Below are 56,148 nucleotides of genomic sequence, written 5' to 3' on the forward strand. Positions count from 1 at the left end.
CGGCCGCGCCGCCCAGGATGCCCGCCAGGAACCGTGCCGCGATGAGCAGCACGACGTTGTCGATGAAGCCGGTGACGAGGGTGAGCAGGGCGAGGGCTCCGGTGGCGCCCAACAGCAGAGTCCGGGCGGGCACGCGCTTCAGGAGGAGCCCGGCGGGCACATTCACGAGCAGCCGCCCGAGCCCGAACGACGACACGATCAGCCCCAGGATGACCGCCGAGGCACCGAACTGCTGGGCGTACTGCGGCAGCGCCGGCACCAGCGCACCCCACGTCATCTGGGAGGTGCCGACCAGCGCGCAGACGAGAATGACCTGCTCCCAGGGCACCTCGAGGCCCGCCGGCGGTTTCCGGGAGGTATCGGTCACGCGAGCAGGTTCTCGCGGAGGGTCCCGCCGGGGTAGGCGGGCCCGACCGCACCACGCCGGCGGAGTTCCGGCGCCAGCAACTCCACTACGTCGGCGAGCGACGACGGGGTCGAGAGCGGGTTCGCGATCATGAATCCCCCGCGGGATCCTGTCGCCTCGAAGTTCTCCTCCAGAGCGTCGGCAACCGAGGCGGCCGTGCCGGCGTAGGTCTGGTCGTACCCGGTGGCGTAGCGCCAGCCCCGCTCGAAGAATTCGTCGCGCGACATCCGTGCGTCTTCGCCCACTTCGTCGATGACGAGTTGCACGAACCCGGCCTGGGTTCCTTCGGCGAGCCGGATCTGCTCCGCGACATCCGACAGGGTGAACGAACGGGCGAGGGTCGAGAAGTCGAAACCGCTGTTGTAGGAGAGGTATGCGCCGACCGCCTCGTGGCTCCAGACGTCGAGCATGGCCTCCTTGCGGGCGGCGGCCTCGTCGGCGGTGCGACCGAGGATCACCTGCACCGCCCAGAGGATCCCCACGCGAGCGGGATCCCGGCGGGCAGCGGCGAGCGCGGCATCCAGAGCCGTGCGGTGCCGCTGCTGCGATGTGAGGTGCCCGCCGATGCCGAAGATGATGTCGGCGAACTGGGCGGAGGCCGCGATTCCGCGGGGCGACGAACCGGCCTGCACGACAACGGGATGTCCCTGCGGGCTCGGCACCGAGTTGAGCGGCCCCTGCACCGCGAAGTGCGCTCCGCGGTGGTCGATCCGGTGCACACCGGCAGGGTCGCCGAAGACTCCGGTGGAACGGTCTGCGACGATCGCCGAGGGGTCCACCGAGTCCCAGAGGGCGGCGCAGACCGCCATGAACTCCTCCATGCGGTCATAGCGTTCGCCGTGCGGCGGCAGCATGTCGAAACCGTAGTTGCGCGCATCCGAGACCCGGGTCGACCCGACCACGTTGAACGCGATGCGCCCGCCGGTCACGTGGTCGAGCGAGTTGAGCAGCCGGGCCACGTAGTAGGGGTGCATGAACGTCGAGGAATATGTCAGCCCGAAACCGACGTGCGAGGTCACCTGCGCCATGGCGGCGATGTACGGGCTCATGTCCTGCCTCGGCCACTGGATGCCCCACTTCACGGCCGCGTCGAGAGAACCCTGCCAGGTGTCAGGAATACTCGTTCCGTCGCCGAAGAAGAGCATGTCGATGCCGCCGCGCTCCGCAAGAACGGCGAGCTCCTGGAACATGCGCACATCGGGATATGTCCGGCCCTCCCACGACCCGGGGCTCGCCCACTTGCCCTCGGTGTGCGTGAAGGAGAGGTCGAATGCGAGGTGCATGGTCATGAGGCGAGCCTCCAGAGCGCGACCACGTCGGCCGAGGTCACGACGACCCCGCTGTTCAGCGCCACATTCGCCAGCGAGTTCGCCTGGAGCTCGGCGTCGTAGGACGCCGTCGCGTCGGCGGGCACGAGCACCGGCCAGCCGGCCTGGAACGCGTCGCGGGCCGTCGCGTCGACGCAGCAGTCGATCGTGAGGCCCACGATACTCACCCAGTCGATGCCCCGCTCGCGGAGTTCGGCCTCGAGCGTCGTGCCGAAGAACCCGCTGTAGCCGCGCTTCGTCACGACGAGCTCGCCCTCGGCGGGCGCCATTCCGAACCACTCCGCCCCGGGGGTGCCGAGCACACACGGCTCGTCGGCTGCCGGCCAGGGCTGGTCGGCCGGGATGTCGCGGAGCCACAGTGACGACTTCCACGGCCTGTCGGCGGTCTGTCCGAGCTGGATCCACACCACCGGAGTGCCGAGTGCGCGGGCATCCTCGACGAGCGCGGCCACGGAGGCGACCGTCTGCGCGATGACGGGCAGACGGTCGGCGTCGACCCAGGGCAGATAGTCGGGGTCGGCGAAGGAGCGCTGCACATCGACCACGAGCAACGCTCCGGTCTGGCCCGGCCTGGTGAGCGCCGCGAGCTGTCGCTCGCGAAGACCCGCGTTCGGCTGGTCGGCGCCGTGCAGGTCGCCACCAGCCGTCTCGTTCACAGCGACATCCGCTCGTCGAACGAGGCGAGGAGCCCGGAGGTGTCAGCCCCTGCAGTCGAGGCGGCCCCGGCCTGGCCGGCGCCCGACCGATCCCCGCGGAGTTTCGGCATGACCTGTTCACCGAACGGCGGCAGGTCGTCGTGGTACTCGGGGAAGACGATCATCAGCCCGTCGATGTCCGACGTCTCCATCAGCTCGTCGATGCGCTCGTGAATCGTCTCGGGCGATCCCGTCACCACGGCCGTCTGGAACGCCTCGAACTCCGGCCTGTCGGCGCTCATCGACATCGCCTTGTCAAGCGGAAGGCCCCACGAGAGCTTCATGTTCACAATCGCCTCGGTGTCGACCCCGCGGCCGTACTCGCGGAAGCGGGCCTCGGCCCGGGCATCCGTCTCGTCCATCACGACCGTGAGCATCGAATAGGTCTTGATCTCGCGACCCTGGGCGGCCGCCAGCTCCTTCACCTCGAGGCTGTTCTCGCGGAGGCCCGGCATGTCGGCGGCCGTCAGGAACGACCCGTCGACCCGCTTCGACTGGAAGTCGAGCCCCCGCGGGGAGCGCCCGGCGCTGATGAGCGTCGGATGCACGGTCGGGTGCGGCCGCGACTCGCAGTCGTCGAGCGTGAAGAACTCGCCGTGGTGGGTCACCGAGTCCTCGGCCCAGAGCCGCTCGATCACCTCGACCCACTCCTCGGTGTAGCGATAGCGGGTGTCGTGGTCGAAGTCGCTCCGCCACTGGCCCATCTGCTCGAACTCCCGGGCGTAGGCCCCGACGACGATGTTCAGTCCTGATCGCCCGTTGCTGATCTGGTCGAGCGTGGTGAACATCTTCGCAGCGACCGCGGGGTGGATGATGTTGGTGTGCACGGTGGCCCAGATCTTCACCCGGGTGGTCGCCTCGGCGAGCGCCGCCATCAGCGTGATCGACTCGAGCGTCTGGCCCCAGTGGTCGGTCGTGCCGCCGTAGCCACGCCATTTCGCCATCGACATGATGAAGTCGAAGTCGTTCTGCTCGGCCAGCACGGCCGCCTTGCGGTTGTAGTCGTAGGTGGCCTGGGGGTGGGGCGCCGTGGTCGACATCACCCACCCCCCGTTGCCGATCGGCAGGAAGATGCCGTATTCGCGCTGTTTCACGGGTGGAACTCCTCAGTTCGGTTACGGGGCCGGCCAGATGAGCTCGGTGCCGTTGTAGATGGCCGACACGATCGACGGGTCGGTGAAGGCCGAGACATCCGGAGCCGCCGTGAGCTGCTTGCTGTCGACGAGGAACGAGATCTCCTTGGCCATCAGGTCGGTGTTCAGCGAGCCGAGCGGCGTGCCGGCCGGCTGCGACGACGTGACAAGACCGGTCTCGGTCTTCCACACCTCCACGTTGTGGTCGACGTCGTAGCTCGCGCCACCGCCGGCGAGGGCGGCTGCGTAGCCGACGCACTCCGCGGCGTTCGTCTCGCAGTAGGTGTAGGCGTGGAACGCCGCGCGCAGGAAGTCCTCGGTCGTCGCCGTGTTGGCGGTGACGAACGCCGGGTTGGCGACGACGGTTCCGAACGTGCCCGGGATGCCGTAGTCCTCCGGGTTCCAGAGCTTCACATCGTCCCCGGCGGCCTTCAGTGTGAGCGGCTCATTCGACTTGTAGCCGGTGAGCGACTGCACCTGGCCACGCGGCAGGATGGTCGGGTCGTAGCCCACCACGACCTGGGTGATCTTCGAGACATCCACGCCGTTCGCGACGAGCATCGCGTTGATCTCGGGCGGCAGCTGGCCCTTCTGGCCGAGCGTCGTGCCTTCGAGCTGCTTGAGGTCGGTGATGTCGGTACCGGTCATCAGGGTCGTGATCGGAACCTGCCCGTAGGTCGCGATCGCTGTCACGTCCACCCCGTTCGACTGGGCGAGCAGCAGGTCGGAGTCACCTCCGAGGTCGGTGACCGTCGCCGTGCCAGCGGCCACGAGCTGGGCATTGCCGGCCGTGTCACCCGTGCCGGGCTGGATCTGCACGTCGAGGCAGAGTGCATCGAAGTAGCCGAGCTCCTTCGCCGCGAGGATGTCGAGGATCGACGCCGACGCCTGGTACTGGAAGCCCGTGATGTAGGTGATCGTGCCGGCGGCCTTGTTCGAGGCGCAGCGGTCTGCGGAGATGGCGCTGGCTGCCGACGCGGCGGGCGTCGAGGTGGAGATGCCGGAGTTCGAGCATCCGGCGAGCGCAAGCGCGGCAGCGGTCGCGACGGCGGCGAGGGTGATGAGGCGGGAGGTACGTCGGGTGGGCATATCTGACTCCTGATTCGGGGAAGGGGCAGAGAAACGGGTGCTGTGGTGCGGGTGGAAAGGAGAGGGAGAAGGAAGGGGCGAAGGAGGGCGGTGCGCGCGAGCGCTCAGCCGCGCTTCAGCAGCTGCGACTCGTGCCAGCGCAGAACCCGCTTCTCGAGCAGCGTCACGAGGAACAGCAGCACCGCACCCATGATCGCCAGGCACAGGATGGCCGCGTAGACCACCGCCAGCCGGGAGTTGGATGACGCCACGCTGATCACCGTGCCGAGCCCCTTCGCCGCGCCCGGGGCAGAGAACTCCGCCACCACAGCGCCGACGATCGACAGCGGGAAGACCACCTTCAACGCCGCGAACACATACGGCAGGCTCGATGGGAGCCGGAGGCGTGTCAGCACCTCCAGCCGCGAGGCCCTGAGCGTGGCGAACACCTGCAGGATCGGCGGCGACACCGAGTTGAGCCCCGTGATCACGTTCATCAGGATCGGGAAGAACGTGATGAGCGCCGTGACGATGAGCTTCGGTGCCGGCCCGAATCCGAACGCGACGACCAGCGCGGGGGCGATCGCCACCACCGGCGTGACGTTCAGCACGACGGCCAGCGGCATGATCGCCCGTCGGAGGATCCCGGATTCCGTCACGATCACTGCCACGATGAACGCCGCCACAAACCCGATCACGAGGCCGATCAGGGCCTCCGACAGAGTGATCCAGGCGTTCTCGAGGTAGAACGAGGGCTGCGTGATGATGGCCTGGCCGATCATCCCGAGCCGCGGCAGCAGGTACGTGTTGTTGATCGCAATGAGCTCCCACAGCACACCGGCCACGAGGAGCGCGACGACGACAGGCAGCCAGATCGTCGGGCGGAGGATCGACCGGCGCGGGTTCGACCGGCGGGGTGTCGACCGGCTGACGGATGTCGCGGCTGCCGCCGTTCCGGATGCGGTGGCCGCGGTGGCGATCGCGGTGTCGGTGGTGTCGAGAGGCAGCGCAGCATTTCTCGCGGCGTCGCTTCTCGCCGCATCGTTTCGTACAGCGTGGTTCGTCATCGGGCCACCGGCCCTGAAGCCCACGCGGTCTGGAGCTTGCCGCGGATGAGGTCCTCGTACTCGTGCATGGCCGCCGACTCGAGTAGCCCCTGCCGGCGAGGTCGTGGCAGGTCGATGTCGACCACTGCTTCGATACGGCCGGGCCGGGCCGACATCACCACCACCCTGTCGCTCAGCACGACAGCCTCGGAGACCGAATGCGTCACGAAGACGACGGTGGTGCGCATCTGCTCCCAGAGTTCGAGCAGCTGCAGCTGGATCGCCTCGCGGGTGAACTCGTCGAGGGCCGAGAACGGTTCGTCCATCAGCAGCACGTCGGCCTGGATGGCGAAGGCCCGGGCGATCGCGACCCGCTGCTGCATACCGCCGGACAGCTGGTGGGGCAGGCGGTCGAGCGCATCGCCGAGCCCGATCTTGGCCAGCAGGGCACGCGGATCGGCGGGGTCACGGTGAACGTGTCCGGGGAGAGTGCGCCGCAGCGCATCCGCCCGCCGGTTGACCTTCGACGGCAGCGTGACGTTGCCGACGACCGAGAGCCAGGGCAGCAGGGCCGGAACCTGCGGAACGAAACCGATCATCTTCGCAGCGCACGCCTGGTCGGGATCGGCCCCGAACACGGAGACATCGCCGGAGTCGGCCGTCTCGAGCCCCGCAATGAGGCGGAGCAGCGTCGACTTGCCGCAGCCCGACGGGCCGATGATGCTGACGAACTGGCCCCGGTCGACGGTGAGGTCGACGTGCGAGAGCGCCGTCACCTGAGCGGAGGAACCGGAACCGCCATAGATTTTGAGCGCGTCACTGACCACGATCTGGTCGGGTGAAGCATTCGCACGCGTTGTGCTCACAGTGGGCCTCCGGCATCGTGAAACAGCCTTGAGTCCATTAAAACGTGAATTCGGCCCATCTGGCCCTCCGGTGGTTTTCTCGTGGGTGCTGGCGCTCACGGACATCCTGTGCTGGCGGATGTTCGAAGCGGACTCGAGACGACGGGAGAGCGGGCGGAAGCGCAGGTCGACGGCCCGCGGGATCGTTGACATCCACGACACTAGGCGGGTCGTGTTTCGCGGAAGCCACCCATCGTGTTTCGGGCGTGTATCTTTTGGCCATGAGCACCCTGCCACAGCCGTCGCAACCGGATCGCCCGAACCTCAACGCCCTCGCGATCCTCTCGCTCGTGAGCGCCTTCTTCCTCTCGCTGATGGCGGTGATCACCGGGCACGTCGCCCTCTCGCAGATCCGTCGCACAGGCGAGCGCGGTCGGGAGTTCGCCCTGGCCGGCCTCATCATCGGCTACATCGGCCTGCTCAGCGGCTTCGTCGTGACCGTTCTGACCATCGTGGCGATCGTGTTCGCCGCGGCATCCGGAGCCTTCATCACCCACCGCAACGTGTTCACCACCCCTGGTCCGGATGCGCGGGGGCCCGGCAGCACGGCCGTTCCAGCGCCCACCGCCGCCCCCTACGCACCAGCAGCCCCTGACGCACCGGATACGTCAAGCGACATCACCTTCGCCGCGGGCACCACCCTCCGCGCCGGGATCGTGCCGCACATCAGTGACGGACTCCTCGGGGACAAGCTGTGGAAACTCACCACGCCCAAGGCCGACGGAACCTGGGTCTACTCCTCCACAGACGGGCGCTGCACGACGACGTTCCACGAGGGCGCCCTCGCCGCCGATCTCGACATCACGGCGGGCGACGACCTCGCCACCACCGACAGCTACCTCGCCGCCCTCACGTCGAGCTCGGCATCGGATGTCGCGGACTACGCCGACGACGACTACATCGCTCTCGGCCAGCCCGACGACAGCACCATCGTCGACACCCGCCGCCTCGCCGGGAACGACAGCAGCGGGCGCCCCCACGTGGCCGTCGCTCGCGCCTTCGCCGCGCTCGACCAGGGCGTCTCCATCAACATCGCCTGCGACACCAAATCGCAGGCCATCGACGCCTACGACCACGTGCTCACCGCAACGGCGCTTCTCGTCAACTGACCCGGCTCAGGCCGCGTACGCAGCAGCCACGTCGAGGATCCACGTCACGCCGAAGCGATCGGTGAGCATCCCGAAGCCGGGGCTCCAGGCCGGCGCCGCGAGCGACTCGACGACGGTGCCGCCGACCGAGAGTGCGGACCAGTAGCCCTGGACTTCCTCGAGGGTCTCGCCGCGCGCCGAGACGAAGAACGACTGGTCGGTCAGGGTCACACCGTTCTCGCGGTGCGTCGAGCCAGCCACACCGGCAGAGGCCGAACTAATACTGGCCTCCCCCGGCACGTCATATGCCATCACCCGGAACCCGTTCTCGCTCCCGACCTGGCCGAAGACGACATTCGAAGCGCCCGGGGCCCCTGCGGGCATCCCGAAGTCTCCATACGTCGCGATGACGAGCGGGCCGCCGAAGACGGACTGGTAGAACTCGAGTGCCGCCCGCGCCTCGCCGCGGAAGTTCAGGTGGGTCGTCGTCTGGATGCTCATGGTTTCTCCTTGTTCGAAAGGTTCTGCTCGAAGGTGCCGGGTGTCTCCCCGACAACATCGACTCTCCCAGCCGTCTAGGACAGTTTCGGTCCTCCACTCGAACTACCCTGAGATCATGGCGACAACGACCACGCGACTGCTGAACCTGCTCTCCCTGCTCCAGGCGAGGCGCGACTGGCCGGGTGCCCTCCTGGCCGAGCGGCTCGAGATCAGTCACCGAACAGTGCGCCGCGACGTGGACCGGCTCCGGGAGATGGGCTACAGCATCCGGGCCACGATGGGACCGGATGGCGGCTACCGCCTCGACGCCGGCACCGAGCTTCCGCCCCTTCTCTTCGACGATGACCAGGTCATCGCCCTCGCCGTCGCCCTGCAGTCGGCAACCGTCACCGGCGCCGGAATCGAGGAGGCGGCACTCCGGGCCCTCACCACCGTGCGGCAGGTCATGCCCTCACGCCTCCGCCACCGACTCGATGCGCTCCGGTTCGAGGTGATCCTCTCCCGACCCGTCGACTCCGTGCCCGCCACGGTCTCACCGGAGCTGCTGATCGCCCTGTCGACGGCGACGCGCGCTCGCGAAGTGCTGCGGTTCGACTACCTGAACGTCCGGGAGGATCCCGCCGCACCGAGACCACCCCGACGCGTGGAGCCGCACCACCTCGTGTCCTCCCAGGGCCGGTGGTACCTCGTGGCGTGGGACCTCGACCGCAACGACTGGCGCCTCTTCCGCGCCGACCGCATCACCCTCCGCACGCCGAACGGCCCCCGATTCGAACCCCGGGCGATCCCCGGCGGCGACGTCGGCGAGTATGTCGCCGCGCGCTTCAAAGGGTCCGAGAGCACCAACGTCTGGCCCTGCCGGGGAAAGGTCATCCTCTCCCTGCCCGTGGACGCAGTGCTGCCCTACGCCGAAGACGGCCTCGTCGAAGAACTCGACCCCGAACGCTGCACCCTGGAGTCTGGCGCCTGGTCATGGATCGCCCTCGCCGCCTCCCTCACCCGCTTCGACACCGACATCGACGTCATCGAACCGCCCGAACTCACCGAAGCGTTCGCCGCACTCGCAGCGCGTGCCGCCGCCACCGCCACCGCCTCCGCCACCGCCCGAGCCGGAGCAGCATCACACTCGCCGTAGGCCCTTCGGCTCCGGGGGTCAGAACGGGGCAGCTTCAACGAACTGAGGAGTCGGTCTCACCGCTTGGGTGGATCTCACCATCTGGATCGACCTCACCGCCGGGGCCGGCCTCGCTATCGGAGTGGGGTCGACGGTGTAGGCGAAGCCGGCCGGGGAGGTCCAGACGAGGGAACCAGCTGATCTCCCGGAACCGGGATGCTGCTCAACCTTCCACTCGGTGTGGTGCTTGACCTTGTGGTGACTGGCGCAGAGCGGACTCAGGTTGCCGAGCCTGGTCTCACCCCCCTCTGCGAAGGCGACCGTGTGGTCGAGGTCGGCTGTGGCCGCGGAGGTGCAACTCAGGGGGAAGGTGCATTCCGAATGCACCGTTCGAATGAGTTCATCGAGCGCGGCGGGCACCTTGTAGCTGGTGCGGCCGTAACTGAGCGCGACGCCCGTCACGGGATCGGTGAGCACACGCTGGAACGTCGGAGCACTCCGGGTGAGCTCGAGGGCGGTGAGCCGGTCGATCGGGCCGTAACCCTCGAGCTCAGCCGAACCCGCCTGCTCGTGACCGAGGAGGGTCAGCGCCGGAACGGTGACGCGAACGTGCGCGCGGAGTCCCCGCGGAGCCCCCGGAATCGATGACTCCCCGTTCAGCGCGAGGTCGGCGAGAGCATCGACCCTGAGCTGGGCGAGGGTTCGCGGGTCGCCAGAGGATTTCAGTGTGCGACCGAGACCCGTCGCCCGGTTGTGGATCGCTGCGGCCTCCACAGCGGGCAGGAACAGGCTGAGCCAGGCCATTCCGTCGGCTGCAGGGTCGAGCACGAGGCGACGGCCCTGCACTGCCCGCACATGACGCTCGACGGAGGTGGTCGGCTGGGCGTCTTCGACTGCTGCCCGAGCCTCACGCTCGAGCCGCTGGACACTCATCCGCTCGGCGATCGGAACGATGCGGGCCTCGTACTCGGGGACGGAATCCGGCGGCAGGAGGGCACCGTGCTGCACGATCTTCTCGGCATGACGGGAGGAGATGCTGCCGCGTTCGAGCGCTGCACGCGTCGCCGGGTACGGCCCAGCCAGACCCTCTGCGGTGTCGACTCGCCGCCGGGCATCCGTCTCGCTCAGGTGCGCGCCGACGGCCAGCTCGGTGATCACAGTGCGCTGCGCGACGACCCGCTGCGACCACTTGGGGCCACCCGAGGACTGGTCGGAGAAGTGCAGCGCGAGCCCCGCCACCCGCAGACGCTCGACGAGAACGAGCTGGGCTGCCGCGGCGCGCGCCGCCTGCTGCTCCCCCGCCAGGACGGCACGAGTGGCGGCAGCGAAGTCTGCGCGCAGCTGTTGCCGCCGCAGTTGCCGTTCGTCAGTCATGAGCACTCCTCGATTCATGACCCCAGTCAATCAGGTGAGGAGATGGCGATGGGCCCAATCGCGAAATCTGTGGAATGTCCGCGATCCAGCCCGCCTGTGGACGAGTGGAGCACGCTCGAATCGAAGCCGTGCGGCCGGGCCGCCCTGCAGCCGGGCGGCCCGGCCGCCGCTCAGTTGCGCAGCCGCTCAGTTGCGCTGCCGCCGCCCCGCGGCCGAGCCGACTCGGCCAGCCCACCGGCCGCCCACACCTCAGCCGAGCCGGGTGTTCGCGATGCCGCCGTCGATGTCGAGCACAGTGCCGTGCGCGTAGCGCGCCTCATCCGACACCAGGAAGCGCACGGCGAACGCGATGTCGACCGGACGCACCGGAACACCGGCGACCGTCGCCGCGGCCATCGCCTCCACCTGGTCAGCCGAAGCCGCGTTCCCCGGAGTCGCCGTCGCACCCGGGGCGACGGTGTTGACGTTCACCCCGCGTGGGCCGAACTCCGCAGCCCACGTGCGGGTCATCTGCTCGAGCGCCGCCTTGGAGGCCGTATAGGCCGCGCCGAAGGGAATGCCGACCCGCGACATCCATGAGCCGATGTTCACGATCGCCCCCGAGCCCCGTTCCGCCATTGCTGGCGCCAGTTCGGCGACCAAGACATGCGGTGCCCGGATGTTCGTCGCGAGCACTGCGTCGAGATTGGCGTCGGCCAGCAGCGCCGTCGGGGAAACGGGGTAGATGCCGGCGTTGTTGACCAGGATGTCGACAGATCCGCCCACGGCGGAGGTCGCGGCGCGGGCGAACTCCCGCAGGCCGGCGTAGTCGCCGGAGAGGTCGGCGGGCACGGCATATGCCGTTCCGCCAGCCGCGGTGATGGTGTCGACCACGACCTGGGCGCGCTCGAGGGTGCGGCCGCTCACGACGACGGTGGCGCCGGAGGCTGCGAGCACCCGGGCGATCGCCTCACCGATGCCGCTGGTGGAGCCAGTGACGACAGCGGTGCGCCCAGCGAGACGAGAATCAGGAACAAGGGACTGGAGGACTTCTTCATTGGACTTCATAGTCCATTCCTAGCACAGAATGGACTATAGAGTCCAGCAGGCTAGAATCGGAGCATGGACGAGTCGAAGATCACAGAGCGGGGGCGGCGCACCCGTCAACGGATCATCGAGGCGACCGGCGAACAGATCCTCGCCTCGGGCATCGGCGGCACGACGCTCGACACCGTGCGAGCTGCCACCCTGACGAGCAAGAGCCAGCTGTTCCACTACTTCCCGGGTGGCAAGGCCGAGCTGGTGCGCGAGGTCGCAGGTTGGGAAGGACGGCAGCTCTTCGAGGCGCAGGAGCCGTTCATCCACGACCTCGCCTCGTGGGAATCCTGGGAGCAGTGGCGGTCCGGGCTCGTCGACTACTACATCAGCCGGGGGCGCTGGGCCTGCCCGATCGGCTCGCTGGCGACGCAGGCGGCGATGTCCGACCCCGAACTCGAACAGGTCATCGCCGACAGTATGCGCGCCTGGCGCGAGCTGCTCGCCGAGGGAGTGGGCAGGATGCGCGACGCCGGGCTCGTCGCCGCGTCGGCCGACCCGATGACGGTGGCCACGGTCATCCTCGCGGCCATCCAGGGCGGCCTGGTGCTGAGCCAACCCGAACGGGCCGCGTGGCCCCTCGAGGCGGCACTCGACAGCGCTCTCGCCCCGCTGCACGCTGAGTCGCTCCGGGAGGGCGCGACGCCGGCGTAGTGCGTGCCGGACACACCCTGCCGCGGATGCGCGCCAGACACACACCCGGCGGCGGCGGCGGGCTGGGCACAGCCGGGCCCCTGCCCCCGCCTCAGGCCGCGGGCAGGGTCAGCACGCCGTCGAGCCGGGTCGGCACCTCGAGCGGGCCGTCGCGGAGCTCCGCGGGGAGGAGCTGCTGCGGAGCGTTCTGCCACGCGACCGGTCGAAGCCACCGGCGCACGGCGGTGACCCCGACCGAAGTGTGCTGCGAGTTCGTGGCGGGCCACGGGCCGCCGTGCTGCTGGGCCCAGGAGACGCGCACGCCGGTGGGGTAGCCGTTGAACACGATGCGCCCGGCATGGGATTCGAGGATGGGCAGCAGGGCCGCGATCTCGCCGCCGTCGCTGCCCGCCGCACCAGAGCCGCCACCCGAGCCGTCACCCGGGCCCACACCCGAGCCGCCACCCGAGCCGGAGAGCTCGTCGTCTTCGGCGTGCACGGTCGCCGTCAGCGAGCGCGGCACCCGCAGGAAGGCCTCGCCGACCTCGCTGAGCGAGTCGTACCGGGCGATCACGAGAAGCGGGCCGAAGCACTCCTCGCTGAGTTCGCTCGTCAGCTCGGTGGCCGTGGTCTCGAGCAGGCGAGGCGCCACCTCGAAGCCCGCGACATCCGCAACCTCCGCAACGTCCGCAATCTCCGCACCAGCACCATCCGCAGCTCCAGCTCCAGCACCCCCCGCCGCCAACGGCGCGCCGCCGACCTCCGCCAGCCGCGCCGAGATGTCGACGAACGAGTCACGGATCCGGTCGTTCAGCAGCACCTGCGGGGTGGATGCGCGAGTGAGCGCCACCAGCGCGTCGACCAGCGGCTGGCCTGCTGCCCCGGCGGGCACGAACGCGATGCCCGGCTTCGTGCACAGTTGGCCAGCCGAACCCGTGAACGCCCCGAAGAGCCCGGTCGCGATGGACTCCGCGCGCACGGCCACCGCACCGGCCGTCACGACCAGCGGGTTCACGCTGCTGAGCTCCCCGTAGAAGGGGATCGGGTCGGGCCGGGTGTCGATCGCCGCCCGCAGGGCGTTCGCGGCACCGAGCGAGCCCGTGAATCCCGCGGCTGCGATCGCCGGATGCTTCACCAGCGCCACCCCGGCCTGCTGGCCGTACACGATGCCGAAGGTTCCGGCGGGAGCGTCGACCGCGTCGCCGGCAGCACGGAGCGCGTCGAAGGACCGCGCCGAGGTGAGGGGGTGCGATCCGTGCGCCTTGATGACGACGGGCGAGCCGGCGGCGATCGCGGAGGCCACGTCTCCGCCGAGCACGGAGAACGCGAACGGGAAGTTGCTCGAGCCGAACACCGCCACCGGCCCGGCAGCCACGAGCATGCGGCGCACATCCGGAGCCGCACCGAGCGGCGTGTCGCCGGCATGGTCGATCGCTGCTTCGAGGAAGCTTCCCTCCCGCACCGCCTCAGCGAACAACCGGAACTGGAACGCGCTGCGGCTGAGCTCGCCGTTCAGTCGAACCGGGCCGAGGCCGGTCTCCGCGTCGGCGGTGGCGACCAGCTGCTCGCGGTCGGCCTCGATCGCTGCAGCCATCGCGTCGAGCAGGGTCGCCCGGAACTCCCGGCCACGTCGGGCGAGTGTCGGCAGGGCGTCCGCCGCCGCGAGGGCGATCGTGTCGACCTCAGCGGGAGTCGAGGCGGCGAGGTCGGTGTCGGAGCGCACTCCGGTGCGCGGGTCGGTCGTGGTGATCATCGGAGATCCTCTACAGGGTCGGGGTCACAAAAAGGAAGGAAGGGAAGAAGATGGAGAAGGAGAAGCAGCCTCAGGCGCTCTCGCGCGCGACGACCGAGAATCCGAGGTCGATCGCGCTCGCCTCGTTCGATCGGCGCGTCATGCGCGCCACCAGCAGGTCGCCCGCCGTGGTACCGATCTGCCTGTTCGGCACGGCGACCGTCGTCAGGGTCGGCACCAGGTGGCTGCCGAGGTCGAAGTCGCCGAAACCGGTGATTGCCAGATCGCCCGGCACGCTGATGCCGCGCCGGGAGCACTCGAAGACGGCCCCGGCGGCGAAGATGTCGCTGGTGAACATGAGCACGTCGGTCTCCGGATGCTCGGCGAGCGCGGCCCCCAGCAGGTTCTTGCCCGTCTCGAAGTCGATGGTGCGCGTGCCCGAGTCGACGACCCGCACGGGTTCATCGGGGAGCAGTTCGGCGACAGCCTTCTCGAAACTCGACTTTCGGGCCATCGCGCGGGAGTCGCCGCTCTGCAGCGAACCGGCGAACGTGGGGTGACGGTAGCCCCGGCCCACGACGTAGTCCACGATCGCCCGGGTGGCGTCGCGGTTCGAGAAGCCGACGAGGCTGTCGATGGGAGCATCCGTCAGGTCCCACGCCTCCACGACGGGCACCTTCGACTCGCGGAGCAGGTGCGTGGTGGTCGGGGTGTGGTTGGTTCCGACGATGAAGATGCCGTCGGGACGCCTCCCGAGGAACGCCCGCACGAGCTCCTCCTCATGGCTCGGGCTGTAGCCCGTCGATCCGATGAAGAGCTGGTACCCGGCCGGGGCGAGCACCTCTTCAAGCCCCTGCAGCGCATCGGCGAAGACGGAGGCCGACACCGAGGGGATGATCGCCGCCACTGTCATGCTGCGGTTCGACGCCAGGTTCGACGCCGCGAGGTTCGGCACATACCCGGTCTGCTGGATCGCGTCGCGCACCCGTTCCAGCGTGAAGGTCGACACGAGCTCGGGGCTCCGGATGGTGCGGGAGACCGTCTGGGGCGAGACCTGGGCGTGCAGCGCCACATCGTTCAGCGTCACGGTTCCGGTCGACCGCCGGGAGGTTCGAGGGGGATCGACCGGTGGAGGAGCAGGGACGAACGCGGCCGGAAGAGCGGCCGCGACATCCGGAGCCGGCGCGACAGCGGTACCGCTCACAGCAGCCCTCGGCCGGCGAGGTTCTTCATCAGGCTCGCGACGCCGAACTGCCATGGCTCGCACCTCTCGCTCGTCTCGACCTGGTTCACCAGACTACCCAAAGGCCCACTGCTGATCCGTACGATGTCGCCGACCTTGTGCGTGAAGCCCTGGCCGGGTACATCGCGGTCGTCGACGGGCGCGAACATGGTTCCGAGCATCAGAACAGTGCCGTCGGGGTACTGGTGCTGCGGACCCATCAGCTGCCCGACCAGGTCTTCGGGGTCACGACTGATCTCGGACATGTGGGAGCTTCCGCCGAGGTGGAATCCGTCGAGCCCGTCGACGTCGAGCGTCACGGTGAGCCCCCGCACCGCGTCGAGGTCGAAGGTCTCGTCGAAGAGCCGCACGAACGGCCCGAGCCCGCACGAGGCGTTGTTGTCCTTCGCCTTCGGCAGCAGCAGGGCGGAGCGCCCCTCGATGTCGCGGAGGTTCACGTCGTTGCCGAGAGTCGCGCCGACGATGGTGCCGGCCGAGGAGACGATGAGCACGACCTCGGGCTCCGGGTTGTTCCAGACCGACGTGCTCAGAACGCCCACCTGGGTCGCCGCCCCGACGGCCGACAGGGCCAGCCCCTTCGTGAAGATCTCCGCATCCACACCGATGCCCACCTCGAGGTACTGGCTCCAGAGCCCCTCCCCCAGGAGGAAGTCCTTGAGCGCCAACGCCTCCGGAGAGCCCGGTTTGAGGGTGCGGAGATCGGCGCCGATCTCGTTCAGGATGCTCGCCCGCAGCTCGCCCGCTGCGACAGGGTCGCCCTTGACCCGCTCCTCGATCACGCGCTCGATCATCGAGACGGCGAAGGTGACGCCGGCGGCCTTGATCGCCTGCAGGTCGACGGGTGCGAGCAGCCACGGGCGGGCCGCGTCGCGGCTCTCCCGGGGCGTGTTGCCGACGATGTCGGCGAAGCTGCCGACGAACGTCGCGGTGGCGAGCGCCTCGCGGGCGGCCCGCGCGGGCTCCGGATGCTCGGCCAGGCCGCTCACGGTCGGGAACGCCGCGCTGATGTCGTACACGCCCTCGGCGGTGAACACCACAGGGGAGGGCCCGTTGACGGTGGGGTTCCAGACACGGCCGACCAGAGTTCCGGCGTAACCGTCGTCGGGTTCGAGCAGGGCGCTGTCGCCGATCCAGGACGGGGCGGGTGTGGTCATCGGGTCTCCTTGGTGAGGCGGGTGGCGGTCATCGACGGTGGAAGGTGGCGGCGCGCTTCTCGGCGAATGCCGCCCGCCCCTCGGCAGCGTCTTCGGTGGCGAAGCAGATCGTCTGCAGGTCGCGTTCGTATTCGATCGCCTTCAGCTGCGGCAGCGAGTAGGCCGCCCTCAGGTTGGTCTTCGCGGTCTCGGCGGCGATCGGCGCCCGGGAGGCGATCGTCGCCGCCAGCTCGGCTGCGCGCGCCAGAAGCGCCGCAGGCTCGACGACCTCCGACACGAGTCCCCAGGCCAGCGCGCGCTCGGCCGAGATGGCATCGCCCGTCATCAGCATCAGCGCCGCGTTGCTCGCCCCGATCGAGTGCGCAAGGAAGGTGCTCATCCCGCCGCCGCCGATCCAGCCCAGCGTGATCTCGGGCGCCGCGAAGCTCGCCGTCGACGACGCGATGCGGATGTCGCAGGTCATCGCCGTCTCGAGCCCGCCGCCGAGCGCGTACCCGTTCACCGCGGCGATCACGGGCTTCCGGAGCTCCCGCAGGGCGTCGCAGTAGTCCACCCGATTGCGGAACTCCCACGGCGTCGTGTACTTGTCGAGCTGCCGGATGTCGGAGCCCGCCGAGAACGCCCGGTCGCCGGCCCCGGTGAGAACCACGGCGCGAACGTCGTCGCTCTCGTTCGCCCACTCGGTGGCGGCGACGAGCGCATCCGACATCTCCTGGGTGACCGCGTTGAGCTTCTGCGGTCGGTTGAGGGTGAAGGTGGCGACGAAACCGTCGAGCGTGACGAGGATCTCGTCGGAGGGTGAGGTGAACCCGGTCATGGTGCGACCCTTTCTCTCGTGGCGGCGCCCAGGGGCACGGCGGCGCCACGCGCCGCAGAGTCGAGCCGGTCGAGCACGGAGCCGAGCGGCTCGATCCCGATGACGAGGCTCCGGATGATCGCCGACGCTTCGCTCTGGAACGCGATGGAGCCGTCGCCGCGCGGCCTCACCCAGGCCGATTCGATCGTGTCGATCGTGCCCGAGTAGAAGCCGTGGCTGCTCTCGTCGACGTGCGGATCCTGCCATGCAGCACGGGAACTCGGCTGGCCCTCGTGCCCGGGGATGAAGTGCTGCTGGGCATCCGGCGACAGCAGCCAGGCCGCTTCGTCGAGGAGCTCGGGGGTGATCTCTGCACGCGCGGTGATGGCCAGCCCGGTTCCGCCGATGGTCGAGCCGCGGCGCCCTCCGGGAGTGGCCCGGGGCGCATCCGTGAAGCGCAGCAGCGCGGAGCTGTAGTTCACGTAGCCGTAGACCAGGGGGATGTAGGCGATGTCGTCGGTGCCGGCCAGGCGTTCGAGCAGGGCGATCGGGCTCTGCCTGTCGCTGCCGGCGGGCAGGCGCGCCGCGATGCTGCGGAGGATCGAGAGCGCCTCGCGGGCCGTGTCGCGGGAGACGAAGGGCTCGCCCGGTACCAGCCGAGGCTCCTCCCCGAGAGCGACGCAGAGCGACGCGAAACTCAGGTAGGCGTGCGGGCCCGAGAGGGAGAGCGCGACGGGCGCTGTGCGGGAGAGCTCGACGACCTCGCCCCAGGTCTCGGGCAGAGCATGGTCCGCGAGCAGGTCGGTGCGGTGCGCGGCGACCTGGGTGGCGGCATCCAGAGGCAGAGCCCACTGGTGCCCGTCGAGAGTGTACGAACGGAAGGAGGGTCCGACCGCCGCGGCCGCCCAGCCCCGAAGCTGTGCCACGTCGAAGAGGGTGTCGAGCGGCTGCAGCGCATTCGTTCCGAGCGCCTCGCCGAGGTGCGGGTGATCGAGCACGAGCAGGTCGTACTGGCTCGCGAGGTCGGCGATCGGGTGGGATTCGAACCCTTCGAGGGGATGCACGTGCCAGTCGATCCCGAAATCCGAGCCCGGCGCGCGGCCGGCCTCGCGCGCCATCAGGGCGGCGGCGCCCCGGGGGTGATCCCAGGTGAGGCCGCGGTACCGGGTCACGTGGATACCCCGACCGGGGCGGACTCGTCGACCCGCACCGCACCCGAGGCGACCAACGCCGCGATCCGTTCGTCGTCGAGGCCGAGCGAGTGCAGGATCTCGGCCGTGTGCTCCCCCGTGAGCGGTGCCCCCCGGTCGATCCGGGCCGGAGTCTTTGCGAACTTGTAGGGGAAGCCGGGGGTCTTCACATGCCCCTCGGTGGGGTGTTCATACTCCACGAAGGTGCCGTTGTGCACGATCTGGGGGTCATCGACCAGCGCCTGGTAGTCGTAGACCGGGCCGGCCCAGATCGAGGTGGCGGCGAAGACGGCGAGCCAGTTCGCGCTCGTGTCGGTGACGAGCCGGGCCGCGGTCTTCTCGTAGAGCTCGTCGCGGTGCGTCCAGCCGTGCACCTCGCTCTGCATCTCGAGGAAGCTCGGTTCGCCGATGGCGCGCCCGAGTTCTGGCAGGTCGGGCATCGCGAGCGCGATGAAGCCGTCGCTCGTCTTGAACGCACCGTAGGGCGCACGGATGTAGACATGCGCATGCGGCTGGCTGCTGCGTTGCTGGTCGACCTTGCCGACGGTGAACACCGACAGCTCCTGCATCTGCAGGGTCGTGATCGCATCGAGCATGTTGACCGTCACGAGCTGCCCTTCCCCGGTGCGCTCCCGGTGGAAGAGAGCTGCGAGAACGGCTTCGAAGGCGGTGGAGGCGGTGACGGCATCCACCAGGTACTGGCCCGCCGGGAGGGGCGCCTCGCCGTGCTGGCCGGCCGAGAGCATCGCACCGCTCATCGCCTGCAGCAGCAGGTCCTGCCCGGGGCGGTTGCGGTAGGGCCCATCTTCGCCGTAGCCCGACACCGACACGTAGATGAGCTTCGGGTTGAGTTCGCGGAGCGTCTCGTAGTCGATGCCGAGACGCTCGGCGACCCCGGGGCGGTAGTTCTGCAGGAACACGTCGCTCGTGGTGACGAGGGAACGGAGGATCTCGCGACCCTCCTCTGACTTCAGGTCGACCGCGATCGAGCGCTTGTTGCGGTTCAGGGACAGGAACGACACGTTGATGCGGTTGCCCGTAGCTCCTCCGGCCGCGGCGTGGCGCTGCCACTCCCCTGTCGTCGGCTCGACCTTGATGACATCTGCTCCGAGGTCTCCGAGGCGTTGGGCGGCGAACGGCCCCGCCATGGCGATGGAGCAGTCGAGCACGCGGATGCCGCCCAGGATGCCGGGCGGGCGCCCCTCGGTTGTCTCGGTCATGATTTCTTCCCTGGTCTCTTATCGCTGCGAGGTGATGGCAGCGCTAACATCGAGTCTAACAACGGACAGTGGATACTCCGCCGGGCCCTCCCGGCGAGACGGTCAGTCGGGCTGGTCGCCGAGCGAACGGATGGCGGACCGGGCATCCTCGGTCTCCGGGGAGCCCAGCAGCACCCGGATGCTCGTGCGGTACTCCCTGGAATCGCCGTGCTCGAGCCAGATCATCGACCCGTCCGCCCGGGCGGCGGCGTCACCGCCCACATGATGGGTCGACGGCTCCAGGCCGACCGCGTACTGCCCGTCGCGGAGGTTCTGCCACTCGAAGAAGTGCGGCATGCCGGCGGCCTCCCACGCGACCTCGATTCCGCGAGAACCGTCGGCAGCGATCAGCGCCACCCGGTGCCGGCCGTCGGCGCCCGCGACGAGTTCGTGTTCGAACACCTGCTCGACGAAGCCGCGCTGCGGCTCGGGCAGCGTGCGGTACGAGACCCCCTGCGAATCGACCGAGTCGGAGGCCCAGAGGTGCTTCGACACCGCGGCCACGAACTCGGTGCCTTGGTCGACGAACGGCCAGCCGATGTTCAGGTGATAGAGGAACATGTGCGGCGTCGGTTCGAACCCCAGGTTGTCGACGACGTCGTGCAGCCGGATCTCCCGGCCGTCGAAGTCGACCTCGATCGTGCGGGTCAACCGCAGGTGCTCACCGAACGCCGTGGCCTGCACGACCTCGCCCTTCAGCCGGAAGACCGGGCGGCCGTCGACCTCGATCTCGGCCGCTTCGAGCAGTCGGGCCGGAATCGCGGTGAGGCGCCCGTGGAGGCCGTGCGTGACCTCGCTCTTCGGCGGATAGTTGTAGCGGTCACCGTCGACCGTTCCCCCGAACAGAGTGTGGTCGAGGCCACCCGTGACGAGCAGACCGTCGAGGGCGCGGAGCCACGACAGCCCGCCCTCGTCGTTGTGCTCGTGGAGGCCCGGATGACGAAAACCGTTGCCCGAGCGCCAGCCGAACGGGGCGCCGGCCAGCCGGGCCGATCCCAGGTCGAACGCGCGGTCGACGAGCACCTCGAACTCGAGGCCCGCGCTCGTGCGCACCTCGAGCGCGCGCACGCCGCGTTCCACGCCGTTGTCGAGAACGACGGACCGGATGCCCGCCACCGCCGACGTGTCGCCGGTTCGACGCCGGAGCTCCCGCATCGAGAGCTTCTGGCCGAAGACCTCGACCTCGGGGCCGGGCTGCCGATCATCCATCGGGCCGCTCATTCCATGATCCATCCGCCGTCGACGTTGATCGTCTGGCCGGTCACGAAGCTCGAACCGGGGCCGACCAGCCAGGCGACCACGTCGGCGAACTCCTCGGGCGTGCCGCGCCGCTTCAGCGACTGGTGCTCGAGCACGAAGTTCGTGTAGATCTCGGGGTCGTCATGGATCTCCTCGGCCTTCGTGGGAAAGGCTCCGGGCGAAACAGCGTTGACGCGCACCCCGGACTCGCCGAGTTCCCGGGCGAGGGCACGGGTGAGTGCCACGGCGGCACCCTTGGTCGACACGTAGCTGGCGAGCTTCGACCAGCCGCCGTGCCAGGTGATCGACCCGATGTTGACGATCGCACCGCTCTGCCGGGTGACCATGCGTCTCGCGACGGACTGCGCCATCGCGAAGTAGGCCCGCTGGTTCACGCTCACCACGTCGTCGTACTCTGAGATCGGGATCTCGAGGAAGGGCGTCGGCGGATAGATCGCGGCGTTGTTGACCAGGGCGCCGATGGGGCCGAGCTGCTGCTCGGTCAGGGCCACAGCGGCCTCGATCGCCTCCGCGTCACGCAGGTCGACCTCGAGCAGGGAGTGCGGCGCGCCGGCTGTCGCCAGAAGCGCGACCGTCTCGTCGAGCTCGGCGCTCGGCCGCCCGAGGGCCGCCACGGCGAAACCGTCGGCGGCCAGCCGGAGGGCGGCCGCGCGCCCCAGGGAACCGCCGGCTCCGGTGATGAGGGCGACTGTTCGGGGAGGGGTCGTCATGCTCAGATACCGTATCTCTTCAGGGTCCACTGCAGGTGTCGGAATGCGTGGCAGCGGTAATGGCAGCGCTGCCATTACTGACTATACACATCATCCGGACAGACGCAGCCCCCTGGGTACGGCAGACGGCAGGCGGTCACGCACCGGTTGACCGCCTGCCGTCCCGGCTCAGCTGGCGGCGGCCTCGACCTCGCGGAGGTGGCGGTACTGGCCCTTGAAGTAGAGCAGGGGCTGGCGGGTGTGCCAGTCGACGGAGCTCATCTCGTTGACCTTGCCGATGACGATGTAGTGGTCGCCGGCTTCGTATTCGGCCCAGATGTCGCAGTCGAGCCACATCAGGGTGTCCGCGATGACCGGGTTGTGGTTCGCGGTCGCCGACCAGTCGATTCCGGCCCACTTGTCGGTGCCCTTCCGGGCGAACTGGTTCGAGATCTCATGCTGCTCATGGGAGAGCACGTTGACGCTGAACCTGCCGGTCTCCCGGATGCGCGGGTAGGTGGTCGAGTTCAGCATGACGCTGAACGAGACCAGGGGCGGTTCGGTCGACACCGAGTAGAACGACTGGCAGGTGAACCCGACCGGTTCGTCTCCCTCGAGTCCGCCGATGATCGTGATGCCCGAGGCGTAGTGCCCAAGCGTGTTGCGGAACGCGCGCGGATCGATCGCGTCGACCGCGTCTCCCGTGACGGTCTTCAGTACTGATTCCATGGTGCTGTCTCCTTAGGGTGATGTGAGCCAACAGGTCAGACGAATGAGTGGATGCCGCCGCGCACGTGCGCGGCGACGTTCGCGAGGCGCCCGAGGTTCGCGGCGTACTCCTCGGCGGCCGTCGTGACGATCTCGTCGAGATGGTCCATCTGGCCGGCCACGAAGTAGAAGCCCCGACCCGGAACACTTGCGCCGAGCTCGACGAGCAGCGGTGCGAGGTTCACGGTCGGCCCCATCGAGTGCGACAGGTCGGCCCCGGTGAGAACCGGGATCGCTGTCACCCCCGCGAGAGCGTTCGCCGGGTAGCGGTCGAGGAACGCCTTCAGCAGCCCGGTGTACGTCGCCTTGTACGTCGGCGACGCGAACACCGCGATGTCGCTGGCGGCGACACGGGCGTTCAGCGCGGCCATCCTCTCGCTCGGCCACGCGAAGATCTCCTGGGCGTGGTCGGCCAGGTCGATCACCTCGACGTCGTACGAACCCTTCTCGAGAAGCTTCTCGACAAGGGTCTCGGCGACCTTCAGGGTGCGCGACTTCGGCTTCGGGTTGCCGACGACGATGGAAACTCTGAGCGGCATGATCTCTCATCTGTCTGGTGCTGGCAGGAAATGAGACGGTCGGAGAATTCGAGCACAGCCGCGGAGCGATCCCGGGAGCCGTGCGCGTCGACACCGACGTGTCCCACACACCACCGAGATCTTGTGGCCCGGTGGAACTGCAACGGCTTACGCTGCAATTCCATTATCACTCTCGTTTATTTCAGGCGTATTGCGCCGTCGGAGTCGGGTTCGGCAATCGTCACCCGGCGGTGTCCCGCCTGGATGCTCTCGCCGTGGCCGGCGCAGATCGGCACCGCTCGCCGTTCGTCACCCTGGCCGAGCCAGAGCGTGGTGTTCCCCGGTCGCGGGCATCCGGAGACCGCACAAAGCACCGGAGCCGCATCCCCGGTTCGTGTCAGGCGCCGACGACGCCCGCCACACCACGAGAGAAGACGGGCAAAGATGACGGATCTCCCCAATCTTGAGCAGTTCCCACTGGCCCCAGAAGGAGGCACGCCGCCTGTTTATTATGCCTTAGGATTCGTTTTGGGGGATCAATTGATTGAGACCTCATGCCAGTTCGGCACAATCCCCTCATCTGTGCAATCTCCACCGTCAACCCGGCGCAACGTCTGTGCCCGTCTTCCAAGGTTGGTCCATGAGCGCCTGGTCCCGTCGAACCGTCTGTGCCGCCGTCGCACTGCTGGCCACCCCCGCACTCCTCCTGGCCGCACCCCTTGCGGCGACAGCGGAGACAGGGGCGAGCGCGACCGCTGCGTCACGGACCCTGGCGGCCGGGCAGGTGATCGACGCCCCCGGCACCCTCTCCTTCGCGGCAGTCGATTCCATCCCCGACGACTCGGTTCCCGTCTTCGTCACCGTGGATGTACCCGACGGGCTCTCCCCGACCGCCGCGACGGCGACCCTGACCCCCGTGGACTCCGACCCGACCGGCACGTCGGGCACGGTGCGGGTGACGGTGAAGGGGGAGCTCCGCCAGAGCGTCGACGCATCGCAGCCGGCAGCCCTCGACATCCCACTCTCGACCTCCGATGTCGTCGACGGCCGCCTCGCCATCGGCTTCACCTATGCTCCGGCCGGCGCGCTCTCCGGTGCTGCGGCCGTCGCCGTCTGCACTCCCCCGGCGACCGCGAGCGTGAGCCTCAGCGCGGGAACCGTCCAGGTGACGGGTGACGCCACTGCTCCCACGACGGTGGCCGACTTCTTCTCCCCGGCCCTGAACGCGATCTCGGTGACCCTGCCGGACGACCCGTCGAGCGCCCTTCGCGCAGCGGGACTCGCCGCAATCGGTTCGCTCGCGAAGACCTACCCCTCGCCGGTGGCCCTCAGCCTCAGCACTGCCTCCGACGCCACCTCCGCCGTGAGCGTCGAGCCCACCCGGGGACGGATCGTCACCTTCGCCAGCACGGGCGACACCTCGGCAGACGCTTCGCAGCCCGTCGAGACGGCCCTCTCCACGTCGGCCGCCGGGGTACCCCAGCTCACGATCACCGGCCCGGAGAGCGGGCTCGCCGCCGCCGGTGCCGCCCTCGGCAGCGCCTACCTCCCACTCGCGTCTGCCGGCACGACCTCTGGGCTGTCACAATCAGGTTCCAGCACGGCGGGTTCCCTCGTGGCCGGTCTCGAGCACACCTTCACCGATCTCGGAGCGGGAAACCAGATCGCCCTGTCGGTTCCGGCAGAGACGGCGTCTGTGGTCAACGTGAGCCAGTCCGCCTTCGGTGGCCCGGTGGGCGATGCCACCGTCCACATCGTCGGCACGCACTCTGCGATCCCCGATTCCGTCGTCGCGACCATGAACGTGTACTGGAACGACTTCCTCATCGGGTCGGCGGTGCTGGGGAACACTCCCGCGTTCGACGTGAGCCTCCCCGTGGCTTCGACCCGGCTCACCGCCGCGAACGCCCTGAAGGTGACGCTGAACGCACAGCGGGCCAGCGGCGAGTGCCTTCCGCCCGAGACCTCGATTCCGATCGAGCTCTTCGTCGACAACCGGGCATCGACCGTCACAGGAACGCGCGGCCAGTCCCTCGACGCCGGCTTCCAGCGCTTCCCGCAGGCGCTCGGCCAGAGCATCCCCGTGGCGTTCGGCACGGGTCTGGATGCCGCATCCGCGGTGTCTGCGGCGGGCGACATCGTCGCATCGCTCCAGCGGAACTCCACCGTGCAACTCGGGGTCACCGTGATGTCGGCGGCGGACTTCGTCTCCTCCACCGAGTCGGGCCTGATCGTCGGGGCCACCTCCGAAGACTCGAACACGCTGAAGGCCCCGCTCCGGCTCGACTCCTTCAAGGCGATCGACTCGAAGACCCTCACCTTCGGCGTGGGCACCAACACCCCCTACGCCGCACTCGAGGGTTTCGAGACGAAGGGTCGCAACATCCTGATGCTCGGCGGCTGGGCCCCCGACGGGTCGGCCTCCGATGCCACCGCCTCCCTGCAGCGCCGGGCGGCCGACCATGCGCTGACCGGCACCGGTGCGTGGTTCGGCCTCTCCGGGGACGTCGTCGTGGCCGGTCCCGGAGAGGACGAACCCGTCGCGCTCTCGAGCAACGCAATCGTGCCGCAGACTGCTGTGACCTCCGACTACAACTCCTACGCCCTCTGGGGCGGCATCGTTCTGGTGATCCTGATCCTCGCAGGGGTGATCGGTGAGATCGGTCGGCGCCAGCGCCGCCGGAAGCTCGCCAAGTACGTGGACGCACAGCTCGCCGCCGACTCCGACCGGGTCGCCGCCCAGCAGGGCGAGGCGGACCCGTCCGGCCGCACGAAGCCGCTGGACTGAGCGGGGCCGGCGTGAGCACCCTGAAGGCGGCACCGGCTCCGGCGGCGCCTCGCGCGAAACCTCCAGCACCAGCGGAAGCAGCAGCGCCCCCTTCCCCCCTCGAGTCGTCGCGTTTCACCCTCTGGTGCCTCGAACGATGGATGTCGCTCGGCGCCCCCGCCGTCGGTCGCCGTGTGCCGGGCACGATGGTGGTCGCGGTGGCGGCCCTCGCCGTGGGCATCGTGGCGGTGATCGTGACCACGTCGACCGGCCTGAACATCGCCTACGCCGACTCGCAGAGCCACCTCACCATCTCGCGTCGACTCTTCGACAGCAAGGCGCCGGGATTCACCCAGCTCGGAACGGTCTGGCTGCCGGTGCCGAGCCTCATCCTCGTTCCCTTCGTGCAGAACCTCTGGCTCTGGCACACAGGGCTGGCCGCGGGTCTCCTCGGGCTCGTCTGCCTGATGGGCACGGCCTGCGGCGTCTACCGGGTGGCGGCACGGATCGGGCTGGGCCGGCCGGCGCGCATCGCGGGGGTGCTGCTGATCATCGCCAACCCGAGCATCCTGTACGTCTTCACCACCGCCCTCACCGAACCGGTCCTGATCCTCTGCATGATGGGCTGTTTCGCCGGCCTCGCTCACTGGGTCACCTCCCGGCGGAACCTAAGCGCCGGCGAGATGATGGTCTTCACGGGGCTCCCGGCCGCAGGCGCGACGCTCTCCCGCTACGAGGGCTGGGTGCTCGTCGTCGGCGGAACGGTCGTCGTGCTGGTCGCGAGCTGGCGCCGCAAGAAGGAGTGGCGCTACGCCATCAAGATGTCGCTGGCGTTCGCCGTTCTGCCAGCGGTGGCGATCGGCTGGTGGCTGGCCTACAACTACGCCGTCTACGGCAATCTGCTCGAGTTCCTGAACGGGCAGTACTCCGCGTCGAACCTCCAGAAAGCGACGGCAGACGCCGGGCTGCTGGCCTACACCCACAACGCCGGGCTCACTCTCTGGACCTACAACTGGTCTGTTCTCGAGACCGCCGGAGCCCTCACCGTCGTGCTCGGCATCGGCGGCGCGATCATGCTCGCCTGGCGCTTCGGCCTGTCGAACACCGCCCTGCTGGTCTGGGTGATGGGTGTCGCCTACGGCTTCTCGCTGCTCAGCCTCTACCTCGGCCAGACCCACATGAACAACGACCACTCCCTCCCCGAGAACTGGTGGAATTCGAGGTACGCCCTGGCGGTCATCCCGTGGCTGGCGGTGCTCGCGGCGGTGCTGGTCGACAGCCTGTCCCGTGTGCCCACGATCGCACCGGGCCTCCTCGCCCTCGTCGGCCTCGCGCTTGTGCTGCAGACGGCATGGTGGGCGACAGACCCCGCCCGGTCATCCGTCATCGCCGAAGCCGACGGCTACATCCAGCTGAAGGCGGCCAGCGGAGCAACGGATGCCGCAGCCTACCTCCGCGACCACTACGACGGGGGGCAGGTGCTGATGGACGAGTCGGCCGCGGGCAGCGCGCTCCTGCCCGAGATCGGCATCCCACTCGTCGACTACTACAACCGCTCGACCGGCGAGCTCTTCACGGCGGCGATCGCGGATCCGGTGAGCCACGCGAAGTGGGTCTTCGTCTCGACCGCCGACGCGCCGGAGCTCAGCCAGACGGGGGTCGCCGACCTCGTCTACGACGCGGTGAAGAAGCAGCCCTCGTTCGAGACCTCCTACCGGGTCGTCTTCGACGAGGGCGACTACCGCATCTACGAGCGGATCTCCTCATGACCGACCTCGACCGCACATCGCTCCGGGTGGGTGAGATCCTGGTGAACGCCGGTCTCGTCACCGAAGCGCAGGTTCAGGATGCCCTCCGGAGGCAGGCCCACGAGGGGGGCCTCCTCGGGCGCCAGCTGATCCTCTCGGGTGTGATCTCACGACGGGAGATGTACGAGGCCCTCGCCGAGCAGTGGGAGGCTCCCCTCGTCGATCTCGTGGCGGATCCCCCCGAGGCCGGGCTCTTCTCCATCGATGAGCCGGAGCAGTACATCGAGGCCGGCTGGGTGCCCTGGAAGAGCGAAGGCAACGGCGCCGTCATCGCGACGACGGTTCCTCCGACAGACGACGTCATCCACTCCGCCCGCCGGATGCTCGGGGTCAGGAGCATCCGGGTGCGCACCACCACGGACTGGGACCTGAACCAGGCGGTCGAAGCGGCCTGCCGCACCCGCCTGCTCTTCGGCGCCTCGGATGCCCTCGCCACCGAGAGCTCGGACGAATCGGCCAAGACGGGCCTCCGCCGCTGGCAGATCGCCGCGCCCGGTGTGCTCGTGGCGCTCATCGTCGCCGGCTGCCTCGTGAACCTGACCGCAACGCTGGTGATCGTTCTCACGGGGGCCAACCTCATCTTTTTGATGAACATCGCGTTCAAGGCCGTTGCGGGCTTCCGCGCGCCCTTCAATGTGCGTGAGAAGGAACGGTGGGCGACAGACGTCTCGCTCGAGCGGGTGAGCCGGGGGCTCGAACCGCTGCCGTCGAGGGTCCCCGACAACGAACTGCCGATCTACACGATCCTCGTCCCTGCCTACAAAGAGGCGAACATCATCAGCAAGCTGCTGGTGAACATCGGTGCCATCGACTACCCGAAGGCGAAGCTCGAAGTCATGGTGCTGCTCGAGGCCGATGACGACGAGACGATCGCCGCCGTGCGCACGATGCGGCCGCCCGAGTACGTGCGCATGGTCATCGTGCCCCCGGGCGGCCCGCAGACGAAGCCCCGCGCCTGCAACTACGGGCTCTCGTTCGCCCGCGGCGAGTTCGTGGTCATCTACGACGCCGAGGACCGCCCGAACCCCTCCCAGCTCCGCGACACCGTGGCGGCGTTCCGGCAGGACGAGTTCGAGCGGCGTTACGTGGATCCCTCACAGAAGAAGCTCGTCTGCCTGCAGGGCGCCCTGGTGTACTTCAACGCCGACTACAACGTGCTCACCCGGCTCTTCGCTGTGGAGTACGCGCACTGGTTCGACTCGATGCTTCCGGGGCTCGACCAGTCGCACCTCCCCATTCCGCTCGGCGGCACCTCCAACCACTTCGACACCGCCGTGCTCCGCCAGCTCGGTGCCTGGGACCCCTACAACGTGACCGAGGATGCCGACCTCGGGCTCCGCGTCGCCGCCCACGGCTACCGCGTCGGCGTGATCGAGGCCTCCACCGGCGAGGAGGCGTGCGCCGAGGTGGGCGCCTGGATCAGGCAGCGCACGCGCTGGATCAAGGGCTACATCATGACCGCCGCCGTCAACACCCGGCACCCGGTGCGCTGGTTCAGGGTGAACGGCCCCCTCGGCGCGCTGTCGCTGGTGGCCCTCATCCTCGGAACGCCCCTGGCCTTCCTGCTCTATCCCCTGGTGCTCGGTTTCACCGTGTTCACCTACCTCGGGGTGCAGTTCATCGGGCTCAACCTGCCGGAGTGGCTGATCGTCGCCGGCACCACGAACATGCTCTTCTCGAACGGGCTGATGATCATCGTCTCGGGCCTCGCGGCCTGGAAGCGCTACAACTGGCGCGTCGCGATGTTCGCACTGCTGAACCCGGCGTACTGGATCCTGCACTCCATCGCCGCCTGGCGGGCGGCCTGGCAGATCGTGTTCAGCCCGCACCACTGGGAGAAGACCCCGCACGGCCTCACCGAGGAGTACGAGGACTCGGCCTTCGAGGGGAACGGCGCCTGAGCCGCGTCAGAAGTCGAGACCCCGGCTGCTGCTTCGGAGCGACCGGGCCGCAGTGAATCATCCTCGCGTTCTGGCTCTATGATTGCCACCGTGTCTGACGCGACGAAGAATGAGCACCCCGTCCGGCGGTGGGCTCTCGTCGTCCTCACGTCGGTGCTACCACTGGTCACAGCGTCGACCGCGGCGTTCTTCTTCACCTTTCGAGCCACCCTCCCCGACAGCGACCCGTCCAAGGGTGCCCTGCTGTTCTGGGGTTTCGCCGTGTCATTAGTGACCCTCGTCCTGCAGGCTTTCAAGATCGTTCTCGAGCAGCGTCAGAAGAACACCTCGAGCAGAGCGACCGAGGCGGCAATCGATGACGCCGATCAGGCACGCGCCGCCCGACGTTGGCGATGAAAGACGTTCTGCAACAGTTGGCTGAGAAAATTTCTCAGATGCCCTACATCGCTGACGAGGCCAAACGAGACACGCACCTCCACCTGGTCGCCAAATATGCCGTCGACGCGATCGGAGCGCTCATCTCCCCCGCAGCCGGCGACGTCCGCGCGAACGTCTTCGGCCTTACTCAAACCAGGGACGGTCTGGTCTGTGTCGAGTCGTCGCGGAAGAAGAAACCCAGCCCGTTCCTTGCAGGCGAGGCTGAAACTCGGGAAGCACTCGAGTTCCTCAGCAGCGGCGAACGAATCGTGCTGTATCACGACCTGTCCAAGAGCCGGCCCGCTAGCTGGGGCCGCCAGAACCAGACCGGCTACAAATCCTTCATGTCGGTACCCATCGCCGCCCCTGACCCTGATTCCCATGATGGAGAACTCAAGGTATACGGAATGGTCTCGATCGACGCAGCCGCCGTCGACGTGTTCTCGACCAACGACGAGCACGTCGCAGAACTGGTCGCGGATCTCGTAGCCACCGCGTTCGCGATCGACGATGCAACCGCGCACAACGCATGACTTTCGACATAACTGGGTCAACGTCAGCTTTGCGCTTTAGACTGGTGCCATGAGCGAGGCACAGGCGGCACGAGGGTTCAACTTCGGCGTTCTCAAAGTGAAACCGCGAATCCCGCGCGTGCACAATGACCTATCCGACCCAGTTGTTGTGGCTCAGCTTCGTGAATCTGCGCTCCGCGAGAGCCGCGAGGAACGCGTCCGTCGGAACCAGTCCGACCACCGCTCCAAGTAGCAGTCCTCCGAGGCGTCCGGCCCGGTCTCACGGGCGGAGCAACGTTCGAGGAAGACCTCTTGACCAGGTAGCCGCGTCAGAAGTCGAGTCTGTTGAACACGACCCGGGGAATCGAGCGCACCACCGCCATGATCAGCAGCCACTTCGCCGGAGCGTAGACCACCGGTCGGCCGGCGTTCACACCCGCCACGATCTCCGCGGCCACAGCCGAGACCGGAGCCAGGCCCTTCTGGGGCAGGCCCGCCGTCATGGGCGTCGCCGTCGGCCCGGGCTTGACCAGCACCACCCGGAGCGGCGAGCCGGCGGTGCGGTGCTGAAGGCCTTCGGCCATCCGCTCGATGAGACCCTTCGAGGCCCCGTAGATGTAGTTCTTCCGGCGCCCGCGGTCGCCCGCGACCGACCCGAGCACGGCGATGGTGCCGGCGGTCATCGTGTCCACCGCGGCCTCCAGCCAGAGCGAGGGTGAGACGCCCGTGACCTGCAGCACCGCGGCGGCCTTCGCGAGGTCGGCCTGCGACTCGGCCTGCTCCGTCATCGAGCCGTGGGCGATCAGCACCGTGAGCCCCGCCCCGGCCGCCGCACCCGGCGTGCCTGCCCCGGCGAACGCGGAGACCGCCTCACCGATGCCCTGCACGTCGAGGAGGTCCCTCGCGGATGTCTCGATCCGTGCCGCCGGGAAGCGCACCCTCAGGTCGGTTGCCACCCGGTCGAGCCCCACCTGGTCGCGCCCGATCAGCAGAGCCGAGGATGCCCCACCCTCCAGCCACAGTCGGGTGCAGTCCGACGCGATCGCCGAGGTCGCGCCGATCACGACGAGATCGGTCGGCCAGGGCGACGGCTTCGATCCGGGGCGGGAGGGCAGTGCGGGCATTCAGCTTCCTAACAGTCGACGGGACATCTCCGAGCTGATGCCCGGATCGCGGTACTCGGTGAATTCGGCGAGGCGGGGGTAACCCGCCTCGAACAGGGCGACGGGCATCCGGGCATCCTTGGCCAGGTAGAGTCGCCCACCGTGCTCGCTGACGACCGCGTCGAGCGACGCCAGCAGCGCCAGCGTCGATCGACCGAGATTGGGGAAGTCGATGGTCAGGTTCACGCCGGGCCGGGCGAAGCTGAGCATGCCGATGGGCTCCCGGTCGCCGAGTGTCTTCAGCACACCGAGGAACGACCCCTGGCCGGAGCGGGCGACGATGGCCAGGATCTCCCGCACGCTCTCGAGCCCCGTCGCCCGGGGCAGAACGCACTGGTACTGGTAGAAGCCGCGTGGCCCGTAGGCCCTGTTCCACTCCTCGACCGCGTCGAGGGGATAGAAGAACGGTTTGTAGTGCACGACCTTCGAACCGGCACCCGCTCTCTTCAGGCGGTAGTAGGCCCGGTTCAGAAGCGGCAGCGTCAGGCTGTTGACGAGCGAGAGCGGGGGCACGACGGGAAAGGTGATTCCGCCCTTCGCCGCTCCGAGCGGGGTGGCCGACGGCGGTACCTCCCTGTGCGGGGAGGGAACGGGATTCGCCCGGGACAGGATGCCGCGGCGCCCACCCCCGGTCGTGATGTCGATCCACGACACGACGTGCTCGAACGACTGCTCCGACGCATCCGACAGCTCGAAGAACTCGGGGAGGGACTGGTAGGGGATGTCCTCGGCGAGCAGCCACGGCCCCGGAACCCGCTTGAGCCTGATCGAGGCCTGGACGATGAGGCCGGTCAGCCCGAGGCCACCGCAGGTCGCCTCGAACCAGCCCCGGCCCTCCGGCTCGTCGTGCGGGCCACAGACGATGACCTCGCCGTCGGTGCGCACCAGGGTGATCGAGACGACGTGGTCGGCGAAGGTGCCCATCGTGGCGTGGTTCTTGCCGTGCACGTCATTGGCGATGGCGCCGGCCACGGTGACGATCTCCGAGCCGGGCGTCACGGCGAGCATCCAGCCCTGCCTGCTGAAGGTCGCCTGGATGTCCCGCAGCAGCACACCGGGCTCGACGGTCAGGATGCCCGTGGCGTCGTCGAAGGCCAGCAGGCGGTTCATCGAGCGGGTGTCCCACAGGGTGCCGCCGGCGTTCAGCGCGACATCGCCGTAGCTGCGTTCCATGCCGCGCGCGATTCCCGGGGCGCTCGCCTGCAGGATGCCGGGGGCGGCATCCGCCGAGGTGATCGGAACGACCCGGTGCTCGGCGTCGCTGAGACGCCCCCATGACGAGACCCTGCTCGACGACACCCTGCTCGACGACACGCTGCTCACAGCGACTCCGTTCCGGCACGGTCGGCCTTGAAGGTGATGTTCTTGTCGAGGTAGTACTTGATGACGTAACCGATCGCGAGGCCGATGACCGCTCCGGTGTATCTCGCCGCCTCGGTGCCGAACACCAGCAGGGCGCCGAACTCGAAACCCCAGAAGACCAGCGTCGTGATCCCGCTCATGACCGTGTAGAGGCCGAGGGTGCGGGCCTGGTGCCTCATGCTCTTCACCTCGAACCGGAAGATGAACCGCTTGTCGAGGAGGTACTTCGTCACGACCCCGACACCCGTGCCGACGATCACGCTCGCGACCAGAGCGAACGGGCCGGTGTAGAGCGCCTCGGTCACGAACTGGGAACCGAGGTTCGTGACCGTCGAGATCGCGGCGAAGAGCACATAGAGCAACCCAGTTCTCACGGAATGGTCAGCCTTTTCGGGGTAATCAATAGCTCTAGTATGAGTCATATGGCCCCTGTCGTGGGGGTGGGGTCCAAGTCTGCCATGGTCGGCTCCGCCCCCACGAGCCATCCCGGCGGCGAGCCGGTGGAATGGGGGACAACAGTGACAGTCGTACAGGTCGGGTCGACATCCAGGATGCCGGCCTTTCTCCGGGCCATGCGCCCCAAACAGTGGCTGAAGAACGTGCTGCTCGCCCTCGCCCCGCTCTCCGCCGGCGTGCTTCTCGAGCCGGGCGTGATCGTGGAGGTGCTGCTGGCGATCATCGCCTTCAGCCTCACCTCCTCGGGCGGCTACATGCTGAACGACCTGCTGGACATCCAATCCGATCGCCTCCACCCGAAGAAGCGGTTCCGACCGATTCCTTCCGGTGAATTCCCCGTCCGCGCTGCCTGGCCGACGGCCCTCGTGCTGCTGGTGGTTCCGAGCGCGGTCGCCATCGTCGCAGGCCACGTGCTGTTCGGGGCGGTGCTGCTGACCTATGTCGTCATCCAGGTCTCGTACTGCATCTGGCTGAAGCACCAGCCGGTGATCGACATCATCGTCGTCGCCAGCGGCTTCGTGCTCCGGGCGATCGCCGGCGCGGCCGTGGTGGGGATCCCCGTCACCCAGTGGTTCCTGCTGGTGATCTCCTCGGGCTCGCTGTTCATGGTCGCGGGCAAGCGCTATTCCGAGAAAGTGGGCAGCGCCGGCCAGGAGGAGCTGCACACCCGGAAGACGCTGGATCTCTACAGCCTCGGCTATCTCCGTTTCGTCTGGACGGTCGCTGCGACGCTCACCATGCTCTCGTACGCGATGTGGGCCTTCGACCTGAACGGAGGCACCTCCATCGGCTCCATCGCCTCGATCGTCCCGTTCGGGGTCGCCCTTCTCCTCTATGCCTTCGACATCGAGAAGGGCGACGCGAGCGCGCCCGAAGAGGTGGTGCTGAAAGACGTTCGCCTGTTCGTCTGCGGCATGATCTGGGCCGGCCTCTTCCTGGTGTCTGTTCTCGCCCGCCTGTACGGCTGGGAGCTGCCGACCCTCTGAGACAGGGCGGCCGGACCGGGCGGCTTCAGCCGACCGGCAGCGACGTGATGACCAGGGCCGCGGGAACGCCCACCAGGAGCCCGAGGGCGAATCCGGCCAGCACATCCGTGACGAAGTGCATGCCGAGGAGCACGCGGCTCGCGCCCATGAGCACGACGAGCACCAGGGCGACCGGCCAGAGCACCGGGACCAGCGCGGTGTAGACCACCGCGGCGGCCATGGTCGATGCCGCGTGCGAACTCGGAAAGCTCAGCTTGCTCGGCGCGCTCGCGTAGACGGTCACCGAAGCGTCGCTTCCGGGGCGGGGCCGCCTGACGACCCGTTTGACGGCGATGGACAGGCCGTGTGCCAGCACGACGGCCACGACCCCGCCCACCCAGGCCTGCCAGCGCGCGGAGTCGACGACCGCGCCGACCAGCCCGAGAAGGATCCATCCTGCCGCGTGCTCACCGATCAGGCTGAGGGCTCGGCCCAGCGGCACCAGCGCCCGCGCTGCCGGCAGGCGTTGCACGCCCACGATGAAGAGGGTCTCTCTGCTGCGGAGCGACGTCATGCCCGAACCCGATCGTGATGCATCAGAGGATCCGGATCAGGTTGCGGCCGGTCGCCTTGGCCTCGTAGAGCGCACGGTCGGCGTGGCGCATCAACTCGTCGAGCCTGCCGATCGCCTCACCCGACCGACCGACGCGGATCGTCGCCGCCCCTCCCACACTCGCCGTCATCTTCGGGGTGAGGGGGAGATCCTCCACGGCGGCACGCACCCGTTCGGCGATGAAACTCAGATCCTCCTCCGCGGAGATCACGGTGAAGATGCAGAATTCGTCGCCGCCGATGCGCACGCACACATCGCTCTCGCGGGTCGTGTCTATCAGGGCGCGAGCCACGCCTTTCAGCACGACGTCGCCCGCCTCGTGACCGAGAGTGTCGTTGACCGCCTTGAAGTGATCGAGATCGATCAGGAGACACCCCACGCGCTGGCCCGTCCTCTCGGCCAGCGCGATCATGATCGGGATGTTGACCTCCATGCTCCGCCGGTTCGCCAGGCCCGTCAGAGAGTCAGTGAGCGACAGGGCGATGGCTTCGTCCCGGGCGGCCTGGAGAGACTGGCGGAGAACGAGCACCACGATCGAGATGATCGTCATCAGCGCCAGGAAGATGACCCCCGCCACGATCGGAATGGACGAACGGAGCAGGATGATCACAAGACCGAAGAGGGTGCACCCGATCGAGATGCCCGCCGCGACCCTGATCTCCAGGAAGGCGGCTGCCGCTGCGGCGGTTCCGAGGAACACGAAGGCGGTCAGCACACCGATGGCCGCCGGCTGGATGCTCAGACCGATGACGGTCGTGAGCAGCGTCGTCGCGATGACCACCCGCATCGTGAACCGTGTCGTCACCCACGTGGTCACCCTCGCATAGACAGTGATCCCGAGCCCGGCGGCGACTCCGGCGAACGTGACCCAGCGAGCCCAGCCGGGATTGAAGTCCGCTGTGGCGGACAGGATCGCCAGGAACACGGCCCCCGGGACGAAGATGAACTGCAGGGAGAGAGCACGCACCTCGCGGACGCTCCGGTTCGCGAAGATCTTCACAGCCGCACCGCCAGAGCGAGGGCTCCCCGCGTGACGATCTCCCGGTCATGCGTGAGGATGTATTCGAACAGTCCCGGCCCATCGGGTCGGCTCACCTCGCGGGCCGTCAGCATCGCGGAATAGGTTCCGCTGAGCACGATCATCGACCATTCCGCGCGGAGCGGATCCGAGGCGGCGAAGGCGCGCACTTCGAGCCGATCGATGCCGTCCATCGCCGGCAGTGTTCCGAACCGGTCCTGCAGGAAGACGGCCACCAGGCTGGAACGACTGGCGAGCGTCGTGTAGCGGGCTCGCAGGTCGTCGTCGAAGTCCTCATCGTCCCGGAAGGTCGACAGCACGACCATCGAGGAGTCGCCGTCGAGTGCACGGGCCTCCAGCAGCATGCTCGTCTGTACGAGCAGCGGCCGGGTCGACGTCGTCGGGGTGCGGAACTGTGCGGCGATCGAGAACGGCGTGGCCGCAGGCCGCGTCTCCGCGACATCCGAACGCACCTGCACGCCGGGGGGAGAGGCCTCGGGCGCGAGATCGCTCGGTCGCCCGAACAGGTACCCCTGCCCGAGCGTCGCACCGAGCGCGAGCGCCTGGCTGATGTGCTGCTCGGTCTCGACACCCTCTGCGACCACGACGGCGCCGAACTCCTCCTGGTAGGTGCTGACGGCGTCCATGATCCGCGCCGTATGCCTGCTGGGCTGGTTCTGCAGCAGGCTCATGTCCAGTTTGATGATGTCCGGACGCACCAGAGGGAGCACGGCGAGCGAAGCGGGATTGCTTCCGACGTCATCCATCGCGATCTTCAGTCCGGAGGCCCGCAGGCGCGAGACCGATCTGAGGAGCATCCCGAGATCGTCCAACAGGTCGCGCTCGGTGATCTCCACCACGACGACGAGACTGATCGGCAGCAGATCCGCGAAGAGGTCGAGCGCCTGCGCCTCGACGTTCACGAACAGCGAGAGCGGTTCGACGATGCCCGCGCGGTGCCCCGCTCGCAGGGATTCCGCCACGCAGGCCTGGTCGAGCGCAGCCGTCAGCCCCACCTCGCTCGCCACCCGGAACAGGGTGTCGGGCATCTCCGCCGACGACCCGGCCGGCCCTCTGCTCAGGGCTTCGTACGCGACGACGCTTCTCGTCTCCAGATCGACGATCGGCTGGAAGACGGTGTGGAGATCACCTTCGGCGATGATGCGGCGGACTTCGGCAACCGTTCCGGTCTCGGTCACGATGGACTCTCTCACGTCCTGATCACGGCGTTGTCTGCGTGGTTGCCCACGACCTCGGTGACGGAGCAGGTGATGAACCGACAGGGCTGTGCGGCCATATGGCCCTCTTTCCACTGGTTGCCCACGGCGGCGATGGCCCGGGCGAAGGTTGCTTCGATGACGTAGGTCCAGCCGGCCCCGTCGTCGTCGCAGGCGAAGGTGTTGCCGGTGATGGAGAAGCCCTCGGTGCGCGCCGCACTCGACACCCCCGCGATCGTGATCGCCGGATAGGTGTTCTGGGCGAGTTTCCCCCCGTTGGAGAACGTGTTGCCGATGATCTGGATCTGGGGTTTGTCGGAGCCGAGCCACGGCGGCATCGTGTAGACGATGGACTGCTTGCGCGACCCCTCGAGGATGTTGTTGGAGACCAGGATCCGCTTGTTTCCGCGGAACTCGATGTTGTAGGTCGGCGAACCGTCGAGGTGGTTGCCGAGAATCCGCACGGGCCCACCCTCGATCGAGAGGTCGGCGTAGCTTGCGCCGATGTTGTTGTTGAGGATCCAGGAATCGTAGAACCGGTATCCGGTGTGGATGCCCGTACCGGTGTTCTGCTGGATGTTGCAGCGGTCGATCACATTCAGCAGGCCACCCTCGTCGGCGAATGTGCCGTCGTTCAGCAGCATGCCGTAGCCGTTCCAGTTCAGCAGGAGCAGTCTCTCGAAGTGGGTCTTGTCGAAGTGCCCGGAGACACAGGCCCCGCCGAGTCCGGCCGAATCGAGCACCAGATTGACGAAGGTGCAGAGGTACCAGAGTCCCGTCACGAGGGGGGCATCCGTCGACGCGCGGATGGTCGCGATCTGGGAACCTGCCCCTTCCAAACGGATGCTCGTGAACCCCGCCCCCGTGTCTCCGATCGAACCCGAGACGAGGTAGACACCGACCGGGAACCACACGGTTCCGCCGCCGGCGTCCCTCGCGGCCGACAACGCCGCCTGGATGGCCGGCAGGTCATCCTGCACCCCGTCACCCGCGGCGCCGAAGTCGCGCACATTGAACACCGGGTCGCCGGGTGTCAGAGCGGTCGGGGCGACATCGGCCGGCACCCGGGGGCCCGACAGAGCAGAGGGCAGAGTAGCGCCGGATGCGGCACCCGCGAAGAGCGCCCGCCGGGTCAGTTCTGCACCGAAGATGAGCTCAGCGACCACAGTGCACCCCCCGAGACGAGCCCGCAGGTGCCCTGCAGGCGTTTCACAGCTTGACGGTCAGCGTACATGTTCATGTCAGGTTCCCTCGAGTCTCGATGCGGAAGGTGTCCCTGCCTGCGCGTTTCGCCTCGTAGAGCAGGCGATCGGCTTCCGCGAACAGGGCGTCCAGCTCGGCCATCGTGCCCGCCCGTCCTGCCGCACCGCCGATGCTCACCGTCACCCTCGGCAGCATCTCCCCCGAGGCACGCTCGGTCATACTCGAACGCAGTCGAGCCGTCAGGCGCCCGGCGAGCCGGTCGAGCTCGAAGACATCCGCGACCGGGGAGAACACCGCGAACTCCTCCCCGCCCGTGCGGACCACGAGGCTCGGGCTCCGTACCTCACGGCTCAGGATGTGGGCGGTGTTGATCAGGACGAGGTCGCCGGTCTGGTGCCCGTAGGTGTCGTTGACGTGCTTGAAGTGGTCGAGATCGAGAACGAGGCAGCCGAGCACCTGGCCGAGAGCGTCGGCTCGGGCATCCAGAGCCGGAACAGCCGACTCCATTCCCCGTCGGTTGAGCACGCCGGTGAGGGAGTCTGTGCCGGCCTGGGTCAGGGCGTTGTCACGCGCGAGCTCCAGGAACAGGCGGAGCTTGACGATGAGGTACCCCCCGCTGACGACGAGACCGAGGTAGATCAGCACCACCGCAAGCGGGATCGTGCTCCGCGTCACGGCGACGAACACGGCCAGCGCCGTACCGAGGGCGCCGAGGATCGCGCCGGCCCGATAGGTGTCGAGCGTGATGGCCGACAGGGTGAGGGCGAGCAGCGAGAACGACGTGATGACGGCCAGGTCGGCCTGGGAGACCGACACCGACAGTGCCGCGATCGTCAGCATGGCGGCGCCGATCAGGATGCGGCCCGGAACATGTGACTCGATGACGCGCCGGCGCACCATCGCTGCGACAAGAGTTGCCACCACCGCCACACCGGCCAGCCCCACATTCACCCACTGGGGCTGGATGTCCACGAAGACAGCGAAGATCGCGTAGCGCACGGCCGTTTCGATGGCCAGCACCTGGATGACCCGGGTTCTGAAGTCCAGTTCGAGCGCCAGGGCCCTGCCCCTGGGCGCGCTGACCATCAGGCGACGCCTTGGGATCCGAACTTTCCCTCGATCTGTACGGCCAGCTCCTCCTCGGCGATGACGCCCCAGTCGATGTCATGCGCGTGATCAGCGCAGACGTCGAGAGTGTGGCGGACCCCCTTCAGCGTCAGGGGCAGCGAGGTCGTCACCGGTTCGACACAGTCATCGAAGATGCAGTGAGCCTCTGCCACGACCGTGTCCCCCCGCGAATATCTGTCTGCCCCCGTCTGTGGAGCAATACGGGTAACATATTACCGGTTTCCTCTCTTTGGGTGATCACTATCGACATCATGCTCTGACTCTGCTAACTTCGTCCATCTTTTCGAGGTGCATTCGACCTTTTCGAGGTGCATTCAGCGCAGACGCGAGGCACTGCCGTCGGCGGAGACCATGTAGACCTCGATCCTCAGGTCGTCCACCGCCTGGGCGAGCCAGGCCGTCTCGGCGAAGAAACGGCTCACCGGTTCGCTCACACAGAGCGCGATACGGGCTCCCACGAACAGGGTCGAGCGGAGCCACACCAGCTTGAGAGCATCCGCCATCGCCTTGTTGCGCTGCCCGGACTTCACCGCCCCTCCCGACGCGACGCACTGCACGAGCAGGCGGTTGCCCGGGTCGACGCCGTCGACCTCGACCCTGACGCCGCCGGGCAGAGCGACGAGTCGCGGCAGAAGGGGTGTCGCGAGGTGCGCGGCCAGCGCCCCCAGCAGAGCGCCCGACGCGTCGGGTCGAGCGGCGCTGGCGGCTTCGGTCATCCGCTGACTCTAGGCGCTCCGTGTTACGGCGCGATTACCGCGGGATTCCTCAGCGCTTCACTCCCAGCTCGAGCAGCAGCACGCCGCCCACGACGAGCACGATGCCGATCAGCTGCACCACCGTGAGGAACTCCTTGAACACGATCCAGCTGATGAGGGTCACGAGCACGATGCCGACACCGCCCCACACCGCGTAGGCGATGCCGAGCGGCACCCCGCGGGTCAGCGTGAAGCTCAGCATCACGAACGACAGGAGGTATCCGACCACCACGATCGCATAGGCCCACCAGCGGTTCGCGAACGTGACGCCCTCGCCCGAGGTGAACTTCAGAAACGTCGTCGCGACGACTTCGCTGGCGATGGCCAGAGCGAGAAACAGGTACCCCACACGCGCCAGCCTAGGGCAGCCGCGCCTAGGCTGAAGGCGTGGCAGCAGAGGGGAGGGCGAAGAATCCGCCCGCGCCCGACCCATCGTGGCGCGGGCACGAGAAGGGCAGCCCCGCCTACCGTCGCCTACTCGTGGCCCTGTTCTTCGCCGGGATCGCCACCTTCGCCCAGCTCTACTCGCCCCAGGCCGCCCTGCCCGAGATCGCCTCCGAGCTCCGGATCGGCGCGGCCTCCGCCGCGCTCGTGGTCTCTGCGTCGACGATCGGCCTCGCGATCGGAGTCATCCCGTGGTCTGTGGTGGCCGACCGGATCGGGCGCCTCCGTTCGATGTCCATCGCCGTGGTCGCCGCATCGGCTCTCGGCCTCCTCGTTCCCTTCGCTCCGACGTTCGAGGTGCTGCTGGCCGGACGGTTCCTGGAGGGAGTGATGGTGGGCGGCGTGCCCTCGATCGCCGTCGCCTATCTCAGTGAAGAAGTCATCAGAGGCCATGCCGCGCGGGCTGCCGGAACGTATGTCGCGGGCACCACCATCGGCGGTCTGCTCGGGCGGCTCGTGGCCGGACCTGTGGCCGAACTGACCACCTGGCGCATCGGCGTGTTCACCGTGGCCGTGCTCTGCACCGTGGCAGCCGTGGTCTTCATCCGGCTCGCGCCGGAGCCGCAGGGATTTGTGCCGAGGGCCGAGCGGAGGCCCGGCACCGACCCCTCTCTCGCAAGGCGGCTGGCGGTCAACCTGCGCTCCCGGCGCCAACTGGTGCTCTACGCCCAGGCCTTCCTGCTGATGGGCGGCTTCGTGGCTCTCTACAACTACCTTGGCTTCCGGCTGGCGGAGGCGCCGTTCTGGCTCCCGCCCGCGATCGTCAGCCTGGTCTTCATCGCCTACCTCGCGGGCACCTGGTCATCGGCCCAGGCCGGCGCACTCGCGAGTCGCATCGGACGGCGCCCCGTGCTGCTCGGATCCATCGCGCTCATGATCGCCGGCGTCGCCCTCACCCTGTCGTCGCTGCTCGTTCTCGTGCTCGCCGGCCTGGTCGTGGCGACCGCGGGGTTCTTCGGGGCGCACTCGACCGCCTCGGGCTGGACCGCCGCCGAAGCCACGGTCGGCCGGGCCCAGGCTTCGTCGCTCTACAACCTCTTCTACTACGCGGGGTCGAGCCTCTTCGGCTGGCTCGGCGGCCTTCTCTTCGACGCCGCGGGCTGGTCTGCCACGGCGGGCCTGATCGGCTCCCTCGCTCTCGTGGCGGCGGCCCTCGCGCTCGTCGGCCTCCGCGGGGCCGACCCGGGGGGCCGGCCGCTCGGCGAGCGGATGCTCAGCCGAAGCTGACGTGCTGCAGCACCCACGCGTGCATGGCCACAGCCGCCGCGGCTGACGCGTTCATCGAGCGGGTCGAACCGAACTGGCTGATCTCGACGATCGACTCAGCCGAGGCGATGGCCTCGTGCGAGAGCCCCGGCCCCTCCTGGCCGAAGAGCAGCACGCAGCGCTCGGGGAAGGCGAACGTCTCGATGATGACACTTCCGGGCACATTGTCGATCGCGATGATCGGAACGGCATCCGCTCGGGCCCACGCCGTGAAGTCGGCCACCGTGTCGTGGTGCTGGATGTGCTGGTAGCGGTCGGTCACCATGGCGCCGCGACGGTTCCAGCGCTTGCGGCCGATCACATGCACCGTGTCTGCGCCGAACGCATTGGCACTCCGCACGATCGATCCGATGTTCATGTCGTGCTGCCAGTTCTCGATGGCGACATGGAAGGCGTGCCGATGCTCGTCGAGGTCGGCGACGATTGCGGCCATCGACCAGTAGCGGTACCGGTCGATGACGTTCCGGGAGTCGCCGCGTTCGAGGAGTTCGGGGTCGTAGTGATCGCCTGTCGGCCTGTCTCCCTGCCACGGGCCGACGCCGTTGGTGGTGAGTTCGACCGAGGGGTTGCTGGCTGCGTCTGGCACCCGACCACGCTACCGCGCCCCGGCGTCGAACCAATTGTTAGACGCATCAAACAATTGGTTCGAACTGCGCTAACATGGCGCAATGACTGCGACGAAGGCTCGCGGCGGCCCGCCCGGTTCCCGCCCCCTGCCCCGAAGCCGTGCGCCACGGCTGGTGTTCCTGCTGGGCCCGGCCTTCGTCGCCTCGATCGCGTATGTCGACCCCGGCAACGTCGCCGCCAACCTCACGGCCGGCGCGCGCTACGGATACCTGCTGGTGTGGGTGCTCGTCGTGGCGAACGGCATGGCCATGCTCATCCAGTACCAGTCCGCGAAGCTCGGCATCGTCACCGGCCGGAGCCTCCCGGAGCTGCTCGGAGAACGGATGCGCACCCGCAGTCGGCGCGCGTTCTGGGTGCAGGCGGAGCTCGTCGCCGCAGCCACCGACCTGGCCGAGGTGATCGGCGGCGCGATCGCACTGCAGCTGCTCTTCGGACTGCCGCTGCTGCTCGGCGGAGTCATCGTGGGAGTGATCTCGATGATCATCCTGAGCGTGCAGTCCCGGCGCGGCCAGCGCCCGTTCGAGACGGTCATCGTGACCCTGCTCGCCGTCATCGCAGTCGGATTCCTCGCCGGACTCGTCGTGAGCCCGGTATCGTTCGGCGGGGTCGTGGGCGGGCTCGTACCCCGGTTCGAGGGCGGTGAGACGGTGCTGCTGGCGGCCGGGATGCTCGGGGCGACAGTCATGCCGCATGCGATCTACCTGCACTCCTCTCTTTCCCGGGACCGACACGGATCCTCGCTCGCCGGGCACGCGACTGCCCACGTCGCCACCGAGCGCGCTGCTCGTCTCCCCCGCCCCGCGGCCGGCCGCCTCACCCGCGACGGGCTCGTCCGCACAGAGTTCGTGCCGACGCCCGGGCACACCGCGGGTATCCGGCGCCTCCTCCACGCGACCCGCTGGGATGTGGTCGTCGCCCTGCTGCTGGCCGGAGCCGTCAACATCTCGATGCTGCTCATCGCGGCCGCGAACCTCGGCGGCGTCGACGGCACCGACACCATCGAAGGGGCGCACACCGCCATCACAGCGGCCCTCGGCCCCGTCATCGGAGTGATCTTCGCGATCGGGCTGCTCGCATCCGGCCTCGCCTCGACGTCGGTCGGCTCCTACGCCGGTGCGACGATCATGTCGGGCCTGCTGCACGTCCGCATCCCGCTGCTGCTGAGGCGCGTCATCACGATGATCCCCGCCCTGATCATCCTCGGCATCGGAGCGAACCCCACCTGGGCGCTGGTGCTGTCGCAGGTGTTCCTCAGCCTCGGGATCCCCTTTGCGCTGGTACCCCTCTTCCGCCTCACAGGCGACCGGATGCTCATGGGGCCGTTCGCCGACCGCCTCCCCCTGCGCGTTCTCTGCTGGCTCGTCGCGACACTGATCGTCGTGTTGAACGTGGCGCTCATCGTTCTGACGACAACCGGCGCAGGCTGAGGTATTCTGGGCTGAGTTCAAGAATCTTCGCCCGGACCTGCGGAGTATCCACCCACGTCAGGCGCGTGACTTCAGCTGCAAGGGAACCGCATTGGGCACACTGATCTACGGGCCGGCCGCCAAGCCGATCACCATCGAAGACCGCGATCTCGCACACCTGCAGGCGGTGATCCTCGCAAAGCTCCGCCGGGGCGAGAGCTTCTCGTTCAGCTGGGAGCGCTCGAACGACTTCGGCAGCGGCCACAACACCCTCTGGCTGCACCCGCAGATGCACATCGAGTTCACGTACTTCGGGTCCAAGCGCATCCCGCTGAACAGGGAGTGGGTGGAACGGCTGATGAACCGGGCCAACAGCACGGGCGGGCTCGAGCTGGTTCCCGAGGCGGCGCCGGTAACCGGGCGTTAGGCTTCGCCGGGCAAAACCTCACTGGGCAGGACCTCGCCGGGCTCGGTCAGTCCAGCTCGGCGTCGTGCTCCTGCGATTCCCGGTACCGGTCGGAGGCCGAGATCGGGCCGTCGCCTCCGCCCAATTGGGCGATCTTGTTCTTCAGCGACTCGACAAGAGCGAAGTCGTCGATGTCGACCTCGTCGGCGACCTCATCGGTCACTCCCGGGATCGAGGTGCAGTACAGCTGCGTCGTCGGCCCGAGCAGCAGGTTCGAGAAACCCCGGCGGCCGTCAGCGAGCACGGGAACGGTGATGCGGTCGGTGACGCCTGCGTTGGCAAGTGCAACGGTGTAGTCGAACACGGCGGCGCAGACATCGAAGCTGACCGTGACCACACCGGATCCGTAGTGGAGTTCCCTCATCCCTCCAGTGAACCACTGTTGGGCGGCGTGTTCGTACTTTTGCTACGTCGGATGTCGCAGATGGGCCTCCCGCGCGCCGCGGATCAGACGCCTGCGCGCGAGACCCACACTGCGTCGGATGCCCGCTGGCCGAGCTCCACAGCCTCGCCTGTCGCACCGAGCCGCACGGCCACATCGCCCGCGAACGTCCGGTGTTCGTCTACCGTCAGGGCGACATCCAGAAGCACACCCTTCTCGGCCACGTACCGCAGGAGCGCCGGGTCGGCGTCGGAGATGCGCGAGACGACGAGCGGATGCCCGGGCTCGGCGTCACTCAGCCGCACCGCGTCGGGCCGTCGCGGATGCCCGTCTGCCGTGGGGATCGGATCGCCGTGCGGATCCCTCGCAGGAAATCCCAGCTGGCGGTCGATGCGGTCGATGAGGAGGTCGGAGACGGCGTGTTCGAGCACCTCCGCTTCGTCGTGCACCTCGTCCCAGGAGTATCCGAGCATCTCGACGAGGAACGTCTCGACGAGCCGGTGCCGGCGCACCATACCGATCGCGACGGCGCGGCCCGCCTCGGTGAGCTCGATGCTGCCGTACGGCTCGTGCGCGACCATTCCGAGACCCGCGAGCTTGCGGATGCCATCGGAGACCGTTGCCGCGCTCACACCCGTACGCTCAGCGAGCTGTTTCACCGTCACGGGCTCCGGCTCCCACTCCGACGCAGCCCAGATGACCTTCAGGTAGTCCTCGGCAGCAGTGGTGAGAGAAGGCACGGACATACCCGAATTCTACCGAAGCGGCTCCGGAGCCCACATCCAGGCTGTGAAATCAAGTCCCTCCGAGCAGATAGTTAGCGTTACTAAACTTTTTATGTGCCTCACTCAGAAACGGCCGGCGCTGATGCCGGTGAACGATCCCCCCTCCTGGAAGTCGTCGAAACCACGCCCGGACCTGCGACCGTGATCCCGCCGGTCGGCCCCGAATACACCCGCACGGTCCATCACAGTGGAAACCGGTTCTTCGCCACGGCAGAAATGGCAGAGATCTTCTCCGTGCAGGCCGAACGGACCGTGCAGAGCGGGCAGACCGAGCTGATCCCGCTCCTGCACAGCAACGGAGTCGAGTTGCTGCTGGTGTCGCCCGAGACCGTGTTCGCCGTCGTGACCATCGAAGTGGGCCGCCCGAAAGTGCTCTGAGCACCAGTGCGCAAGGGTGTGCATCCGGATGCGCACCTCAACTACCGTCGTCACATGACGTTCAACGACAACTCCAAGCTCGACACGAGCCGGGTCTCGAAGCGTGGCAAGACCGGGATCGCCCTCGGCGGCGGTGGAGCCGTCGTCGTGATCGGGCTCTTCCTGCTCTCGCAGGTGCTCGGGGTCGACCTGACCGGTCTGGCCGGCGGGGCCACATCACAGGGATCCTCCAGCGCCGAGGCCCTCGACTGCCAGACCGGCGCAGACGCCAATGCCCGGGTGGACTGCCTGATGGTGGGCGCATCCAACTCGCTCGACGCGTACTGGACGGCCGAGGCCCCCCGGCTCGGCGTCAGCTACCGGTCCCCCGCCGAGTTCGTGCTGTTCGACGGCGGCATCGGTACCGGATGCGGACAGGCGACGAGCGCAACAGGGCCGTTCTACTGCCCCGCAGACCAGAGGGTCTACGTCGACACATCGTTCTTCGACGAACTCCGCACCCGATTCGGGGCCACCGGGGGCACCCTCAGCGAGATGTATGTGGTCGCGCACGAGTGGGGACATCACATCCAGCAGCTCGAGGGAACCTTTGCGGGCACCGACCGCAACGCCACGGGAGCAGGTTCCGATTCGGTACGCACCGAGTTGCAAGCCGACTGCTACGCGGGCGCGTGGGCCGCCTCCGCGTCGCAGATCACGGACGAGAACGGTGTCGCGTTCATCCAACCGATCACCGAGGCGCAGATCGCGGATGCCCTCAACGCGGCCGCGGCGATCGGCGACGATCGGATCCAGCAGCAGTCGACAAGCTCCGTGAACCCGGAGAGCTTCACCCACGGCTCGGGCGACCAGCGCGAACGCTGGTTCACGAACGGATACAGCGGCGGGGCGGGGAACTGCGACACGTTCGCTGCGGGTGCGCTGTAGGTGCGCTGCAGGCGCACAGGCGCCTGAGAGGCGACCCGCAGTACCCTAGTGCTGAGCACCAGGAGGAGCACCATGTCCCGTCGTGATGAAATCGAATGCTGGCTGACCGACATGGACGGCGTTCTCGTCCATGAGAACCAGGCCCTCCCGGGTGCCGCAGAACTGCTGCAGCAGTGGCGCGACGAGGGGAAGCCCTACCTCGTTCTGACGAACAACTCGATGTTCACCCCCCGTGACCTCAGCGCTCGCCTCCTCGCCTCCGGTCTCACCGTTCCCGAAGAGTCGATCTGGACGTCGGCTCTCGCCACAGCGGCCTTTCTGAAGTCGCAGCAGCCGGGCGGTTCGGCGTTCGTCATCGGCGAGGCCGGTATCACGACGGCGCTTCACGAGGCGGGCTTCATCCTCACCGACACGAACCCCGACTACGTGGTGGTCGGTGAGACCCGCAACTACTCCTTCGAGGCGATCACCCGCGCCATCCGGCTCATCCAGGCCGGGGCGCGCTTCATCGTGACGAACCCCGACGCGACCGGGCCGAGCGCCGAGGGCCCGCTCCCCGCGACGGGCGCCGTGGCGGCGCTCATCACCAAGGCGTGCGGCAAGGAGCCGTACGTTGTCGGCAAGCCGAACCCGATGATGTTCCGCTCTGCCCTGAACAAGATCGGCGCGCACTCGGAGAACACCGGCATGATCGGCGACCGCATGGACACCGACGTCGTTGCGGGCATCGAGGCCGGACTGCACACCATTCTCGTACTCACCGGCATCAGCGACCAGGCGGAGATCGCCCGCTACCCGTTCCGGCCCGACGAGATCCTGAAGGGCGTCTACGAACTGCTCTCGCCGGAGCCGGTCGAATCCGACGAGGAGTGACGGGCTCCGTTCACCTCGGCATCCGCCCCGTCACTTCGGTATTCCCGCCTTCGCACTGGTTGCCGAAACGGGAGTGAAGCCCGACCTGCTCCCTGTCACCGTGACGGTGATGGCCTTGCCGAGGTCTGCTGCGGGCACCGTGTGGGTCGCACCCACGGCACCCGTGATGGCCACTCCGTCCCGATTCCACTGGTACGTGTAGGAAACGGGGGCGGGAGTCCAGGTTCCGGGCACCGCCGTCAGCACCTTGCCGAGGGCGACGGATCCGAGGATCGTCGGCGTTCCCGGCGCGATCACCCCTCCCGTCACCGGCGCGGTCGCTGCGCTCGTCTTCGACGCTGTGGTGTAGCCGGCCTTCGTGCCGGTGACTCTGACGGTGATGGTCGACCCGGCATCGGCGTTCTTCACCGTGTAGGTCGACGCCGTGGCACCGGCGATCGCCACCCCTCCACCCAGCCACTGGTAGGCCAGGTTGACCGTTGCCGGAGCCCAGGCTCCGGAGTTCGCTGTGAGCGTCTGCGAGACCTTCGCCGTGCCGGAGATGGTCGGCACGGGCGTCGCCGTCAGCACGAGGCCGGCGACAGCCGTGGTCTGGGCGCTCTCCACCGTCGCCGTGGCATACGACGCTTTCGTGCCGGTGACCGCCACACTCACCTTCGTACCGACATCCGCGCTGGCCAGTGTGTAGGTGGACGTGGTCGCGCCGCCGATGGGCACTCCGTCACGCTTCCACTGGTACGACAGGGCGACCGGTGCGGGCCCCCAGGAGCCCGGGGAGGCCGTGAGAGTCTGGAGGTAGATCGCAGAACCCGAGACGATCGGAGTCGGCGCCGTGAGAGTGCCCCTCGTGACCACCTGCGTGAACCGGCCGCTGAACGCGAGCGTGTTTCCCGCCGGGCGCGTCAGGGATTCCGCCCAGAAGAGCTGCCCGACCCCGTTCGATCGCCAGGTGAACCCACCCGGACTCTCGTAGCCGTAGGCCTGCGACTCAGCCGTCAACCGGAGCGGCAGGGGGTCGAGGCTCGCAGAACGCGCCACCGGCAGGGCCTGCAACGTGCCGACAGGGATGGCCGGAAGCGAGAGCGATTGATTGGTCAGATCCACCTCTGCCGCTAGAGACCCGAAGGGCACAGCACTCGACAACCGATTGTTCGAGAGGTTGAGATCGGTCAGCTGAGTGAGACGGGAGGCGAACGAGGCATCCGCCAGAAGATTGAACGAGAGATCGACCTGGCGAAGCGCTCCCCCGCCCGCAAAACCGGCAGCGGACGCGATCGAGTTGTGATTCAGCACCAGCCGGCCGAGACTGCCGAGCCCCGAGAGGTCGCCGAGCGACTGGATGGAGTTGTAGGAGGCATCGACGTTCACCAGCGCCCCCAGACCCGCGATGACGGAGATGCTCTGGAGACTGTTGTACGAGAGCGTGAGCGACTCCAGTCGCCCGAGACCTGCGAGGGGCCCGGCATCGGTCAGCTCGTTGCCGCTCAGGTCGAGGGTCTTCAGCGCCGAAGCCTGTCCCAGGCCCGTAACCGAGGCGATGCCCCGCTGCGGGCACGCCAACTCGGTGAGAGTCTGAAGCTGTGCTAGCGCCACCTCCGGCCCCGGATCATCCAGCGCCGTGAGCACGCATGCCTTGAGCGCCGCATCCGGAAACGCGACAGCGGGGCTGGCGGCCTGGGCCGCGCCCCCGACCCCGAACACGCCCAGAAGTGCCACCGCAACAACTGCGACTCGTGAGCAGACCCTGACCCTGACCCTGATGGACATGTGAACCCCCGTCGATGATGTGATGAATCATCCTCAGCTTAAGGATTCGATCCACACCTCGCAAGAGTCCAGTGAGAACTTGTCGACTTTCTCAGACGCCGGACGTGCCGCCGCCTCCACCGCCACCGCCCGAGAACCCGCCCCCACCCGATCCACCCGACGAACTGCTCGACGTGCTCGCAGCAAGCGACGAACTCACCGAACTCGAGAGCGACCCGATGCTCGAGGCGAAGAGCGCCGCGTTGAAGGTTCCGATGTTGCCGCCGTACCAGTCGGGCTGGGTGCCGAGGTTCTCGTAGTAGGTGCCGAGCACTTCAGACCACTCCTTCTCGAGGTCGAGCAGCACGGCATAGGGCAACAGCTTCTCGTAGATGCGCACGACCTGGCCCCAGTCGGGCGCATTCACCTGCGTCTTCTGGGCGCCCTCCGGGCTCTGGAGCATCTCGAAACGGTCTTTCTCCGCCAGTCGGATGTAGAGTTTCAGCCCCTCGATGTAGTCCCGGAGCTCCGCGCCCTTCGCCGTGAGCGGATTGCGGAAACCGGCGAAGAAGACCACCACGACCGACACCGCAGAGAGCGCGAACAGCAGGTACGGCCATCCTGAACCGTAGTCTCCGCTCACAGCCGCCCCTCCCGCGATGAAGGCACCGACAGCGGTGATGATGACACCCGCCAGGCAGAGCCAGCTGACCACCGTCACGCCGCTTCGCACGTACCCGTCGGTCACGGTGCCCTTGCGGGCCGACGTCATGAGGCCGCTGATACCGCGCGCGAGGGAGGTGTCGCGCTTCTCGAGCTGCTTCCACGCCCCGGAGACGAGCGGCTCCCCGAACAGCTGTTTCGCGAGAGCGAGTTCGGTGGGATCGAGGCCCGCAGGGGTGACGAAGCGCAGCCAGTAGCCGGCCGATCCGCGGCCCTCCGCCGGCTGCTCGACGATCTGGATGTTGCGGCGAACAGCGAGATCCACGAAGGCGGCAGCGGGGCCCCGCTGCGGATGCTTCGAGATGACCGACGCGAGGAGGAGGTTCACACCACGCGGCGGCGTGTACTCGGCGATGATCGTGGGCCTGCCGGGGGCATCCCGCAGCCGGGTGACCCGGTTGACGATGGCCAGCACCGCCAGCAGCACCGCCACGATCGTCAGGATCAGCGATGCGATCGCGGCGCCGGAGGCGAAGAACGAGTCGTCGCGGGCGGTGAAGGTGCCGGGGACGAACCCGAGCACGACCGAGACGTTCTCGAGGGCGGCCAACCGCTGCGGCTGGGTGGTGAAGACCGTGCCGCCGCCCGACTCGGGTGTGGACGTGAGATCGCACCGGTTCGTCGATCCCGCCGGCCCGTAGTAGCAGGCCGTCGACCCGTTCAGGCTCGGGGTGAGCTCGGCGGGCACGTGAATCGAGGCGGTCGCGCTGGCCGTGGGCTGCTTCGCGGCGGTGCCGATGGTGTCCCAGTAGAACTCGTCGTCATTAGTATCGGCGAAGTAGTCGGTGACGTACTTCTGCGTGAAGGTGAGCACGTAGGTCTGCTGCCCACGAACATAGTCGTCGCCGGCGAGGGTCACGAGCAGAAGTCCGTCCTCGGAGTCGGTCGAGTAGGGCCGCGATCGGCCGGAACCGTCGGTGACCGAGAGGAGGGTGAGCTCGGTCGGATGCCCGTGGTACTTCTCCGGGATCGCCCTGATGAACCCGCGGTTGCGATCGACATCAGGGAACTGGGCGTCGAACGTCTCGACCGTCGTGAGGGTGGAATGCCCATCCGCGTCGCGGCCGAGCGTGTAGTCGCCGTTGAAGCTGTTGAACGTGAAGTCGTCGAGGTCTCCGTCTGCCGCACGGACGTCGCCCCGCGGGTCGGAGGCCGATGCCGCTGATGCCGCTGCCGCTCCGCCGGTCGCACCCACGAGGGCGGGTGCAGCGACCAGGCCCGCGAGAAGGAGCCCCCCGAGCATCCAGTGCCCGAAGGTGCGCCTGAGCGCCTGTCGCCTGTTCACGCCGCCGCCTCGCATCCTGAGCATCTGTCGCGTTCGACGCCCACCCTCCGAACCTACCCGGTGACGGCGGGCGGGGCAAAGCTGCCCACGAGCGGCAGCGAGCTCGACCGGCTGACGAAACAGGAGTAGTTGCGCTGGCCTGCCTGCCACTGCTCAGCCGTCACGGGGTAGCTCGCCTGCCAGACGACATCCGGATACGCACCGAGCAGTTCGGCTGTGAAGGTTCCGCTCTGCTGGCAGAGGAGGTTGAGATCCTGGGCGATCGTGCTCTGGCCGGGAAAGGCCGACTGAGGATCAGCGCCGAGCGTCCCCACCCTCACGACCTGCGCGCCGTGGGGTGTCGCGCAGTCGACCACGGCGAACCGTTGCTGCCATGCAGAGCTGTACGACGAGATGCACTCGCCGCCTCGCAGCTGGAACCACTCGAAGGTCCCGGCGAGCTGCGGACCCGACGTCGATGTGGGCAGAGGAGTCGGTGTGGGGGTCGGCGTCTTCGTCGGTCCCTCGCTCGTCGAGGGATCAGTCAGCGCCGCTGGAGGGTTCAGGATGCCCGGCAGCTGTGTTCCGGCGAGGAACAGCGCCGCCAGCACGACCACCACCAGCGCTCCGAGCAGCGCGGGCCGCCACCTCGTTCGCTGCGTGCGGCGCGTGCGGGATTCCGGGGCGTGACGGTGCCGCCCAGCATCCGGCACACCACTCATGCCGACCGGATCAGCTCAGGCCGAGGTCGTCGAGGCCGATGGCGTAGAAGTAGGGGTACCCGGCCGACTCGATGCGCGCCCGCGCCTCGGTGTTGCGGTCGACGACCACGGCGACGCCGACGACGATCGCGCCCACCTTCTCCAGCGCCTCGATGGCCTTCAGGGGCGAACCGCCCGTGGTGGACGTGTCTTCGAGCACCACGACGCGCTTGCCCTCGAGGTCGGGACCCTCGACCTGCTTGCCGCGGCCGTGGTCCTTCGGCTCCTTGCGCACGACGAACGCGTCGTAGGTCAGCCCGCGGGCAGCACCCTGGTGCAGGATGGCTGCGGCAACCGGATCGGCACCCATCGTGAGGCCGCCGACGGCGAACACGTCGGGGATCCCGGCGATCACGTCGAGCATGACCTGGCCGATCAGCGGGGCGACGCGGTGGTCGAGGCTGACCTTCCGGAGATCGACGTAGTACGTCGCCTTCTTTCCGCTGGTGAGCGTGAAGTCGCCGTGGAACACGGCTTCGTCGGAGATGAACTTGATGAGCTGGTCGCGGGCGTCGGTCACGGTGTTAGTTTATGTTCGCCGCCGCCCCTGCGGCGAACAGCGGCAGATGCACGGGCGCCGCCGTTCGGGCGCCGACCGACGCCGGCCGTGGCGAGCGCGGTCGCCACGGCCCTCCGACCCCGCGGGGTTCGGCGCCGCCCCTGCGGCGAACAGCGGCAGAGGCACGGGCGCCGCCGTCATTGTCGAGGTCATGCCGCCCTACTGACCGCTGACAGCCCGGGGCGGCTGGGGCGGGCGCGGTTCGGGCGGGCGCGGCTCGGGCGGCGGCGCACCGAATAGGCTGGGGGGATGCGTGTTGCCACCTGGAATGTGAACTCGATCAGGGCCCGCGTCGGCCGCGTCACCGACTGGCTGGTGCGCGAGGACATCGACGTTCTCGCCATGCAGGAGATCAAATGCCGCGAGTCGCAGTTCCCGTTCGAACCCTTCACCGCCGCGGGCTACGACGTCGAGCTGCACGGCCTCAACCAGTGGAACGGTGTCGCCTTCGCCAGCCGCCTCCCGATGGAAGACCTCACCGTGGGCTTCGAGGGCGTTCCCGGCTTCGGCAAGCCCGACGAGAACGGCGCCCTGCCCACCGAGGCGCGCGCGCTGGGTGTCACCGTCGACGGAGTGCGGCTCTGGAGCCTCTACGTTCCGAACGGCAGGGAGCTCGACAATCCGCACTACGACTACAAGCTGGCATGGCTCAAGCAGCTGGCGGCTGACACCCGGGCATGGATGGCCGAGCATCCGACGACCCCCCTCGCCCTGATGGGCGACTGGAACATCGCGCCCCTGGACACCGACGTGTGGGACCTCGCCGCCTTCGAAGGCTCGACCCACATCTCGGTGCCCGAGCGCGCCGCCTTCGCCGAGTTCGAGCAGCTGGGTCTCAGCGACGTCGTGCGCCCGCTCGTGCCGACCGGCTACACCTACTGGGACTACAAGCAGCTGCGCTTCCCGCGGAACGAAGGCATGCGCATCGACTTCATCATGGGTTCGCCCGCGTTCTCGTCGCTGGTTCAGGATGCCCGGATCGACCGCAACGAACGGAAGGGTGACGCCCCGAGCGACCACGTTCCCGTGGTGGTCGACCTCGCCCTCGAGCCGTCTGACGACGACGACCGCCCGATGATCTTCGGCTGAGACCGCGGCCGCCCGCCGCGTCCGCCCGCCGCCCGCCGCCCGCGGTGCCGGGCAATCCACGATCGAGGGGGCAGTTTCGGCCCTCGAAGCCCGCCTTGCAGGGCCGGAACTGCCCACCCGATGGGATGGACGGGGCGCGGGCAGGGCGCGCGGGGACGGGCGGGGCGCGGGCAGGGGGCGCGGGGACGGGCGGGGCGCGGGCAGGGCGCGCGCGGGGCGGTCAGTGGGTGAAGAGCACCTTCAGGGCGACGATCACGAGGCTGACCGCAGCCAGGCCGAAACCGGCCCAGAGCACCCCGGCCGACGAACGGTCGTCGGACAGCCGTTCCACCTGGATACCCGACAGCGCAATACGCACGACGAGGATCCCCCCGGCGATCACTTCGACCCAGAGCGGCGAGAGCACCCCGAGGGCACCGAGCGCCATGACGACGAGCGGCACCAGACCCGAGGTGATGATGGGTACGGCATCCCGGAGTTCGGCGCCCACGTGCAGCCTTGCATCCTCATCGGTGCGGCCGATCTGCTGGCCGACTCCGTGCGCGACGACGTGCGCGAGAAAAGTCGTGACGGTCGTCGCCCCCACGACGAGCAACGCACTCCAGTGCGCCTCGGTCTCGTCACTCGCGCCGATGACCGCCGCCAGCACGAGGATGTTGCCGTAGAGGTAGGCCGACACGCGGCTCCGGATGCGCGGCAGCGGCAGCTCGCCCGAACTCCTCAGCCAGCGGGGCAGGCGCGGGACACGAGGCGATGTCAAGGTCATTCCCACACGCTATCAAGTGCGCCGGAGCGTCACGCCGGGGCGAGCAGGGCGGCGATCACCAGCAGCACCGGGATCGACGAGACGGTGGTCAACAGCACGATGTCGCGGGCGAGCGCGACCCCCACGTCGTAACGGTGCGCGTAGTTGAAGATGTTCTGGGCGGTCGGCAGCGCGGCGAGAACGACGACCGCGAACACGTGCTCCGCATCGAGGCGGAACACGAAGGCGGCGACCAGGTAGGCCGCAACCGGCATCACCACCGACTTCAGGAGGGTCGCGGCGACGATCTCCCGTCGAGCGGATCCGGCCGCGAGCGGCCTCTGCCCCGACAGCGACATTCCGAAGGTGATCAGCACGACGGGTACCGCCGCGCCACCGATCAGCACGAACGGCTCGAGCAGGGCATCCGGAACGTGCCAACCGGTCAGGGCGAGAAGGAGACCGGCGAGGGAACCGAGGATGATCGGGTTGCGTACCGGCTGCAGCAGGATCGTCTTCAGCGAGACACTGCCCCGGGTCGAGACGTCGAGCAGGGTCAGCGTGATCGGCGCGAGCACGATCAGCTGGAACAGGAGCACAGGGGCCACGAACTGCGCACTGCCGAGAACGTAGACGGCGACCGGCAGACCGATGTTGTTCGCATTGACGTACGACGAACCGGCCGCGCCGATGACCGTCTCGGCGAGCGGCCTCCGGAACAGGATCTTCGACACCGCCAGGTAGAGGCCGGCCGATACCGCGACGGAGACGACCGTGACGACGAGGAACGACGAGAAGATCACGCTCAGGTCTGCCCGCGCGATGACGGTGAAGAGAAGGCACGGGCTTGCCACGAAGAACACGAACCGGTTCAGCGAGGTGGGCGCATTCGCCGGGAGGATGCCCGCCCGCTGCACCGCGTAGCCGACGAGGATGACGAATCCGATGATCGCGAATCCGACCAGCACTCCCCCCACGCGTCAGCCCCTCCCGCCCTGGCCGAGGCCGCTCAGCCGGCGAGGGCCGCGAGGATCACGGCCCTGAAGTACGGCGCCAGCGTCATGGCGAAGGTGTTGGTGAGGTGATCCTGGTCGCGGTAGACATTGGCGCCGCCGATCACGGCAAGGCAGTCCTCTGCCGTGCAGAACGTGTCCGAGAAGTCGAGCAGCGTGACGTTCTGGCCGGCTGCCGCCGCGGCGGCAGCCGCACTCGCGACGGGCGGATCGGCGACCAGACCCTCTGACCGGGGCTCGACGCAGTCGGCAGCACTCCCCGCGCGCAGGCACTTGTTCGGATCGTCCGACCACGACGGGTTGTCGACCATCGTGACGACCGGCGTGCCGAGCGACGTGACCTGGTTCCAGGCCGCGCTGAAGCCGGCCGCGAGCGCCTGCCCCTCCGTCGACGTGCCAGGGGCGGCCTCGTCGGCGAGCGAGGCGGTGAACACC

General features: G+C 68.2%; 58 protein-coding genes (2 of these 58 running past the window's edge). 17 read left to right on the forward strand and 41 right to left on the reverse strand.

The genetic code is table 11. The features are described 5' to 3' along the window. From B7R21_RS02295 to B7R21_RS02325, 7 genes are all read right to left on the reverse strand, one after another. Window positions 1-367, reverse strand: partial view of an MFS transporter gene (locus B7R21_RS02295; RefSeq protein WP_116281633.1) — the 5' portion only. It extends 911 nt beyond the left edge of the window; 367 of the gene's 1,278 nt are visible here — the first part of the coding sequence; the start codon lies at window positions 365-367; its stop codon lies beyond the left edge, outside the window. Further along, window positions 364-1,695 (reverse strand): NtaA/DmoA family FMN-dependent monooxygenase, encoded by a 1,332-nt coding sequence (locus B7R21_RS02300; protein WP_116281634.1) that lies wholly within the window; start codon window positions 1,693-1,695, stop codon window positions 364-366. Before B7R21_RS02300 ends, B7R21_RS02295 begins: the two co-directional genes overlap by 4 nt. Then, complete coding sequence (locus tag B7R21_RS02305) at window positions 1,692-2,390, reverse strand: cysteine hydrolase family protein (RefSeq protein WP_253259598.1); 699 nt, start codon at window positions 2,388-2,390, stop codon at window positions 1,692-1,694. The genes B7R21_RS02300 and B7R21_RS02305 overlap by 4 nt, the downstream gene beginning before the upstream one ends. Next, on the reverse strand, window positions 2,387-3,523 hold the full coding sequence (locus B7R21_RS02310; RefSeq protein ID WP_116281635.1) for an LLM class flavin-dependent oxidoreductase: 1,137 nt from the start codon (window positions 3,521-3,523) through the stop codon (window positions 2,387-2,389). Before B7R21_RS02310 ends, B7R21_RS02305 begins: the two co-directional genes overlap by 4 nt. A gap of 21 nt (window positions 3,524-3,544) precedes the next feature. Further along, window positions 3,545-4,651, reverse strand: a complete 1,107-nt coding sequence (locus B7R21_RS02315; protein ID WP_116281636.1) for an ABC transporter substrate-binding protein — start codon at window positions 4,649-4,651, stop codon at window positions 3,545-3,547. Window positions 4,652-4,755: 104 nt separating this feature from the next. Further along, window positions 4,756-5,697 carry an ABC transporter permease gene (locus tag B7R21_RS02320; RefSeq protein WP_116281761.1) on the reverse strand — a complete coding sequence of 314 codons (942 nt, stop codon included), beginning with the start codon at window positions 5,695-5,697 and terminating at the stop codon, window positions 4,756-4,758. After that, entirely contained in the window at window positions 5,694-6,542 is an 849-nt protein-coding gene (locus tag B7R21_RS02325; RefSeq protein ID WP_253259599.1) for an ABC transporter ATP-binding protein, read from the reverse strand. The genes B7R21_RS02320 and B7R21_RS02325 overlap by 4 nt, the downstream gene beginning before the upstream one ends. A 260-nt stretch (window positions 6,543-6,802) precedes the next feature. On the opposite strand from B7R21_RS02325, the gene B7R21_RS02330 reads away from it, so the two are divergent. Further along, the gene (locus tag B7R21_RS02330; RefSeq protein WP_147305776.1) at window positions 6,803-7,690 is read left to right on the forward strand and encodes a DUF4190 domain-containing protein; all 888 of its coding nucleotides are present in this window, start codon (window positions 6,803-6,805) and stop codon (window positions 7,688-7,690) included. A 6-nt stretch (window positions 7,691-7,696) separates the two neighbouring features. Here B7R21_RS02330 and B7R21_RS02335 read toward each other — a convergent pair whose 3' ends face one another. Continuing rightward, window positions 7,697-8,170, reverse strand: a complete 474-nt coding sequence (locus tag B7R21_RS02335; RefSeq protein ID WP_116281638.1) for a VOC family protein — start codon at window positions 8,168-8,170, stop codon at window positions 7,697-7,699. A 115-nt stretch (window positions 8,171-8,285) separates the two neighbouring features. On the opposite strand from B7R21_RS02335, the gene B7R21_RS02340 reads away from it, so the two are divergent. After that, window positions 8,286-9,305: a helix-turn-helix transcriptional regulator gene (locus tag B7R21_RS02340; protein WP_116281639.1), complete on the forward strand. Its 1,020-nt coding sequence runs from the start codon at window positions 8,286-8,288 to the stop codon at window positions 9,303-9,305. An 18-nt stretch (window positions 9,306-9,323) separates the two neighbouring features. Here the strand turns inward: B7R21_RS02340 and B7R21_RS02345 are convergent, their stop codons facing one another. After that, complete coding sequence (locus B7R21_RS02345; RefSeq protein WP_172592012.1) at window positions 9,324-10,658, reverse strand: HNH endonuclease signature motif containing protein; 1,335 nt, start codon at window positions 10,656-10,658, stop codon at window positions 9,324-9,326. A 249-nt stretch (window positions 10,659-10,907) separates the two neighbouring features. Further along, complete coding sequence (locus tag B7R21_RS02350; RefSeq protein ID WP_116281641.1) at window positions 10,908-11,705, reverse strand: SDR family NAD(P)-dependent oxidoreductase; 798 nt, start codon at window positions 11,703-11,705, stop codon at window positions 10,908-10,910. Between the two features lie 54 nt (window positions 11,706-11,759). Here B7R21_RS02350 and B7R21_RS02355 point away from each other — a divergent pair, with 54 nt between their 5' ends. After that, a complete protein-coding gene (locus B7R21_RS02355) occupies window positions 11,760-12,386 on the forward strand; it encodes a TetR/AcrR family transcriptional regulator (RefSeq protein WP_116281642.1) in 627 nt (208 codons plus the stop codon). Window positions 12,387-12,477: 91 nt separating this feature from the next. Here B7R21_RS02355 and B7R21_RS02360 read toward each other — a convergent pair whose 3' ends face one another. The 10 genes from B7R21_RS02360 to B7R21_RS02405 all read right to left on the reverse strand — a co-directional run bounded on the left by B7R21_RS02360 (window position 12,478) and on the right by B7R21_RS02405 (window position 22,995). After that, window positions 12,478-14,118 carry an aldehyde dehydrogenase family protein gene (locus B7R21_RS02360; protein WP_116281643.1) on the reverse strand — a complete coding sequence of 547 codons (1,641 nt, stop codon included), beginning with the start codon at window positions 14,116-14,118 and terminating at the stop codon, window positions 12,478-12,480. A 70-nt stretch (window positions 14,119-14,188) separates the two neighbouring features. After that, on the reverse strand, window positions 14,189-15,301 hold the full coding sequence (locus tag B7R21_RS02365; RefSeq protein ID WP_216364082.1) for a LacI family DNA-binding transcriptional regulator: 1,113 nt from the start codon (window positions 15,299-15,301) through the stop codon (window positions 14,189-14,191). Beyond that, window positions 15,298-16,494: a fumarylacetoacetate hydrolase family protein gene (locus B7R21_RS02370; RefSeq protein WP_116281644.1), complete on the reverse strand. Its 1,197-nt coding sequence runs from the start codon at window positions 16,492-16,494 to the stop codon at window positions 15,298-15,300. The genes B7R21_RS02365 and B7R21_RS02370 overlap by 4 nt, the downstream gene beginning before the upstream one ends. A gap of 28 nt (window positions 16,495-16,522) precedes the next feature. Further along, complete coding sequence (locus B7R21_RS02375) at window positions 16,523-17,311, reverse strand: enoyl-CoA hydratase/isomerase family protein (protein WP_116281645.1); 789 nt, start codon at window positions 17,309-17,311, stop codon at window positions 16,523-16,525. Further along, complete coding sequence (locus tag B7R21_RS02380) at window positions 17,308-18,462, reverse strand: ABC transporter substrate-binding protein (protein WP_216364083.1); 1,155 nt, start codon at window positions 18,460-18,462, stop codon at window positions 17,308-17,310. The genes B7R21_RS02375 and B7R21_RS02380 overlap by 4 nt, the downstream gene beginning before the upstream one ends. After that, on the reverse strand, window positions 18,459-19,700 hold the full coding sequence (locus tag B7R21_RS02385) for a CaiB/BaiF CoA transferase family protein (RefSeq protein ID WP_116281646.1): 1,242 nt from the start codon (window positions 19,698-19,700) through the stop codon (window positions 18,459-18,461). Before B7R21_RS02385 ends, B7R21_RS02380 begins: the two co-directional genes overlap by 4 nt. A 102-nt stretch (window positions 19,701-19,802) precedes the next feature. Beyond that, on the reverse strand, window positions 19,803-20,960 hold the full coding sequence (locus tag B7R21_RS02390) for a DUF4432 family protein (protein WP_216364084.1): 1,158 nt from the start codon (window positions 20,958-20,960) through the stop codon (window positions 19,803-19,805). Beyond that, the gene (locus B7R21_RS02395; RefSeq protein ID WP_116281648.1) at window positions 20,957-21,709 is read right to left on the reverse strand and encodes an SDR family NAD(P)-dependent oxidoreductase; all 753 of its coding nucleotides are present in this window, start codon (window positions 21,707-21,709) and stop codon (window positions 20,957-20,959) included. The genes B7R21_RS02390 and B7R21_RS02395 overlap by 4 nt, the downstream gene beginning before the upstream one ends. 168 nt (window positions 21,710-21,877) lie before the next feature. Further along, window positions 21,878-22,417 (reverse strand): flavin reductase family protein, encoded by a 540-nt coding sequence (locus tag B7R21_RS02400; RefSeq protein WP_116281649.1) that lies wholly within the window; start codon window positions 22,415-22,417, stop codon window positions 21,878-21,880. 35 nt (window positions 22,418-22,452) lie between these two features. Continuing rightward, window positions 22,453-22,995 carry an NADPH-dependent FMN reductase gene (locus B7R21_RS02405; protein WP_116281650.1) on the reverse strand — a complete coding sequence of 181 codons (543 nt, stop codon included), beginning with the start codon at window positions 22,993-22,995 and terminating at the stop codon, window positions 22,453-22,455. A gap of 619 nt (window positions 22,996-23,614) precedes the next feature. Here B7R21_RS02405 and B7R21_RS02410 point away from each other — a divergent pair. From B7R21_RS02410 to B7R21_RS19645, 6 genes are all read left to right on the forward strand, one after another. Next, window positions 23,615-25,762 carry a hypothetical protein gene (locus B7R21_RS02410; protein WP_116281651.1) on the forward strand — a complete coding sequence of 716 codons (2,148 nt, stop codon included), beginning with the start codon at window positions 23,615-23,617 and terminating at the stop codon, window positions 25,760-25,762. Between the two features lie 11 nt (window positions 25,763-25,773). Beyond that, window positions 25,774-27,510 carry a hypothetical protein gene (locus B7R21_RS02415; protein WP_116281652.1) on the forward strand — a complete coding sequence of 579 codons (1,737 nt, stop codon included), beginning with the start codon at window positions 25,774-25,776 and terminating at the stop codon, window positions 27,508-27,510. Then, window positions 27,507-29,450 carry a glycosyltransferase gene (locus B7R21_RS02420; protein WP_116281653.1) on the forward strand — a complete coding sequence of 648 codons (1,944 nt, stop codon included), beginning with the start codon at window positions 27,507-27,509 and terminating at the stop codon, window positions 29,448-29,450. Before B7R21_RS02415 ends, B7R21_RS02420 begins: the two co-directional genes overlap by 4 nt. A gap of 90 nt (window positions 29,451-29,540) precedes the next feature. Further along, window positions 29,541-29,846: a hypothetical protein gene (locus B7R21_RS02425; RefSeq protein ID WP_147305777.1), complete on the forward strand. Its 306-nt coding sequence runs from the start codon at window positions 29,541-29,543 to the stop codon at window positions 29,844-29,846. 38 nt (window positions 29,847-29,884) lie between these two features. Continuing rightward, window positions 29,885-30,400 carry a GAF domain-containing protein gene (locus B7R21_RS02430; RefSeq protein WP_116281655.1) on the forward strand — a complete coding sequence of 172 codons (516 nt, stop codon included), beginning with the start codon at window positions 29,885-29,887 and terminating at the stop codon, window positions 30,398-30,400. A 49-nt stretch (window positions 30,401-30,449) separates the two neighbouring features. Then, the gene (locus B7R21_RS19645; protein WP_147305779.1) at window positions 30,450-30,632 is read left to right on the forward strand and encodes a hypothetical protein; all 183 of its coding nucleotides are present in this window, start codon (window positions 30,450-30,452) and stop codon (window positions 30,630-30,632) included. A 76-nt stretch (window positions 30,633-30,708) separates the two neighbouring features. On the opposite strand, the gene B7R21_RS02435 is transcribed toward B7R21_RS19645, so the two are convergent. The 3 genes from B7R21_RS02435 to B7R21_RS02445 are packed head-to-tail and all read right to left on the reverse strand — an operon-like array spanning window position 30,709 to window position 33,278. Beyond that, window positions 30,709-31,503, reverse strand: coding sequence for an SDR family NAD(P)-dependent oxidoreductase (locus B7R21_RS02435; protein ID WP_116281656.1), 795 nt, complete (start codon window positions 31,501-31,503; stop codon window positions 30,709-30,711). After that, complete coding sequence (locus B7R21_RS02440) at window positions 31,504-32,865, reverse strand: FAD-binding oxidoreductase (RefSeq protein WP_216364085.1); 1,362 nt, start codon at window positions 32,863-32,865, stop codon at window positions 31,504-31,506. Continuing rightward, complete coding sequence (locus tag B7R21_RS02445) at window positions 32,862-33,278, reverse strand: GtrA family protein (protein ID WP_116281657.1); 417 nt, start codon at window positions 33,276-33,278, stop codon at window positions 32,862-32,864. Before B7R21_RS02445 ends, B7R21_RS02440 begins: the two co-directional genes overlap by 4 nt. 48 nt (window positions 33,279-33,326) lie before the next feature. On the opposite strand from B7R21_RS02445, the gene B7R21_RS02450 reads away from it, so the two are divergent. After that, entirely contained in the window at window positions 33,327-34,346 is a 1,020-nt protein-coding gene (locus tag B7R21_RS02450) for a decaprenyl-phosphate phosphoribosyltransferase (RefSeq protein WP_216364087.1), read from the forward strand. A 25-nt stretch (window positions 34,347-34,371) separates the two neighbouring features. Here the strand turns inward: B7R21_RS02450 and B7R21_RS02455 are convergent, their stop codons facing one another. The 8 genes from B7R21_RS02455 to B7R21_RS02490 all read right to left on the reverse strand — a co-directional run bounded on the left by B7R21_RS02455 (window position 34,372) and on the right by B7R21_RS02490 (window position 40,608). Continuing rightward, a complete protein-coding gene (locus tag B7R21_RS02455; RefSeq protein ID WP_116281659.1) occupies window positions 34,372-34,899 on the reverse strand; it encodes a phosphatase PAP2 family protein in 528 nt (175 codons plus the stop codon). A gap of 22 nt (window positions 34,900-34,921) precedes the next feature. Next, window positions 34,922-35,938, reverse strand: coding sequence for a GGDEF domain-containing protein (locus B7R21_RS02460; protein ID WP_116281660.1), 1,017 nt, complete (start codon window positions 35,936-35,938; stop codon window positions 34,922-34,924). Next, window positions 35,935-37,155: a sensor domain-containing phosphodiesterase gene (locus B7R21_RS02465; RefSeq protein ID WP_172592014.1), complete on the reverse strand. Its 1,221-nt coding sequence runs from the start codon at window positions 37,153-37,155 to the stop codon at window positions 35,935-35,937. Before B7R21_RS02465 ends, B7R21_RS02460 begins: the two co-directional genes overlap by 4 nt. Window positions 37,156-37,166: 11 nt before the next feature. Next, a complete protein-coding gene (locus B7R21_RS02470) occupies window positions 37,167-38,339 on the reverse strand; it encodes a right-handed parallel beta-helix repeat-containing protein (protein WP_116281662.1) in 1,173 nt (390 codons plus the stop codon). A 70-nt stretch (window positions 38,340-38,409) separates the two neighbouring features. Then, the gene (locus tag B7R21_RS02475; RefSeq protein ID WP_116281663.1) at window positions 38,410-39,462 is read right to left on the reverse strand and encodes a GGDEF domain-containing protein; all 1,053 of its coding nucleotides are present in this window, start codon (window positions 39,460-39,462) and stop codon (window positions 38,410-38,412) included. Beyond that, on the reverse strand, window positions 39,462-39,656 hold the full coding sequence (locus B7R21_RS02480) for a hypothetical protein (RefSeq protein WP_116281664.1): 195 nt from the start codon (window positions 39,654-39,656) through the stop codon (window positions 39,462-39,464). The genes B7R21_RS02475 and B7R21_RS02480 overlap by 1 nt, the downstream gene beginning before the upstream one ends. Before the next feature lie 162 nt (window positions 39,657-39,818). Then, on the reverse strand, window positions 39,819-40,220 hold the full coding sequence (locus B7R21_RS02485; protein ID WP_116281665.1) for a hypothetical protein: 402 nt from the start codon (window positions 40,218-40,220) through the stop codon (window positions 39,819-39,821). A 49-nt stretch (window positions 40,221-40,269) separates the two neighbouring features. Continuing rightward, window positions 40,270-40,608, reverse strand: a complete 339-nt coding sequence (locus B7R21_RS02490) for a DMT family transporter (protein WP_253259600.1) — start codon at window positions 40,606-40,608, stop codon at window positions 40,270-40,272. 38 nt (window positions 40,609-40,646) lie between these two features. On the opposite strand from B7R21_RS02490, the gene B7R21_RS02495 reads away from it, so the two are divergent. Next, window positions 40,647-41,930, forward strand: a complete 1,284-nt coding sequence (locus tag B7R21_RS02495; protein ID WP_116281667.1) for an MFS transporter — start codon at window positions 40,647-40,649, stop codon at window positions 41,928-41,930. Here the strand turns inward: B7R21_RS02495 and B7R21_RS02500 are convergent. Further along, entirely contained in the window at window positions 41,917-42,555 is a 639-nt protein-coding gene (locus B7R21_RS02500) for a TrmH family RNA methyltransferase (protein WP_116281668.1), read from the reverse strand. The two genes, B7R21_RS02495 and B7R21_RS02500, sit on opposite strands and share 14 nt — an antisense overlap. 82 nt (window positions 42,556-42,637) lie before the next feature. Between B7R21_RS02500 and B7R21_RS02505 the strand changes: the two genes are divergently transcribed. After that, window positions 42,638-44,023, forward strand: a complete 1,386-nt coding sequence (locus tag B7R21_RS02505) for an Nramp family divalent metal transporter (protein ID WP_116281669.1) — start codon at window positions 42,638-42,640, stop codon at window positions 44,021-44,023. 91 nt (window positions 44,024-44,114) lie between these two features. Next, window positions 44,115-44,429, forward strand: a complete 315-nt coding sequence (locus B7R21_RS02510) for a DUF7882 family protein (RefSeq protein WP_172592015.1) — start codon at window positions 44,115-44,117, stop codon at window positions 44,427-44,429. A 46-nt stretch (window positions 44,430-44,475) separates the two neighbouring features. Here B7R21_RS02510 and B7R21_RS02515 read toward each other — a convergent pair whose 3' ends face one another. Both B7R21_RS02515 and B7R21_RS02520 read right to left on the reverse strand, forming a co-directional pair. Continuing rightward, window positions 44,476-44,832 (reverse strand): hypothetical protein, encoded by a 357-nt coding sequence (locus B7R21_RS02515; protein ID WP_116281670.1) that lies wholly within the window; start codon window positions 44,830-44,832, stop codon window positions 44,476-44,478. Window positions 44,833-44,915: 83 nt separating this feature from the next. Next, a complete protein-coding gene (locus B7R21_RS02520; protein WP_116281671.1) occupies window positions 44,916-45,596 on the reverse strand; it encodes a metal-dependent transcriptional regulator in 681 nt (226 codons plus the stop codon). A 93-nt stretch (window positions 45,597-45,689) separates the two neighbouring features. Between B7R21_RS02520 and B7R21_RS19650 the strand changes: the two genes are divergently transcribed. From B7R21_RS19650 to B7R21_RS02530, 3 genes are all read left to right on the forward strand, one after another. Further along, window positions 45,690-46,013 (forward strand): hypothetical protein, encoded by a 324-nt coding sequence (locus tag B7R21_RS19650; RefSeq protein WP_147305780.1) that lies wholly within the window; start codon window positions 45,690-45,692, stop codon window positions 46,011-46,013. A 54-nt stretch (window positions 46,014-46,067) separates the two neighbouring features. After that, window positions 46,068-46,940 carry a KPN_02809 family neutral zinc metallopeptidase gene (gene ypfJ / locus B7R21_RS02525; RefSeq protein ID WP_116281767.1) on the forward strand — a complete coding sequence of 291 codons (873 nt, stop codon included), beginning with the start codon at window positions 46,068-46,070 and terminating at the stop codon, window positions 46,938-46,940. A gap of 72 nt (window positions 46,941-47,012) precedes the next feature. Then, complete coding sequence (locus B7R21_RS02530) at window positions 47,013-47,813, forward strand: HAD-IIA family hydrolase (RefSeq protein WP_116281672.1); 801 nt, start codon at window positions 47,013-47,015, stop codon at window positions 47,811-47,813. Window positions 47,814-47,843: 30 nt separating this feature from the next. On the opposite strand, the gene B7R21_RS02535 is transcribed toward B7R21_RS02530, so the two are convergent. From B7R21_RS02535 to pyrE, 4 genes are all read right to left on the reverse strand, one after another. Continuing rightward, complete coding sequence (locus tag B7R21_RS02535) at window positions 47,844-49,529, reverse strand: leucine-rich repeat domain-containing protein (RefSeq protein ID WP_172592016.1); 1,686 nt, start codon at window positions 49,527-49,529, stop codon at window positions 47,844-47,846. Between the two features lie 142 nt (window positions 49,530-49,671). Beyond that, entirely contained in the window at window positions 49,672-51,567 is a 1,896-nt protein-coding gene (locus B7R21_RS02540) for a DUF2207 family protein (RefSeq protein ID WP_172592017.1), read from the reverse strand. Window positions 51,568-51,620: 53 nt separating this feature from the next. Beyond that, window positions 51,621-52,268 (reverse strand): septum formation family protein, encoded by a 648-nt coding sequence (locus B7R21_RS02545; RefSeq protein ID WP_116281675.1) that lies wholly within the window; start codon window positions 52,266-52,268, stop codon window positions 51,621-51,623. A gap of 10 nt (window positions 52,269-52,278) precedes the next feature. Continuing rightward, window positions 52,279-52,827, reverse strand: coding sequence for an orotate phosphoribosyltransferase (gene pyrE / locus B7R21_RS02550; protein ID WP_116281676.1), 549 nt, complete (start codon window positions 52,825-52,827; stop codon window positions 52,279-52,281). Between the two features lie 288 nt (window positions 52,828-53,115). Between pyrE and B7R21_RS02555 the strand changes: the two genes are divergently transcribed. Beyond that, window positions 53,116-53,955 (forward strand): exodeoxyribonuclease III, encoded by an 840-nt coding sequence (locus tag B7R21_RS02555; RefSeq protein ID WP_116281677.1) that lies wholly within the window; start codon window positions 53,116-53,118, stop codon window positions 53,953-53,955. A gap of 220 nt (window positions 53,956-54,175) precedes the next feature. On the opposite strand, the gene B7R21_RS02565 is transcribed toward B7R21_RS02555, so the two are convergent. The 3 genes in view from B7R21_RS02565 to B7R21_RS02575 are tightly spaced (at most 32 nt apart) and all read right to left on the reverse strand, a layout consistent with a single transcriptional unit that may run on beyond the window. Beyond that, window positions 54,176-54,721 carry a hypothetical protein gene (locus B7R21_RS02565; RefSeq protein ID WP_116281678.1) on the reverse strand — a complete coding sequence of 182 codons (546 nt, stop codon included), beginning with the start codon at window positions 54,719-54,721 and terminating at the stop codon, window positions 54,176-54,178. A gap of 29 nt (window positions 54,722-54,750) precedes the next feature. Next, complete coding sequence (locus B7R21_RS02570; protein ID WP_116281679.1) at window positions 54,751-55,677, reverse strand: AEC family transporter; 927 nt, start codon at window positions 55,675-55,677, stop codon at window positions 54,751-54,753. A 32-nt stretch (window positions 55,678-55,709) separates the two neighbouring features. Next, on the reverse strand, window positions 55,710-56,148 hold the 3' portion of the coding sequence (locus B7R21_RS02575) for an acyltransferase family protein (RefSeq protein WP_116281680.1). The gene runs 1,814 nt beyond the window's last position; only the last 439 of its 2,253 coding nucleotides appear in the window; the start codon falls outside the window, past its right edge — the gene reads right to left on this strand; it ends in the stop codon at window positions 55,710-55,712.

Source organism: Subtercola boreus (assembly GCF_003399625.1).
GTDB lineage: Bacteria > Actinomycetota > Actinomycetes > Actinomycetales > Microbacteriaceae > Subtercola > Subtercola boreus_C.

Coding starts and splice junctions, on each gene's coding strand:
- B7R21_RS02430 (WP_116281655.1), top strand. CDS start 29,885: ATGCCCTACATCGCTGACGAGGCCAAACGAGACACGCACCTCCACCTG.
- B7R21_RS02355 (WP_116281642.1), top strand. CDS start 11,760: ATGGACGAGTCGAAGATCACAGAGCGGGGGCGGCGCACCCGTCAACGG.
- B7R21_RS02330 (WP_147305776.1), top strand. CDS start 6,803: ATGAGCACCCTGCCACAGCCGTCGCAACCGGATCGCCCGAACCTCAAC.
- B7R21_RS02385 (WP_116281646.1), bottom strand. CDS start 19,700: ATGACCGAGACAACCGAGGGGCGCCCGCCCGGCATCCTGGGCGGCATC.
- B7R21_RS02360 (WP_116281643.1), bottom strand. CDS start 14,118: ATGATCACCACGACCGACCCGCGCACCGGAGTGCGCTCCGACACCGAC.
- B7R21_RS02370 (WP_116281644.1), bottom strand. CDS start 16,494: ATGACCACACCCGCCCCGTCCTGGATCGGCGACAGCGCCCTGCTCGAA.
- ypfJ (WP_116281767.1), top strand. CDS start 46,068: ATGACGTTCAACGACAACTCCAAGCTCGACACGAGCCGGGTCTCGAAG.
- B7R21_RS02565 (WP_116281678.1), bottom strand. CDS start 54,721: ATGACCTTGACATCGCCTCGTGTCCCGCGCCTGCCCCGCTGGCTGAGG.
- B7R21_RS02450 (WP_216364087.1), top strand. CDS start 33,327: ATGGCCCCTGTCGTGGGGGTGGGGTCCAAGTCTGCCATGGTCGGCTCC.
- B7R21_RS02405 (WP_116281650.1), bottom strand. CDS start 22,995: ATGCCGCTCAGAGTTTCCATCGTCGTCGGCAACCCGAAGCCGAAGTCG.
- B7R21_RS02340 (WP_116281639.1), top strand. CDS start 8,286: ATGGCGACAACGACCACGCGACTGCTGAACCTGCTCTCCCTGCTCCAG.
- B7R21_RS02300 (WP_116281634.1), bottom strand. CDS start 1,695: ATGACCATGCACCTCGCATTCGACCTCTCCTTCACGCACACCGAGGGC.
- B7R21_RS02390 (WP_216364084.1), bottom strand. CDS start 20,960: ATGAGCGGCCCGATGGATGATCGGCAGCCCGGCCCCGAGGTCGAGGTC.
- B7R21_RS02395 (WP_116281648.1), bottom strand. CDS start 21,709: ATGACGACCCCTCCCCGAACAGTCGCCCTCATCACCGGAGCCGGCGGT.
- B7R21_RS02515 (WP_116281670.1), bottom strand. CDS start 44,832: ATGAGGGAACTCCACTACGGATCCGGTGTGGTCACGGTCAGCTTCGAT.
- B7R21_RS02435 (WP_116281656.1), bottom strand. CDS start 31,503: ATGCCCGCACTGCCCTCCCGCCCCGGATCGAAGCCGTCGCCCTGGCCG.
- B7R21_RS02410 (WP_116281651.1), top strand. CDS start 23,615: ATGAGCGCCTGGTCCCGTCGAACCGTCTGTGCCGCCGTCGCACTGCTG.
- B7R21_RS02320 (WP_116281761.1), bottom strand. CDS start 5,697: ATGACGAACCACGCTGTACGAAACGATGCGGCGAGAAGCGACGCCGCG.
- B7R21_RS02420 (WP_116281653.1), top strand. CDS start 27,507: ATGACCGACCTCGACCGCACATCGCTCCGGGTGGGTGAGATCCTGGTG.
- B7R21_RS19645 (WP_147305779.1), top strand. CDS start 30,450: ATGAGCGAGGCACAGGCGGCACGAGGGTTCAACTTCGGCGTTCTCAAA.
- B7R21_RS02455 (WP_116281659.1), bottom strand. CDS start 34,899: ATGACGTCGCTCCGCAGCAGAGAGACCCTCTTCATCGTGGGCGTGCAA.
- B7R21_RS02555 (WP_116281677.1), top strand. CDS start 53,116: ATGCGTGTTGCCACCTGGAATGTGAACTCGATCAGGGCCCGCGTCGGC.
- B7R21_RS02505 (WP_116281669.1), top strand. CDS start 42,638: ATGACTGCGACGAAGGCTCGCGGCGGCCCGCCCGGTTCCCGCCCCCTG.
- B7R21_RS02345 (WP_172592012.1), bottom strand. CDS start 10,658: ATGACTGACGAACGGCAACTGCGGCGGCAACAGCTGCGCGCAGACTTC.
- B7R21_RS02475 (WP_116281663.1), bottom strand. CDS start 39,462: ATGGTCAGCGCGCCCAGGGGCAGGGCCCTGGCGCTCGAACTGGACTTC.
- B7R21_RS02400 (WP_116281649.1), bottom strand. CDS start 22,417: ATGGAATCAGTACTGAAGACCGTCACGGGAGACGCGGTCGACGCGATC.
- B7R21_RS02545 (WP_116281675.1), bottom strand. CDS start 52,268: ATGAGTGGTGTGCCGGATGCTGGGCGGCACCGTCACGCCCCGGAATCC.
- B7R21_RS02530 (WP_116281672.1), top strand. CDS start 47,013: ATGTCCCGTCGTGATGAAATCGAATGCTGGCTGACCGACATGGACGGC.
- B7R21_RS02520 (WP_116281671.1), bottom strand. CDS start 45,596: ATGTCCGTGCCTTCTCTCACCACTGCTGCCGAGGACTACCTGAAGGTC.
- B7R21_RS02485 (WP_116281665.1), bottom strand. CDS start 40,220: ATGACCGAAGCCGCCAGCGCCGCTCGACCCGACGCGTCGGGCGCTCTG.
- B7R21_RS02350 (WP_116281641.1), bottom strand. CDS start 11,705: ATGAAGTCCAATGAAGAAGTCCTCCAGTCCCTTGTTCCTGATTCTCGT.
- B7R21_RS02335 (WP_116281638.1), bottom strand. CDS start 8,170: ATGAGCATCCAGACGACGACCCACCTGAACTTCCGCGGCGAGGCGCGG.
- B7R21_RS02375 (WP_116281645.1), bottom strand. CDS start 17,311: ATGACCGGGTTCACCTCACCCTCCGACGAGATCCTCGTCACGCTCGAC.
- B7R21_RS02315 (WP_116281636.1), bottom strand. CDS start 4,651: ATGCCCACCCGACGTACCTCCCGCCTCATCACCCTCGCCGCCGTCGCG.